We start from the raw sequence: 56,772 nt of genomic DNA, 5'->3' as shown, positions 1-56,772 counted from the left end.
ACACATCAGCCAATGCGGACAGCGCCACGAAGTCGATCGGCCGCGGTGGTGTGTCGCGCATCCACAGCTGGGTCAGGCTGTGGTCGCCGCTGCCGTCCCAGGTGCGCGGGATGAAGCCAGCGATGGGGCGCATCTCATAGCGATTGAGCCATTCCACAGCGCCCAAGGGGGCAACGATGGCCTTTTGCTCTGCGGGGGGTGGCACCTGCGGCATGGGCACATCGCCCACGCTCCAGGTCTCGCGGCGCACGGCCGTGACGGCGGTGGCGGTGGTGGTGACCACCTGCGCGCCGTCGGCACCGGCCTGCAGGATCGACAGCGTCCAGTGCTGGGTGGAACGATTGGTGCGAACAGGAGTTGCCTGCACCGTGAACGCACCAGCGGTCAAAGCGCCCGCATAGTTGACAGTGAGCGACAGCGGATCGCCCAGCCGGTCGGGGTGCTGCAAGATGGCCTGCAGCAGCGTGGCAGCGGTGATGCCGCCAAACGGGCCGACCATGTTCCAGTAGCCGGGGTGGGTCTGCCCTTCGTACTGGCCCGTCGCAGCGGACGAAGCCGTCAGTTGCAGCGCCTCGTCCAGCGGGTGGGTAGCGGAGGACGAAGACGCAGACGAAGAAGTGGATGAAGAGGAAGTCATGCTGCAAGTGTGCCGCGAAACGACCGCTCAGGCCGTCGTACCGGAGACTTCGCCGTGGGGCATTCCGCCGCCACCCAGGGCGGCCAGCGCAGCCGCTGCGCGCGGCCACAGGCTTTGGCGGAACTGGTCGCGAAAGAAACCAAAGTGCCCAATGCGCCGCACCTGCAGGTCGGCCGGTGTGATGCTCTCCACGCGGCGCTCGGTGTTGGCGTACAGGTTCACCAGGTTGTGCGTGCCACGCAAGGTCATCAGCTCGTCGTCCGCCATCGACAGCGCCAGCACCGGGAACCGCACCGCGCCATAACTCTGCGCCACCGCAGGCCCCTCAGCCCCCACGCTGTAAGCGGGGTCCAGACACCAGCGCCGCCACTGCAGGATCACCCCCGCAGGCAGATCGCCCACCTTCTTGAGCGTGCGCCCCGGGAAGTACCCGCACAGCCGCGTGGCCAGCGGCACCAACACCCACCAGAAATACGGAACGATGCGCTTGAGCTGCGGCGCGTTGTCACGCCAGTAGCCGCTGCCTGCGGCCACGCTGAGCAGGCCCGCCACCTGCTCGGGCTTTTTCAGCAAGCCCGGCAACTGCGCGCCCAGGCTGTGGCCCAGCAAATACAGCGGCTGCGACGGCAGCGCGGCCTTGGCGGCAGAAATCACCGCCTCGTAGTCCTGCGCCCAATCAAACAGATCCGCCTTCACATCGCGCATGGCGCCCTGCAGCGAATCGCCGTGGCCTCGGTAGTCAAACGTGGTGACCCGAAACCCCTGCTGCGCCATCCACAGCGCAAAGGCCTCGTAAAACGACTGTCGCACCCCCATCGCGCCGCCGATGACAACGCTGGCGCGTGGCGCGCCCTCAGGTTCATAGACACGCAGCGCCAAAGACACCGCCCCGTTGACCTGCAAGGTTTGCTTGTTCATGTCTGTCTCCTTGTGTCGAAACCGATCTGCGTCGGCTTGAATGGAAAACACAACGGGCTGGTCTCGTACCCCAGCTTTCACACCCCGTCCTCCAGGGCGTAGCGAGCGGGATCAGCTGCTAGGCGGACGGAGCGCAGGAACCGGAACGTACTTGCCTAGTACGTGAGGATTCCGAGCACCGCCCAACGACGCAGATGACCCGCGCAGTAGCCAGCTAACTCACAAAGCTTCGATGATGCCGGCGGCGCCTTGGCCGGTCCCTACGCACATCGTGACCATGCCGTACTTCAGCTTGTGCCGACGCAGCGCATGCACCACCGTAGCCGCCCGAATCGCACCGGTCGCGCCCAACGGATGCCCCAGCGCAATGGCGCCGCCCATAGGGTTCACGTTCGCAGGGTTCAGGCCCAGCGTATTGATCACCGCCAGCGACTGGGCCGCAAACGCCTCGTTCAGCTCATACCAGCCAATGTCATCGCTCTTGAGACCCGCATAACGCAGGGCCGCAGGAATCGCTTCGATAGGACCAATGCCCATGATCTCTGGCGGCACGCCACGCGCGGCGTAGCTCACAAAACGCGCCAGGGGCGTCAGGCCAAACTGCTTGACGGCCTTTTCGCTGGCCACGATGAGCGCACCCGCGCCATCGCTGGTCTGCGAGCTGTTGCCCGCCGTGACGCTGCCGCGCGCCGCAAACACGGGCTTGAGCTTGGCCAGGCCTTCCAGGGACGTGTCGGGGCGAGGGCCTTCGTCCAGGCTCACGGTGCGGCGCTTTTCCAACACTTCGCCGGTAGCGAGGTTGGGCGAACGCTCCACGATCTCGAAGGGCGTGATTTCGTCGCTGAACTCACCGGCCTTTTGCGCCTTGATGGCGCGCAGGTGGGATTCGAGGGCGAACGCGTCTTGCGCTTCGCGGCTCACCTTCCACTGCTGGGCCACCTTTTCGGCGGTCAGGCCCATGCCGTAGGCGATGCCCACGTTTTCGTCCTTGGCAAAAATCTCGGCGTTGAACGAGGGCTTGTTGCCGCCCATGGGCACCAGGCTCATGGACTCGGCGCCGCCGGCGATCAGCACGTCGGCCTCGCCCACGCGGATGCGGTCGGCGGCCATCTGCAGCGCGGTGATGCCCGATGCGCAAAAGCGGTTCACCGTCACGCCGCCCACGGGGTGGTCGAACGCCAGGCCCACGGCGATGCGGGCCATGTTCATGCCCTGCTCGCCTTCAGGGAAAGAGCAGCCGATGATGGCGTCTTCAATCGCCTTGGGGTCCAGCGTGGGCACCTGCAGCATGGCGCTCTTGATGGCGGCGACCAGCAGGTCGTCGGGGCGGGTGTTCTTGAAATAGCCGCGGCCCGAGCGCCCGATGGGCGTGCGCGTGGCGGCGACGATGTAGGCGTCCTGGACTTGTTTTTGAGCCATGGTGAAACTCCTTCAATTCTTGGGGGGGCGGCTGGAAGGAACCCAGGCCCACGTAAATACACATTCGACCGGCTCCACACCGGCTTCGTCGGTCACGGTGACTTTCACCTGCACCTCGCCCTTGTCGCTGGCCAACATGACGGCGCGCTGCTCGGCGGTGAGCGTGGCCACGGCTTTGAGGCCGCCAGTGGCGCGCTTCTTGAACGCCATGCTCAGCTCCTTGGCCAGCGGCAGGCAGTCGTCGCGCACGTTCATGCCCACGGCCATGCCGGTGGCCGTTTCAGCCAGCAGGTTCATGGCCGAGGCGTGCACACCACCAATGTGGTTTTGCACACGGTGCTCGTTGGCAAGATGCACTTCGACCCGCTCAGGCGTGAGCGACACGAACTTCACCCCGGCCGTGCCGGTAAAGGGCACAGCCCGGCGCAGGATGATGTTCTGCACGAACCCGCGCATGAAGGCGGGGGCCTCGTCCAGGCGCATCAGCGAGCGCTGCAATTTGTTGGGGGCGTGTTCGCTCATGTCGGTCTACCGGTTATCCATCGACGTCCGGATCAGTTGCGAACCGGCTTGCCGGTGGACAACATGCCCAGGATGCGCTCATGCGTCTTGGGCTGGGCGATCAGGTGGCAGAACACCTTGCGCTCCAGCGTGAGCAGGTATTCCTCGCTCACCATCGAGCCAGCATCCACATCCCCGCCACAGACCACCTCGGCGATCATGGCGCCGATCTTGAAGTCGTAGGCGCTGATGAAGCCGCCGTCGCGCATGTTCACCAGCTGTGCCTTGATGGTGGCCAGACCGCTGCGGCCGGCCACGGGGAACAGGCGCTTGTGCGGCGCACGCCAGCCGCTCGCGGCCATGGACTTGGCTTCGTTGATGGCCACGAACAACAGCTCATCCTTGTGGGGCACGATCACGTCGCTGTCCAGCAGGTAACCCAGCTTGCGCGACTCCAGCGCGCTGGCGCCCACCTTGGCCATGGCGGCGGCGGTGAAGCCTTCGGTCAGGAAAGGCAGGATGTCCTTGGATGTGGAAGCTGCCATGTTCTCGGCCGCGCGGCGGGCGATGTAGGTCAGGCCGCCCGCGCCGGGCACCAGGCCCACGCCCACTTCGACCAGGCCGATGTAGCTTTCCATGTGGGCCACGCGCTTGGCCGAATACACGGCCAGCTCACAGCCACCGCCCAGCGCCATGCCGTGGATGGCTGCGACGACAGGCACCTGCGCATAGCGGATGCGCATCATCAGGTTTTGCAGCTCCTGCTCGATGCTTTCCACCGCATCGGCGCCGCCGACCATGAAGGCGGGCATCGTGGCTTCCAGGTCCGCACCCACGCTGAAAGGCGCGTCGCCGGACCAGATGACCATGCCTTGGTACTCAGACTCGGCCAGTTCCAGCGCTTCCATCAGCGCTTCCATCACTTCGGGGCTGATGGCGTGCATCTTGTTCTTGATGCTGGCGATGAGTACTTGGCCGTCCAGCGTCCAGGTGCGCAGCGCCTTCGATTCAGCAATCGTGGTGCCAGCGGTGCGCCAGTCGGGCAGGCTGGTTTCGCCCAACAGGGCCTCGGGGAAGATCTGGCGCTCGTACACGGGCAACTGGCGGCGGGGCACAAACTTGTTCTGCGATGCACTCCACGAACCTTGCGCGGTGTGCACGCCACCGGCGTCGGCCACGGGGCCCTTGAAGACCCACTCGGGCAGCGGTGCCTTGCACAGCGCTTTGCCAGCGTCGATGTCTTCCTGGATCATCTTCGCGACTTCGAGCCAACCGGCTTCCTGCCACAGCTCGAAGGGACCCTGCTTCATGCCGAAGCCCCAGCGCATGGCCTGGTCCACGTCGCGGGCGTTGTCGGCGATGGTGCCCAGGTGCACGGCAGCGTAGTGGAAGCTGTTGCGCAGGATGGCCCAGAGGAACTGGCCGGGCGCGCCTTCGGCGTTGCGCAGCAGGCGCAGGCGCTCGGCAGCGGGCTTCTTGAGCATGCGCGCGTACACCTCGTCGGCCTTCTGGCCGGCGGGCACGTACTCTTCGCTTTCCAGCTCGAAGCGCATCACATTACGGCCGACCTTCTTGAAGAAACCGGCCTTGGTCTTCTGCCCCAGGTTGCCCAGCTCCAGCAGCTTTTTCAGCACGGCAGGCGTGCCAAAGCTTTCGTAGAAGGGGTCGGTCTCAATGCTCAGGTTGTCCTGCAGCGTCTTGATCACGTGGGCCATGGTGTCCAGACCCACCACGTCGGCGGTGCGGAAGGTGCCGCTGGATGCACGGCCGAGCTTCTTGCCCGTGAGGTCGTCCACCACGTCATAGGTCAGGCCGAAGTTCTCGACTTCCTTCATCGTGGCCAGCATGCCGGCGATACCCACGCGGTTGGCCACGAAGTTGGGCGTGTCGTGCGCGCGCACCACGCCCTTACCCAGGCCGCTGGTCACAAAGGCTTCGAGCTGGTCCAGCACTTCGGGCTGGGTGGTGGGCGTGTTGATCAGCTCCACCAGCGTCATGTAGCGCGGGGGGTTGAAGAAGTGGATGCCGCAGAAACGGGGCTTGATGCTCTCGGGCAGCACTTCGGACAGCTTGGTGATCGACAGGCCCGAGGTGTTGGACGCCAGGATGGCGTGCTTGGCCACGTGGGGAGCGATCTTGGTGTAGAGGTCGAGCTTCCAATCCATGCGCTCGGCAATGGCCTCGATCACGAGGTCGCATTCCTTGAGCAGGTGCATGTGCTCTTCATAGTTGGCCTGCTGGATCAGCGCCGCGTCGTCGGCCACGCCCAGGGGCGAGGGCTTGAGCTTTTTCAGGCCTTCGACGGCCTTGGTGACGATGCCGTTCTTGGGGCCTTCCTTGGCAGGCAGGTCGAACAGCACCACGGGCACCTTCACGTTGACGAGGTGGGCGGCAATCTGCGCGCCCATCACGCCTGCGCCGAGTACGGCGACTTTTTTCACTTGGAATCGGGACATGGGTTGGGTTCCTGGTTGGGGCGTTGCGCAACACCGCAAGGGGCGCGCAAGGCCACGGGAATGGGGTTTACTGGACGCGGATCCAGGTTTGCGTGCGGCCGAACGGGCCGATCGAGCCGCGCACTTCGAGCTTCTTGCCGCCCTCGACGGGAGTCATGCGCAGGGTGTAGTTGCGGCCGTTCTCAGGGTCGAGAATCTTGCCGCCCTCCCACACCTCTTTGCCGTCGGCCTTTTTGGCGCCACGGATGATCTCCAGCCCGAGAATGGGCTTGCCCCTGCGGTCGTCCGAGCATTCGTCGCAGACCTCGTCGGGCTTGGCGTCCTTGGACAGGCGCTTTTCCAGCGCTCCGTGCAGCACGCCGCCACCAATGTCGCGGATGCGGATCTCGGCCTTGGCCTCGCCGGTCTTGTCATCGACGTTGCGCCACAGGCCTTCGGGCGTCATCTGCGCCCAGGCCGGCAGCGCACCCGCTACCAAAACAATAGCTGCTACCGCTTTGAACATCTGCGCTCCCTGGCAAAAAGGCTTGAAATCCGCATCCGGCACCGATCAGGCCAGGGCCAGATCGGTGTCCATCAGCACCTTGCTGCCGGCGCGGGCGGTGCGCATCAGCGTGGCGGTTTCGGGGAACAGCTTGGCGAAGTAGAAACGTGCGGTCTGCAGCTTGGCGCCGTAGAACGGGTCGGTGTTGCCGGCTGCGATCTCGCGCAGGGCGACCTGGGCCATGCGGGCGAACAGGTAGCCGAACACCAGGTGGCCGGCCACGCGCAGGTAGTCCACCGCAGCAGCGCCCACTTCGTCGGGGTTTTGCATGCCCTTGAAGCCGATCTCGGTGGTGAACTTGGTCATCTGGTCGCCCAGCATGGCCACGGGGTTGATGAACTCGGCCATGCGCTCGTTCACGCCCTCTTCTTCCACCAGCTGGCCAATCAGCTTGCCCAGCTTTTTCAGCGTGGCACCGTTGTTGCCCAGCACCTTGCGGCCCAGCAGGTCGAGCGACTGGATGGTGTTGGTGCCTTCATAGATCATGTTGATGCGGTTGTCCCGCACGTACTGTTCCATGCCCCATTCCTTGATGAAGCCGTGGCCGCCGAAGACCTGCATGCACGCGTTGGTGCTGATGTGGCCGTTGTCGGTGATGAAGGCCTTGACGATGGGGGTCAGCAGGGCCACGAGTTCTTCGGAATCCTTGCGCACCTTTTCATCGGGGTGGCTGTGCACCTTGTCCAGCAACAGCGTGCAGAAGATCTGCAGCGCGCGGCCACCTTCGGCGTAGGCCTTGGCGGTGAGCAACATCTTGCGCACATCGGGGTGCACGATGATGGGGTCAGCATCCTTGTCCTTGGCCTTGGGGCCGGACAGGCTGCGCGACTGGATGCGGTCCTTGGCATAGGCCAGCGCGTTCTGGTAAGCCACTTCCGTCAGGCCCAGCGACTGGTTGCCCACACCCAGGCGGGCGGCGTTCATCATCACGAACATGGCAGCAAGGCCCTTGTTGGGCTGGCCCACCATGGTGCCGATGGCGCCGTCCAGTGCGATCTGCGCGGTGGCGTTGCCGTGGATGCCCATCTTGTGCTCCAGGCCCGTGCAGAAGATCGGGTTGCGCTCGCCCAGCGAGCCGTCGGCATTCACGTTGAACTTGGGCACCACAAACAGGCTGATGCCCTTGCTGCCCTTGGGCGCATCGGGCAGGCGGGCCAGCACCAGGTGAACGATGTTGGCGGCCATGTCGTGCTCGCCGGCGCTGATGAAGATCTTGTTGCCGGTGATCTTGTAGGTGCCGTCAGGCAGAGGCTCGGCCTTGGTGCGCATCAGGCCCAGGTCGGTACCGCAGTGGGGTTCGGTCAGGCACATGGTGCCGGTCCATTCGCCGCTGGTCAGCTTGGGCAGGTACAGGGCCTTCTGGGCGTCGGTGCCATGGGCGTGCAGGGCTTCGTAGGCGCCGTGCGACAGGCCGGGGTACATCGTCCAGGCCTGGTTGGCCGAGTTCAGCATCTCGTACAGGCACTGGTTCAGCACGAAGGGCAGGCCCTGGCCGCCGTAGGTGGGGTCGCAGCTCAGCGCCGCCCAGCCACCCTCGACGTACTTGGCATAGGCGTCCTTGAAGCCGGTGGGGGTCTTCACTTCGTGCGTGGTCTTGTTCAGCACGCAGCCTTCGGTGTCGCCGCTGATGTTGAGCGGGAAGGCGACTTCGGCAGCAAACTTGCCGGCCTCTTCGATCACGGCATTGATGGTGTCCACATCCACTTCGGCGTGGGGTGGCATCGCCTTGAATTCATCACTGACCTTGAGCACTTCGTGCATGACGAATTGCATGTCGCGCAGGGGCGGCGTATAGGTAGGCATGGGTTTACTCCTTGGATGTGGTGGTTTGGTTGGAAACTTTGCGGCGCGCCACTGTGGGTGCCTTGGCTGCCGCTGTCGGCGCGCTGTAACGCGCCAGAATGTTGTGAAAGCCCACGACAGCCCGGTCGATGGAGCCCGGGGTCTGCAGGAACCGCGCCTCGTAGTGCAGCGCGAGGATCAGGCCGTGGATCTCGAAGAGCATCTGCTCTTCCTTGGTGTCGGCACGCAGTTCGCCCAGTTCCTTGCACTGCTCGATGGCGCGGCGCATGGCGGCATGCCAGGTCAGCACCGAACTGGCCAGCGCATCGCGCACGGGGCCGGTACGGTCATCGAACTCGACCGCGCCGCTGATGTAAATGCAGCCCGAGTCGATTTCGATGGAGGTGCGCTTCATCCAGTTGTCGAACAGCGCCGACAAACGCGCCACGCCACGGGGGGCGGACATGGCGGGGTAGAACACTTCCTGCTCGAAGCGGGTGTGGTATTCGCGGATGACGGAGATCTGCAGCTCTTCGCGGGAGCCAAAGTGGGCGAAAACGCCCGACTTGCTCATGCCGGTGACGTCTGCCAGCGCCCCGATGGACAGGCCTTCCAGCCCGATGTGCGTGGCCAGGCCCAGCGCGGCCTCGACGATGGCCGCCTTGGTCTGCTGGCCTTTTTGCAAGGCACGGCCAGTACCACTGCGAGCGCGCGGGATGCGGGTGACCTGGCGGGATTCGGGGATGGAGGACATGGGCACGAATAAAAACGAACGTTCGTTCTATTCTGCAGCAAATTCCCTGCAGCCCCCAAGCCCCCGGAAAAAATAGGGAGACCCATCCAAACCACCCGTTGCAGCCGCGCCACCCCCGCCGTGATGCGCCGCCTCAACAGCGCGGACCGCTACAACATCAGCGCAAGGCTGGCTTCCAGGTGCTCGGTGGGCAGGCGCCGAAACCCCGAGCGGGCGTAGCACTGCAGGCGCCCGACCACAAAGGCCGTCAACACGCTGGCCGCCACCTGGGCATCGACTGTGGGCGTGCTGGATGCGGCGGTGCTAGCACGCAGACACTGGCGCAGGGTGGATTCGATGCGGTCAAAGAACTGGTTCATGCGCTGCTGCAAGCGCTCGTGCTCGAACACCAGTGCGTCGCCCACCATGACCCGCACCATGCCCGGGTTGCGCTCGCCAAACTGCAGCACCAGCGCCACGATGCGCGCCGCCTGGCGAGCGCCCACGTCGGCAGGCTGTGTGGGGTCATGCACGTCGCGCCCCGTGATCTGCTGCACCAGTGTGAACACCGACTGCTCGATGAAATCAATCAAGCCCTCGAACATTTGCGCCTTGCTGGCGAAATGACGGTACAGCGCCGCCTCGCTGACCGACAGGCGCGCGGCCAGTGCGGCAGTGGTGATGCGCTCGGCCCCAGGCTGCTCCAGCATGGCGGCCAGGGCCTGCAGGATCTGGACGCGCCGTTCCCCGGGCTTGGGCCGCTTGCGTGCAGCCGCAACATCACCCGCTTCGGCGGTACTGGCAGGCTCGGGGAGGGGCGAGATTTCAGACATGCAGGACAGGGACTCCGGTGGGGCCCTGCTCCCGGTGCGCATGCCACTGGGCATGGTCGGATCACGGCAGGGCGTGGATCACGATGTCACATCTTGCCGCAGCCAGGAGGGGCCGGGCCGCCACCTGTTTGCACAAGTCAATCGTGTGTGGAAATGATTCTCGCACAGGCCCCTTGTCGGTCCGAACGGCCCGGGGACCCCGCACGACTACAGCGGAAACACCACCGTCACCAGCAGCCCGCGCCCCTGGGGGCCCGTGCCCAGCGTCAGTGCGGCACGGTGTACCCGGGCAATCTCGTCCGCAATGGCCAGGCCCAGGCCCGTGCCCTCGCCTCCCGCGCCGGGCACGCGGTAGAACCGCTGCAACACGCGGGTACGCTCAGACTCCGGCACGCCAGGGCCGTCGTCCTCCACCTCCACGTAGGGCCGGGGCGGGCCAGCGCGCCCCTGGCGCAGTCCGCAGCGGATGGTCACCACACCCCCCGCAGGTGTGTATTTGATGGCGTTGTCCACCAGGTTGGACAGCAGCTCGCGCAGCAGCCAGCCATGGCCTGTCACATGCACCAGCTGGACATCGAGCCCGAGGTCCAGGCCCTTGCCGGTGGCTGCGTCCAAAAATGTTTCCAGCAGCGACTCGCACAGATCCTTGAGATCCACCCGCTGCGGCGGCTGCGCGTCCAGGCTGCGGGCGTCCGCGCGAGACAACGCCAGCAGCTGGTGCGCCAGCTGAGAGGTGCGGCGCGTGGCGTTGCGCAGCTTCTCGATCTGATCAACTCCCAAAACAATAGCACCTTGTGCACGATCTTCATGCGCTAGCGGCATTTTTCGGTCGAAATCCGGGAATGACGTGCGTGGCGGCGCTGCCGCCTTGGCCATCATGGCCCAGGCCTCCACCTGGGCCTGCAAGCCCGCCAGCGGCGTGCGCAACTGGTGCGCCGCGTCGGCCACAAAACGCCGCTGTCCTTCGGCCTGTGCGTTGACCAGCGCAAACAGGCGGTTGAGCGAGTGCACCAGGGGCCGCACCTCGTCGGGCGAGGCGGCCTCGTCGATGGGACTGAGATCGCGGGGAGAGCGGCGCTCCACCGCCTCCGCAAGCCCCACCAGGGGTTTGAAGGCCTGCCGCACCGCCCAATGGATCGCAAAACCCGCGGCAATCAGCAATACGAGGTTGGGCAACAACACCCTCAGGAGCAGTTGCTGCGCCCATTTCTGGCGGGGGTCCGACCCGTCGGCCAGGGCCACGACCAGCTCGCCCGCCCCCGTGCGCCCGCGCTGTGCCGCCACCCGGTACGTCACCCCGCCGAACTCCACGCTGTGGAACTCCGGGGCCTGTGTGGTGGGCACGGCGCCGTGTACCCAGCCCTCTCCGAGCAACAGGCGCCCCGAGGTATCGCGCACGCTATAGGCCGCAAAGCCCGCGTTCTGGCGCAAAAACTCTTCGATGGGCGGCGCCAGCAGCAGCAGCGGTGGGTCGTTGTCGTGGATGGGCGGCGCCAGCACAGAATCGGCCAGCGCGGGCAGCAGCCGCACCAGACGCTGGTCGTGCTGGCCAGCGGCCTCATCGGCCGACCGGTAGTCCAGCCAGACCCCCGCCAGCACCAGCACACACAGGGGCAGTACCAGCATCAGCAGCAGCCGGGTGCGCAAGTCCGATGTCATGGCGCGCAGGCCGGGCCGCCGGGAAGAGTTTTTCCAAAGCATGGCGAGGCGGCGAACTGGGCGCGGAAAATTCCTGCTCAGGTTGCCTGCAGTTCAAGCCGGTAGCCAAAGCCCCGTATGGACCGCAGCGCCACACCGTGGGGTTCCAGCTTGCCCCGCAGGCGCGAGACATACACCTCCACCGCGTTGGGGGTGATCTCCTTGTCCCACCCGGTCAGTGCCTGCAGCAGCTTGTCTTTGCTAGCAGGCTTGGGGGCGTTGATGAGCAGGTATTCGAGCACCGTCCACTCGCGCGGGCCCAGTTCGATGACCTGCTCGCCAGCCGGTGTGCGCATGCTGGCCCGGCGCCCGGCCGTGTCCAGCTCCAGCGGGCCAAAACTCAGCACGGCCGTGGTCGCGGCCTGGGAACGGCGCAACAGCGCACGCAGGCGCGCCAGCAGCTCGGGCAGCTCGAACGGCTTGACCATGTAGTCATCCGCCCCCAGATCCAGCCCCTGCACCCGGTCATGCAGCGCGTCACGCGCCGTCAGGATCAAAACTGGCATCGCGGGGCTTGCCATGTCTGGGCGGCGCAGGCGGCGTGTCAGTTCCAGGCCGTCCATAGCGGGCAGCCCGATGTCGATGATGGCTGCATCAAACGACTCGGCGCGCAGCACCTCTTCGGCCCGCTCGCCACTGCCCACCCAGTCCACCGCATAACCCGCATCGGTAAGCCCCAGCTTGATGCCGCTGGCCACCATCACATCGTCTTCGACCAACAGCAGACGCATGGAGACCTCACGCGGAGTCAGTGAGACCGGATCATGGTGCCGTAGGCCTGGTCAGTCAGGATCTCCAGCAGCATGGCATGGGGCACACGCCCGTCAATGATGTGCACCGCATTTACACCCGCCTTGGCGGCATCCAGCGCACCGGCAATCTTGGGCAGCATGCCGCCCGAGATGGTGCCGTCGGCAAACAGCTCGTCGATGCGGCGGGCTGTCAGGTCGGTCAACAGGTTGCCAGCCTTGTCGAGCACACCGGGGGTGTTGGTCAGCAGCATCAGCTTTTCAGCCTGCAACACCGTGGCCAGTTTGCTGGCCACCACATCCGCATTGATGTTGTAGCTTTCGTTGTTCTCGCCAAAGCCAATCGGGCTGATGACGGGAATGAACGCATCGTCTTGCAGCGCCTTCACCACGCTGGGGTCGATGGAAACGATGTCACCCACCTGGCCCACGTCGTGTTCGATGGTGGGATCCTTGCTGTCCACCATCTTGAGCTTTTGTGCGCGAATCATGCCGCCGTCACGGCCGGTCAAGCCCACGGCCTTGCCACCGGCTTGGTTGATCAGTCCCACGATGTCCTGCTGCACCTCGCCAGCCAGCACCCATTCGACCACTTCCATGGTCTCGGCATCGGTCACTCGCATGCCCTGGATGAACTCGCCCTTCTTGCCCAGTCGGTTGAGCGCGGTTTCGATTTGCGGGCCGCCACCGTGCACCACGACCGGGTTCATGCCCACCAGCTTGAGCAGCACCACGTCCTCGGCAAAGTCGGCCTGCAGGGCCGGGTCCGTCATGGCGTTGCCGCCGTACTTGATCACCATGGTCTTGCCATGGAACTTGCGGATGTAAGGCAGCGCCTGGGCCAGGATTTCAGCCTTGTCGCGTGGGGCAATCGAAAGAAGGTCGGTCATGGGGGCGTGCCATCCGGAGAAAACTGTGAGGCGCAAATTGTGCCGCATTCGCCAGGCGCGCGAACACAAGAAGGCTTCAGTGGCGCAGCCAGTTCGGCACTTTGAACCGCACGATGGCCAGATAGGCCATGACATAGCTGACCACAAAAAGCCCGCAAAACGCCATGAGCAGGGGCGTGTTGTTCCAGAACAGCACTGCAGGCACCACCGTCAGAAGCGTAAAACCCCACAGATAGGGCGACGTACGGTTGTTGCGCATCAGCACCCGGCGGGACTCATCATCGTGAAACACCCCACGAACAATGCGGCGGTAGATGAGCTGGTGAAAATGCAGCGCATCGGCCACGCCCGGTGAAACGCCCCGCACCGCCTTGCGGTAAATGGAGAAAATCGTCTCCCACACCGGGTAGATCAGCAGAAGCATCGGGAACCAAGGAGATACGTCCGCATTGCGCTGCACCAGCGAGATGCTGGCCATGGCAATCACCACACCCCACACATAGGCCCCGCCATCACCGGCAAACAGCATGCCGCGCGGGTAGTTCCAGACCAAAAAACCGCCTGTGGCTGCAGCAGTGGATACCAGCAGCGCAGCCAGCGCCCGGTCACCCACCTGCAGCGCCACGTGCGCCAAGGCGAGGCACACGATCAAGGCAACCATTCCAGCCAGCCCGTTGTAGCCGTCGATGATATTGAAGGCATGGGGCAGGCCTGCGACTGCAAGCACGACTATGGCGATGCCAAGCCAGGGGGCAGCAACCAGGACAGCATCAAGCCAGGGCCAGCCCAGGCGTGGCAGATTGATACCCAAAAGCCATACCGCCAATGCGCCAGATGCCCCGGTCAAAGTGAGGCGGTAACGCACTGAAAGGCGCTGGGTAAGGTCTTCCGCAATGCCGCCGATCACTGCAGGAAGCACGACCACCAGCCAGCCCGCCACCCAAAAGTCGAGCCGGAGGGAGCCTGGGTCGCCCCAATAGACGGACTGCAGTACGCCCAACGCCCACCCTACGGACGTACCCATCACTAACGCTGCGCCACCCAATCGAGGAACATGTCCGAGGTGAAAGCGCTGGGGCATCGAATCGCTGTACACCGCCGCATGCTCCCGCCCCCATCTCACAATGAGCCCTGCAGCCAGTGCCGCAACCAAAAAACCGACCACAGACAACCAAATCATGAGGCGCTGATGGTACTGTTGTTGGCTGACGCCGAGGTTAGCAACTGTTGCGCCTTGGCATAAACCGGCGAACGCCACAAGCGCAACAGGCTCCTGATATGCCAGCTCAGGTGCCTCCGACTGCGGGCACTGGCACGCTGCCCAATATGAATGACACGGATGGGCGCCCTGACAAGCCGCAATCCGCGCAACCGCAAGCGCAGACAAAGGTCCACATCCTCGCAGTACATGAAATAGCTCTCATCAAAACCATTTAACGAACGCCAGACTACCGACGGCAACACCAAGCAGGCAGCATTGACCCAATCCACCCGAGTCTCCTTGCGCTTGAGAAGCCTGCGACGCAACAGCGCCAACGGGGAAGGGAGCTCGCGTTCACTGGCCTGCACCCGGCCCGCCGGATCTATCTGAACAGGGTAGCTGGCCCCGACGTCCGTTGATTCGCAGGCCGCCACCAGCGCCTTGAAGGGGTCCTCGGCCCCCACCAACACCACGTCAGGGTTGAGAACGCATACAAAGGCCTCGGAGGCCCCCGCCAACGCCCGGTTGTGGTTGGCGCCAAAACCCCGAGGCGTCTCATTAACCACCTGCAACAATTGAAAGGGCCACCCTCCTACGGGCGGTGTGGGCTCAGGCTCTGGCAAGTTATGGGTCAGGACCACTCGGGAGACTGACGCCACAGAAAGCTCGGCCAGTTGCAAAAGCAATCCCTGCACCATGTCACCGTGTCCATGACTGACCACTGAGACCACCAAATTGCGCGGGGATAAAGACTGAACGGCTGGCATTGCCCTCTATTGTCCACTGCTCAGCTTGCCAAACCGCCGTATCCAGCCCGTCATAATCGCCAGATGACGAATTCTATTGACGATCTGCACGTCTATTTGCGCTCCATTGCAGAGGGTGAGCGCACTTCACTGTCCGTACTGGCAAGCCTGATCCAACATGGCGCCAGCGTTCTGGACCTCGGATGCGGGAGCGGCGCTTTAGGCCAGTACCTGAAGGAAACTCGGGACTGTACGACCGATGGAGTGACCCTGAGCCAGGCAGAAGCAGCCCACGCCCAGCCCTATTACCGGCAGGTCGATGTGGCGGATTTGGAAACGGCGGACCTGCTCCAGATGTTCAGCTCTCGCCAATATGACTACATCGTTTGCGCCGATGTACTGGAGCATCTGAAACGGCCGGAAGCTGTTTTGCAGATGTGCCGGGAACTTCTGGCGCCAGAAGGCCGGCTGCTGATTTCGGTTCCGAATGCAGCCTACAGCGGACTGTTGGCAGAACTCCTTGAAGGCGAGTTCCGCTACCGAGAGGAAGGCTTGCTTGACCGCACCCACCTGCGATTCTTCACACGTCGCTCGCTGGTGAGGTTTCTGGCCGAGCAGCACTGGGATCTGGATGCGGTCGACACCATCACTCGTCAGTTGCCAGACTCGGAGTTTCAGACGGCATTTGACCGACTTCCCCCCACCGTCGCTCGTTACCTTTTGGGAGTTCCGGACGCATTGACCTATCAATTCATTGGCGTCGCTAGGCCCGTGGACCATGTACCCTGCAGCTTCCACGCGGTCGATGATTTGGGTACGGCGCAAGCGCTCTTCACGGCGCAGCTCTACGTCGGAAAGCATGGCGGCTATGCTGAAGACGGCAAGCTGAGTGCGACCGGCGTGATAGGGTCAGAGCACCAGACACTGAGTTTTCGACTCCCCGCGGATGGCGGGACCGTCACACAACTCAGGCTCGATCCAGCGGATCGCGCTGGATTCTTGCATTTATACGGTATTGCACTTCGCGGCGAGACCGGCGAGATACTTTGGCAGTGGTCAGCAAATACATCCAGCCGCACATTACTGGCATCCACGCCCCACAGCCAAATCGCCTGGCAAGCGCCCATGCCGCCGGCTTCTGGCGCCAGCCTGCTGCTGCTGACGGGCACCGATCCGTGGCTTGAACTTCCCATCCCCGCCGAGATTTTTAGGACTCCCGGCCTGTCGGGAGGCCGGCTGGATGTCGAACTGGGCTGGCCGATGTCTGCAGACTACCTCGCACTGTCCAACACGGTCAAACCTCTCCAAGATCGTATTGGCGAGCTGGAAGGCATCGCCCGCGATGCACAAAGCCGCATCAAGCAGCAACAAAACCAACTGCATGCAGTCAATGGCAGAGCGAGCCTCCTGGAAGAAAACAACAAGGCACTGGCCCAGCAGCGCGCCATGTGGCAACAAGAGGCTACCCGACTCGACAAGGATTACCAGGCGCTGGCCGATCACCTCAAATCCATAGAAAACTCCACCGTGTTCAGAGCCACCCGCCCCCTGGTGCATACCAAGATGCGCATTGATCGGTTGCTGGGACGAAGCCCCGCAAAAGCGCAACATGCGCAACGAGCCCCAGTCCCCCTTACACCACCCGCCCACCCAGTGGACGTCATCGTGCCCGTTTACCGGGGCTTGGCCGATACCAAACTGTGCATAGACTCCGCACTGAAAAGCCAGTGCAAAACTCCCTGGCGGCTGATTGTTATCAATGACGCCAGCCCGGAGCCTGAGGTGACCGAATGGCTTCGCGAACGCGCACAGCAGGACAGTCGCATCACCCTGCTAGAGAACGCTGAAAACATGGGCTTTGTTGGTACCGTGAACAGAGGTATGGCACTGAACAGTAACCACGATGTGCTGCTGCTCAATAGCGATACCGAGGTCGCTAATGACTGGCTCGACCGCATCCGTCGCGCGGCCTACAGCGATCAGAAGGTGGGCTCGGTCACGCCGTTTTCCAACAACGCCACCATTTGCAGCTACCCCCGCTTTTGCAAGGACAACACACTGCCGCAAGGTTACGACACGGCTCAGCTGGACGCACTGTGCGCGCAAACCAACCCGGGTGCGGTGGTGGACGTCCCCACTGGCGTCGGGTTTTGCATGTACATCCGCCGCGACTGCCTTCAGCAGGTGGGCCTGTTTGATACGGGGAACTTCGGCAAAGGGTATGGGGAAGAAAATGATTTTTGCCAGCGGGCGGCGGAGGCGGGCTGGCGCAATCTACACCTGCTCGACACCTTTGTGCTGCATACCGGCGGCGTGAGCTTCGGCGACAGCAAAAGCCCGCGAGAGCAAGCCGCCATGGAAACTTTGCGGCGCTTGCACCCGCATTACGAGCGAAGCGTCTTGGCATTCGTACAGGCGGACCCTGCACAACCTTATCGGTTGGCACTGGATATCGCCCGCATACGAGCCCAGCGGTTACCTGTTTTGCTTGCTGTGTTACATAACCGAGGTGGGGGAACATTTAGGCATGTTCAAGAACTCGCACAACACCTTCAAGAGCAAGCCATTTATCTAACACTCAAGCCTGCCACAGGGTCTAGCGCATGCCTTGAATTCGCGTTGGGTGGGGAAGGATTTCAGCTCCTATTTCGCCTGCCGGACCAGTACACCGATTTATTGGAAATACTTCGGCTGCTTGGCATTCGCCATATTCACTACCACCATCAGCTCGGTCACCACCCAGTCATTTTCGATCTGCCAAATGCATTGGGGGTCCACTACGACTTTACAGCGCACGACTATTACAGTTTCTGCACGCACATTTCCCTGACTGGCAATAAGGACCGATACGCGGGCGAAGGGGGTCAAGGTGTTTGCAACTGCTGCGATCCTCAATCCAAAGCCCCCATAGGGGCTGGTACTGTGGCTGATTGGCGGCACAGAAACAGGCACTTTCTAACTTCCGCTCGCTATGTTCTTGCTCCCAGTCACGATGCTGCAACGCGCATGCATGCATTCGCTCCTGGAGCCCGCATTCGCGTCGCCCCCCATACCGATGTGGTTGATAAAGACACCACGCAGGTCACCGCAGGGGAGGCGCGTACTTTTCTCACTCAGGCGCCTCTCAAGGTAGCGGTTCTTGGAGCGCTCAGCGCCATCAAAGGAGCCGATCTGCTTGAAGCCGTTGCACTGGAGACGGCCAGCCTTGGCGCGCCATTGGAGTTTCACCTGTTAGGCTACGGGTATAGGCATCTACAAACCCAGCCACACGCACGGCTGACGATCCATGGCAGGTACGAAGACTCCGATCTTCCAGAGCTGCTTGCATGGCTTAAACCAGATGTGGTGTGGTTTCCTGCGCAATGGCCAGAAACGTACAGCTACACATTGAGCGCTGCGCTTGTCGCTGGTCTACCAGTCGTTGTGCCAGACATTGGTGCGTTTACTGAGCGGATAGCTGGAAGACAATGGAGTTGGGTCTGCCCCTGGAACTGGGACGCCACAAGGTGGGTGCAGCACTTCATCAAGCTGCGCTCGGAAAACTTCATTCCCATGGTGCCACCCCAACCACCGCAGGCATCGCCACAGGCTGAAAACCATTCTTGGGACTATCGGGCCGACTATCTGAAAGATATCTCGGCTAATCTTGATCGCGATACTGAACCCGTGCATGCCGCTTCGCTTGTTCGCTACATTCCGCAACCCACACGGGCAACAGTAGCAAAGACAGGCGCTCTTGCATTGCTGAGCCAGCTTCGGTCAATGCCGTTACTACGTTCGGTAGCGCATACGATCCCAGCGCATTGGCAACGTAAGGTGAAAACTTGGCTTCAACGCTAAGAGCTAAGATGGTCAGCTAACTGCACCAAGTTTGGTCGATGCCCGCCAGCGCCCACGCCGGCGAGCGCTGGTCTTGTTTCTTTGAAGCCCGCGATCGTGGTTCGATTCTTCGGTACCTCAGCTTACTTGCCCAAGTCCGTCTATTGACGTCTATGCTATCTAAACTGGCCTTCGCATGCCTCAAGACAACTGGTCGTTCCTGACCCAACTCCTGCTACAGCAATGGACCGGCGCACTCTACGCCGTAAAGCTCGTTTCATTTGCGCTGGTTCCTGCCATCATCATTGAACTGCTGGTTCCCGCGCGTCGCTTGCATGTACCCACGGTGCTGATGAACCTTGCCTACGCTCCTGTGTACATGACGCTCGCAGGTATCGCGCTTTATCCTATTGACCGCTTCCTGTCACCGCTTCTAACGCGCAATCTATTGGGCTGGACAGTTACCAACCAGCCCTGGTGGATCATTGGCGTTGTAACGCTCGTCTACTTGGCAGTTTTCGATTTTTTTTATTACTGGTTCCATCGCGCACAGCATCGTTGGCCGTTTCTTTGGCGTTATCACCGATTCCACCATGCAGATCCCAACATTTCTGCGTCTTCTACCATTCGCCATCATTGGCTCGAAGAAGTGCTACGCTACTTCGTGCTTGGCATACCGGTAATTGTGTTGTTTGGCCAACCTGACCGTACGCTTCCGTGGTTAGGGATGCTCATCGGAATTTACGGCATGTTCATTCATTGGAATGTAAAGCTGCCTTTAGGCCCACTGTCTCTAGTTATTGTTGGGCCCCAATACCATCGCATTCACCACTCCCTCAAAAAAGAACACTTCGACAAGAATTTTGCTGTTTTCTTTCCGTTCTGGGACAGGTTATTCGGTACAACCTGCTTACCTCATAAAGGAGAGTATGCAGAAACTGGCGTTCAAGATGGCGGTAGCGCGAATGGCTTGGGGCAGTTATTACCTTACCCTTTAATCTCTACAGCAACCGTATCGGGCGATATGGTTGTTGGCAGCAACAGTGCCGCCCACGGCAATCAGCGATAACCCGGTAACAGCCAGTGGCGTAGACGTTGCATAAAAACACGGCGCCACTGCTTCAGCTTAGACATAGGCCGCTGTCGAAAAACGCCCACCGTGTCTCCCCAGGCAGCGCTATCCTCCGCAGCATGCGGAGTCCAGTCCGTAGTAGTTTCAAGTATCTCAAGGTCCCCGTACTGCCCCAGGGCACGAAAACCGTCAGGGTAAAACCGCCAACAATCCTGCGGATATCTGTGTTCAGGTCCCCGCGATGGGGCTACCAAAAAAATATAACCTCCCGGCCGCAGAATACGTGCCATCTCCAACCACGTAAGCCAGAAAAATTCTACGTGCTCAAAAGCTTGCCCTGATACCACCACGTCCACTGAATGACTAGCGAACGGCAGCTTATATGGTGAGTTCAGTACCACGTCCACATTCGGACCTGGAGCCAGATCTACGCCGGTATAGCCCCATCCTTGCCGGCTGAAAAAAGCTTTGTAGCTACCGTTGACATCACAGCTACCAATATCGATCACCTCGAGCTCTTGACGTTCAGTTAAATAATGGTCCACCAAACGCTGGACATGTTCTAGAGAGCTTGTATGCACATCATTCCTTCTTTTAGTTACCCAGGGGCATATTATCGGCGGCAGCGCTTACAAAAAACCGCTCAGCTTCCCCCCAAAAATGCCAAGCCGCGGAATTCTCGTGCAGCATGCGATCCAGCTCTGTATACAAAGTGTTCATCAGGGCTTCAAGATCAGAATGCGTCCCTAGCTGACGGATTTCCAGAAATCGCCCTCGGCCTTCTTCAAGTCCAGCTAAAAACAGTGTGACTGGTATCTGCTGTTTCACGGCGAGCCGCAGCATGCCGGTGGGCACACGCGCTTGCATGCCGCGGAGCGTGACAGTTTGGGCCGCACTGACCTGGTCTGCTGGCACATCCAGTACCGCCAGAATCTGCTCGCCCTGCTTCAATGCATCGATCACCGGGCGCAGGCTTTCAGAAACGTCCAATGTTGGGCGACCTAGCTGTTTCGCCACCATGCCTGTTCTGGCCTTGGCGTAAGCGTGAAGCACCTGACGCCCATGGAAACAATCGGCATCTAACGCAGCCACCAAGGCATGGACATGGAGTCCAGCCGCACGCATGTGTGGCAGAGCCCAAGCGCCACAGCCCCAGTGAAACGTACACACCAAACCCGGGACGCCAGGTTCAGGCCATCGGCCTCTAACTTGGAAAACCTCGCGCATCCAAGGTAACCCGCGGCTGCGGATCAGGTGGTAATCCGCATGATCCACCAACGTAGTGAAGCGCCGTTCGGCAGCCCAATCTCTAGTATCTCCTTGCACGACCCCTCTGATCGAGGCTTGCTGCACGGCCCTCTCGACCTCCACGCGATAAAGCCACGGAAGGCATGCAAGCTTGCGAAAGAGATATGCGCACCAGCTCCATGGCAGATAAGCCGCCAACCCTGGCAGCACCCAAAGCTCAAGCAGGTCTCGCAACTCAGTGCGCCAGCGACGAATGGATCCAGACATCCTCTGCTACTACGTAAAAGGCTACGAAACGCTAAGCCCAGCTGTGCTCTAGACGAACCAGTCCAGGAGTAAGGCTGGGGCGCATCACCCTAAACGTCAAGTAGCGGCGCCACTCTTCAAAAACCACCAGACCCTGACCATCGAACAGATACGCACTCACTACATACTCCCCTGTGTGCAAGGGAAGCCGCGAGAAGGTGAGGGTAGAGCGCCACCGCCCTGCCCCCAGGTGTTTGGGCACCACTCCGTCGGCATGAGTGGCCACCGAGTCTATGCCGACACCCTGAGCCTGCTCGAGCATGACGCCAATGCTTGGCGGGGCGCCGTGAGGGCTGAATACCTCTATGTGAACCACCAAGTCCTCGGACTCCAGCAAGGGGGGCTCACCCAGCCCGAGTCCATCAAGTGCTACAGAGACAATACAAGCAGCCGAACGGCTGTCAGGCTGAACGCTATTCGACGCCATGGCCGAGGCTACTGCAACGACTGCAGCCTCTTTCGTTTGCTCTTGCATCCGCACATGCTTTTCATAGGCCGCTAATACCGATTCGGTATCGCCCAAGGCTTTCACAACTCCACCGTCAAGCCACAACGCACGGTCACAGAGCTGGCGGACATGGTAGAGGCTGTGCGAGCAAAACAAAATCGTGCACCCGTTGCGCCTGAAGGCATCAATACGGTCAACGCATTTCTTCTGAAAATGTTGATCTCCGACCGCCAACGCTTCATCGATGATCAACAGGTCCGGCTGCACGGCCGTCACCAGTGCAAAGGCGAGTCGCACAACCATGCCGGAAGAGTACGTCTTCACCGGCCTTTCGAGTGCCTCACCCAGTTCTGAGAAAGCCACTATTTCGGGTTCAAGACGCCGCATTTCTGGCGCGGGAATTCCGATGATGTTGCCTGCAAAGTAGAGGTTCTCTCGCCCCGTGAAATCCGGGTGAAAGCCTGCACCAAGCTCCAAGATCGCTGTGACGCGCCCTACGCGTTCCAACTTTCCTTGTGTCGGCAGTAGCGTACCGGCAAGCAATTTGAGCAAAGAGCTTTTGCCGGCCCCGTTGTTCCCCACCACGCCGAGACACTCACCCCGACCCAACTTAAAGGTCACATCGCGCAAGGCCCAATGGCTGCGGTGGTAGGGCCTACCGGTGACCAGTGCTTTAAGACGGTCACGGGCAGAGGCGTACAGCCTGTATTCCTTACTAACGCCGTCCACCTGCAACACCGGCGACTGAGCAGACTGCGCGCTCATAGCCAGTCCACCAGCTGTTCGCGGCTACGCCGAACTGCCACTTCCAACAAAGCGGCAGCTAAACCCATCCACAGCAACAGTGCCATCCAGACTGCAGCAGACGGCCATTCGCCCTTAAGCAGTACTGACTGGTATCCAAGGATGGGGCCCGTCATGGGGTTGATCCACAACACCCATCGCCAAGTCTCTGGGAAGAGTGCAACAGGAAACAGAACCGGGGAAAGGAATACCCCCAGTGACAGCGCTAATCCGAGCAGGTGCGCTGCATCACGCATTGCCGCTGTGAAGATGGCCACCAGGTAACCGAGCACGAAGCACAACAACCATTGCAGCACAACAAGCGCGGGCAAAGCCAACAAAGCCGCAGAGAAGCGATGCCAAGGCAGATAGGCGGGAACCAGTGTCAACATCAAAGGTGCGAACACTGCAGCACTGGCCAACACCGACCTCGCTGGAAAGACTACCGGAGGGAGCGCGTTTTTTTGTAGCAGGCCACCCGCATCGACCAAACTGGTTGCAGCCCTAGACAACGCATCACAAAACGCCATCCAAGGCAGCATCCCGACTATCAGATAGGTGCCCACACGCTCAACGGGTGCCTTGTCACCCAGCCGCATGCCAAACACCACGTCAAAGACCAAGAAGTAACAGGCTACCGTCAGCAATGGGGGGGCATACGCCCACAACACACCACCCGCTGATCCCGCATAACGCGCGGCCACGTCACGCCGAGCCAGAACAAAGGTCAAGGCGCCAGAGCGCCACAAAACCTTCAGATCCTGCAGCAGACCGTAGTCACTTGACATTCAGCGAGAAGCGCCAGCCAGCGGAATTGACGGCTGAGCGGCCTTGTTTTCTGCGGCAAGCGCTTCGATCGCCGCTGCGTTGACCTTAGCGTTTTTCATGCCTGTATCAATGAGGCGCTGCCGCGCTTCGGTGCGAATCTTGCGCTGCGTTTCTGCCAGTAGTTGCTCTCGCACTTCCTCATAGGGTCGTGTGCGGGCTGGCTGATGCTCATCCAGGCGGATGATGTGAAAACCAAATTGACTGCGAACCAAACCACTCAGGTCACCAGGCTTAGCCAGTCCTACCACCGCATCTTCGAAAGGCTTCACCATTCGTCCCTTGGGGAAGTAGCCAAGATCGCCACCCTTCGCACCGCTGCCAGGGTCTTCGGACTTCTCGCGCGCCAAGGTTGCAAAGTCTGCGCCCCCCTGCAAGGCTTCCAGCAACTTCTGGGCCCGCTCTTTTGCGTCGGCCTCATCCTCCGGCTTCTTGACAGCAATCAGGATATGGCTGGCCTTCCATTGCTCGGGCTCGGCGAATCGCTTCGATTCAGCCTTGTACGCGGTGCGCGCATAAGTTTCCAGGGCAGCTTCGTCTGGCACGGCAGCAGTTTCGGCCCTATCCACCCAAGCCTCTGAAAGCACACGTTCGCGCGCCAAGCGCAGCGCCGCAGCCACCTGCGGGTCTTGTTCAAGCCGAGCGGCTTCAGCATCTTTCGTCAATGCTCGGCGCAAATACAAATTCTTGACCATGATTTCCAGGCTTGCCGGGTCTATCACCGTGACCGGGCGCACCTGGGCAGGTACACGTTGCGACTCCGCATCCATGTCTGCCTTAGAAATTTCAATATTTCCACCTGTCGCAAACGGTCCCTTTACTGTGGACAACGCTGCGGGCTTGGCCTCATCGGTAGCTTTTGCCGGGGGCGCGTCCGCAGCCCAACCGACCGGAAGCAACAACCCCACCCCAAGGGAGCATACCAACAACTTTTTGACCGAGGAACGGGGCCACTGGAAATTAGTCATTGCAAAACTCATGGTTCAGTCAACAAGATACAAAAGGCCTTTGGAGGTCTTGCCACCATCCAAGTTCCAGCAAAAAAACGGGGAGTCCGAAGACTCCCCGTTTTGACTGCAACCTGACAGGTACATCGCCCCGTCAGGCAAAAGCAAACCGTGATTAGCGGGTTGCAGCGGCAGTGTAGCGGTGACGGAAGGTCTGACCGAAGTTGGTCGACTTGCCAGCCACTGCAGGGCCAGTTGCGCGGGTGAATGCGTGACCGACGATCGGCAGGCCGTGAGCAACTGCAGTCCAGGCACCAGCAATGTTCTGCTCGCCAGAGCCAGCCACTGCGCTTGCAGCACCACCGGTTGCAGCAACGCCAGGAATGTTGATGTTAGCCCAGCCGTCCTTGTAAGCGGAGGTCACGTCTTGACGAGTGATCGAACCGCCCAGCACGGAAGGAGTCGTGTCGCCACCAGCATTAAAGCTCAGCACCGACACTTCGCCGTTGAACTTCAGGCTAGACGCCGTCGAAGGCGAGAACACGAAGCCTGTGGACACCGTGCGCTCTTCACGATCACGGAACGTCAGAGGCGAAGAATCACCCGTGCTGATCAGGATCTTGTGCGTGCTCAGCTCAGTGTTCGTTGCCGTGAAGAACAGCGAAGAAGCGTTGGAGTTGTTGAAGCCAGCGCCAGACAGCGGCTCGGTGGTCGAGGCTGGGATGGTGGCAACCGTGTTCAGAACGCGAGTGAAGTTAGGCGTTGCCGAGCTGTACTTCACTGCCACGCCATAACGGCGGGTAGGAATGGAGAAGGTCCAGTCGGTGAATGCCGAGATCGTGGTGTCGGTCAGGTACTCGTTCTTGATCGACGACACGGCCAGTGCGTAACCCAGCTCATTGGCTTGAGCGATGGGAGCGCCGTAGCTCAGATCAGTCGAAGTGTTACCGGCAGCACCGCCCACATAAGGAGTGGACATGTCCGGGAAGTCGAAGTACTGGGGAACCACAGCTGGGTCCGTCAGGTTGGCAGCGGTGATCGCAGCGCCCGTAGCAGCGGTCGTGGAATAACGCAGCAGTGGGTCAGCCGTCAGTTTGGTAGCCTTGTTGAAGTCCACAGCACCATCGAGCTGGGGCGAGAACACAATACGGCCGGTGCCGTTAGCAGCCACAGCAGTTGCTTCGCCAGACCATGCCACAGAAGCGTTGGCCAGGTCGATCACGGTCCAATTGGCGTACAGACCGCCGCTTGGCACATCCAAACCAGCGTTCACAGCCGTAGCTTCGGTGGTCAGGGCCGTCTTCAGGTTGTTGATGTAAGCAGCACCGTTTACCGTCGTGGAGCCAGGCGCCACACCATTCACGTGCTTGATGGCAGTGAACAGAGGATTGTCGGTACCGCCATTAGCAGCGGCCGCAGCGATGGTAAGCGTCGCGCCGGACACAGCAGCGGTTGGGTTGAACTTGGGAGGCACGTTAGCCACGTTCAAAATTTCGATGTACCCTTCCAACGTTTGTGCAGCCTTTTGATCGGCGGTGAACGTTGGGGGCAGACGATCGGTCACGAACGCTTGGCCGCCAGCAGGGATTGCAGGCAGGGTCACCGTGGCATCGGAAGTGCTCAGAACAGCCTTGCCGTCGGCACCCTTGGCAACCTTGGCCGTCCACACGTCGCCAGGCGACATCAGAACGGTAAAGTCAAACACGTCGTCAGAGTTGGTGGCGCCACGGAAACGGACCTTCACGACCTTGCCGTTGGTGACATCGGTGTTAGTCAGGTTCAGCAGGGTAGCATTGCCGCCCACTGCGTTGTAGTAAGGCACGAAGAGGATGTTGCCGATGCCAGTCGAAGCAACGGACAGGGAAGTGCCAGCAGATGCCGTATTGGTTTGGCCAGCAATAGCGCCGCCCGTACCGAAAATGCTGTTGGCAGCCATGGCGCCACCAGTAGCACCAGCCATAACGGCTGCAACACCCAACGCCACGAGATTCTTTTACAAGGAGCCGCCAACCTGCCACGCCCATAAGAATGGGCCACCAACGTCAGGGAAATACCTCGGCTTGGGACAGCTTGACCCCTTGAGCATCTTTGGCGGACAGGCGCGGCTCAGTGGTCAGCCGCCAATCAATGGCCAGCGTGGGATCGTTCCACGCGATACACCGCTCGTGTGCGGGCGCGTAGTAGTCCGTGGTCTTGTAGAGGAACTCGGCCGTTTCGCTGAGCACGACAAAACCGTGTGCAAATCCTGGAGGGACCCACAGCTGATGATGATTGTCCGCACTGAGTTCAGCTCCCACCCATTGACCGAAGGTGGGTGAACTGCGGCGGATATCAACAGCCACATCAAAGACCGAACCGCTGACTACACGGACCAACTTCCCTTGAGGCTGCTGGATCTGGTAGTGCAACCCCCGCAGCACCCCTTGGACGCTGCGGCTGTGGTTGTCTTGGACGAACTGGTGGGATGTGCCTGTCGCCTCGTTGAAAACCCGTTGATTGAAGCTCTCATAGAAGAACCCCCTCGCGTCTCCAAATACCTGGGGCTCTATCAGTACAACATCAGGAATAGCCAACCGTGTAGCTTGCATGAACAGCGCCTATCAATAAATCTTGTCTTTGAGCAGGCGCATCAAGTACTGACCATACCCACTTTTGACCAGCGGCTGTGATAGCCGCTCTAACTGCGCACTATCAATCCATTGTGAACGCCAGGCGATTTCTTCGGGGCACGCAATCTTCAGCCCCTGGCGGTGTTCCAGCGTGGCGATGAACTGGCCCGCCTCCAGGAGACTTTCATGCGTACCTGTATCGAGCCACGCATAACCCCGCCCCATGATCTCAACGCTCAACTGCCCTTGCTCCAGATACAGACGGTTCAAATCAGTGATCTCCAGCTCTCCACGCGGCGAGGGCTGAAGTTTCTTGGCCATCTCAACCACTTGGTCGTCGTAAAAGTACAGGCCTGTGACCGCATAGCTGCTCTTGGGTTGTGCTGGTTTTTCCTCCAGAGAAAGCACTTTGCCCCGGGAATCGAACTCAGCCACGCCATAGCGCTCAGGGTCCTGCACATGGTAGGCAAAAACACTGGCCCCCACTTCTCGCTGCCGGGCGTTGTTCAGCAGCTCGTGGAAGTCGTGCCCGTAGAAGATGTTGTCGCCCAGCACCAGCGCACTGGGCGCACCGGCCAGGAAAGCCTCTCCGATGATGAATGCCTGCGCCAGGCCATCCGGACTGGGCTGCACGGCATATTGCAGGTTCAGGCCCCATTGGCTGCCGTCGCCCAGCAGTTGCTCAAACCGCGGCGTGTCCTGCGGCGTGCTGATGACCAGGATGTCGCGGATGCCCGCGAGCATCAGGGTGCTCAGCGGGTAATAGATCATGGGCTTGTCGTACACCGGCAGCAGTTGCTTGCTGATGGCCAAGGTGGCCGGATGCAGCCGGGTACCGGAGCCTCCGGCAAGGATGATGCCTTTGCGTTGCGTCATGTGAGGGTGCCGATCAGAGGATTTCAGCCAGCATGCGCGCCACGCCCGCTTGCCAGTGGGGCATCTGCAGGCCGAAGGTGGCTTGCAGCTTGCCGGTATGAAGGCGCGAGTTGTGCGGGCGCACGGCAGGAGTGGGAAATGCGCTCGAAGGGACGGGAGCGACTTCTTTTGCTTTGATTTGGATAGCAGGTTGCGCAAGCTGCGCCTGCGCGATCACGAACTTTGCGTACTCGTTCCAGTTCGTTTCACCGGCTGCGACACAGTGGTACAGACCCGCATCCTGAGGGCGCTGCAGCAAGTGACTCAGGGCATGTGCCGTCACGTCGGCCAGAAGATCGGCACCCGTGGGCGCTCCCCACTGGTCGTCGATCACAGTCAGGCGCTCACGTTCCTGCGCCAGGCGCAGCATGGTCTTGGCGAAGTTGCCACCACGCGCCGCATAGACCCAGCTGGTGCGCAGGATCAGGTGCTTTGCACAAGCCTCTGCAATGAGCTGCTCGCCTTCGAGCTTGGTGCGACCGTACACACTCAAGGGAGCGGGTGTGTCAGTTTCGAGCCAGGGGCGGCTGCCGCTGCCATCGAAGACGTAGTCGGTGCTGTAGTGCACCAGCCAAGCACCCAGCTTCGCCGCCTCCTGGGCAATGGCGCCCGGCGTGGTGGCGTTCAGCGTGCGGGCGAAGTCGGCTTCGCTCTCGGCCTTGTCCACAGCGGTGTGGGCCGCAGCATTGACGATGACATCGGGGCGCAGGGCGCGCACCGTCTCGGCCACACCCGCCGGGTTCGCAAAGTCGCCGCAGTGATCCGCGCTGTCGTGGTCCAGCGCCGTGACCGTGCCCAACATGGACAAGCTACGCTGCAACTCCCAGCCAACCTGGCCGCCTTTGCCAAAGAGCAGGATGTTCATGCGCGGGCGTCCGCTGCGGGGGTTGGCTGCTGCTCGTACTGGGTCTCCACCCAATCGCGGTACGCACCAGTCTGCACACTGGCCACCCAGTCGCCATTCTCCAGGTACCACTGCACGGTCTTGCGGATGCCGGTGTCGAAGGTCTCCGCAGGCTTCCAGCCCAGCTCACGCTCGATCTTGCGCGCATCGATCGCGTAGCGGCGGTCGTGGCCGGGGCGGTCTTTCACGTAGGTGATCTGGGTCTTGTAGCTCCGGCCGTCGGCGCGTGGGCGCAGCTCGTCGAGCAGCGCACACACCATGTTCACGATCTCAATGTTGGGCTTCTCGTTCCAGCCACCCACGTTATAGGTCTCGCCGGGCGTACCGGCTTCCAGCACGCGGCGGATAGCGCTGCAGTGGTCTTTCACATAGAGCCAGTCGCGCACCTGCATGCCGTCGCCATACACCGGCAGGTTCTTGCCGGCCAGCGCGTTGACGATCATCAGCGGGATCAGCTTCTCAGGGAAGTGGTACGGCCCGTAGTTGTTGCTGCAGTTGGTGGTGAGGACCGGCAGTCCGTAGGTGTGGTGCCATGCGCGCACCAGATGGTCGCTTGCGGCTTTGCTGGCGCTGTAGGGACTGTTGGGCTCAAAGCCACGCGTCTCAGTGAAGGCCGGGTCGGTGGGCGCGAGCGAGCCGTACACCTCGTCGGTGGATACGTGCAGTAACCTGAAGGCGGCACGTTCGCCCTCGGGCAGCACAGTCCAGTAAGCGCGCACGGCTTCGAGCAGGCGGAATGAGCCGACGATGTTGGTCTGGATGAAATCCTCGGGGCCGTGGATAGAACGGTCCACATGCGACTCGGCTGCGAAATTCACCACCGCGCGGGGCTTGTGCTCGGTCAGCAGCTGGGCTACCAACGCAGAGTCGCAAATATCCCCTTGCACAAAGATGTGCCGCGCATTTCCTTGCACACCGTCCAAGTTGTGCAGATTGCCCGCATAAGTGAGCTTGTCGAGGTTGACGACGGGCTCGCTCGACGCAGCAAGCCAGTCAAGGACAAAGTTAGCGCCAATAAAACCCGCGCCGCCAGTTACCAAAATCATAGGGAGGCTGTATGTAATGCCGACTTGGCAAAGCCCGTGATTATCCCTGTCCGCCTAGCTTCTGGGTAACAGAGTTCAACACGGGCCCATTCGAGCGAGGCGGAGCAGCTTCAGAAGTGGATGCCACGCATCATTTGCTGCAGCGCTACCGCCTCGGCGGACAACTGCGGCTTGGCATCCTTGGCGCCCTTGGCGGCGGTGGAATCCGGGAACATACGGAAGCTCGTGTTCATGGTGATCTGCGCCACGCGCGGCACCAGCGCGTGCAGCAGTTGGCCGGTGATGCCCAGGCGCGTGGCGATACGCACCGGCTTGAAGATGCAGGCCTGGGCGATCATGTCCGCTGCCTCTTCAGGACTCAGCGTGGGTACGTTGTTGTAGATCTTGGTGGGCGCGATCATCGGCGTGCGCACCAGGGGCATGTTGATGGTGGTGAAGGTGATGCCCTGGTCCGCGAACTCGCTGGAGGCACAACGCGTCCAGGCATCCAGTGCCGCCTTGCTGGCCACATACGCCGAAAAGCGGGGTGCGTTGGTGAGCACGCCAATGGAGCTGATGTTGACCACATGGCCCTTGCGCTTTTCGACCATGCCAGGCAAGAAGCCCATGGTCACGCGCAGGCAGCCGAAGTAGTTCAGCTGCATGGTGCGCTCGTAATCGTGGAAGCGGTCGTAGCTCGACTCGATGGCGCGGCGGATGGAGCGGCCCGCGTTATTGATCAGGAAATCCACACCGCCATGCTTGTCGATGAGCAGCTGCACAAAGCGATCGCAGTCGGTCATGTCGGCGATGTCGGCCGAGTACGCGATGAAGCTGTAGCCTTTCGCCTTTGCCTCGGCACAGGCCTCGTCCAGCTTGTCCTGGTCACGCCCGCAGATGATGGTGGTCGCACCCGCCTCAGCAAACTTGTGCGCCGCCGCCAGCCCAATGCCGGACGATCCACCGGTGATCAGCACCACCTTGCCCGCCACCGTGCCCTTGAGCGTGCGGTCGATGAACAGCTCGGGGTCCAGATTGCGCTCCCAGTAGTCCCACAGCCGCCAAGCGTAGTCCTTGAGATTGGGGCAGGTGACGCCGGAGCCCTTGAGCGCGGCCAACGTTTCGCGGCAATCAAAGCGCGTGGGGTAGTTCACGAAGGTGAGCATGTCCTCGGGCAGGCCCAGGTCCTTCATCACCGCGTTGCGCACGCGGCGCACGGGCGCCAGTGCCATCAGGCTCTTCTTCACGCTCTTGGGGATGAAGCCCAGCAACGCTGCGTTGACGAACAGGTTCATGCGCGGCGCATGGGCTGCGCGGCTGAAGATATCGAGCACATCGCCCACGCGGTAGCCCACTGGGTCCACCAGGTGGTAACACTTCTTGGTGATGTCCTTCTGGTGGCTGATGACGTTGAGGGCGTTGACCACGAAGTCCACCGGCACGATGTTCACGCGTCCCCCTTCCAGGCCCACGGTGGGCATCCAGGGCGGAAGCAACTGGCGCAGGCGCTGGATCAGCTTGAAGAAGTAGTAGGGGCCGTCGATCTTGTCCATCTCGCCAGTCGTGCTGTCGCCCACCACCATGGCCGGACGGTACACCGTCCAGGGCACCTTGCAGTCCTGGCGCACGATCTTTTCGCTCTCGTGTTTGGTCTGGAAGTACGGGTGGTCCAGGCCCTCGGCTTCCTCGAACATGTCTTCGCGGAACACACCTTCATACAGACCTGCGGCCGCGATGGACGAGACATGGTGGAAGTGCCCGGCATCAATCGCCTTGGCCAGGTCCACCGTGTTGCGCGTGCCCTCGATGTTCACGGCCACCTGGGTTTCTTCGTCAGCAGCCAGGTCATACACCGCGGCCAGGTGGTAGAAGTGGTCGATCTGGCCCTTGAGCTTCTTCACGTCGTCTGCCGAGACGCCCAGCTTCTTGGCGGTGAGGTCGCCAAACACGGGGACGGCGCGTGCAGGGCCTACGCCCCAGAAGCTGCGCAGGTCGGCCACCTTGTCCGCACTTTCCTTGCGGATCAGGAAATGCACCACCGCCCCCTTGCGCTCCAGCAGCTTCTTGACCAGCCGCTTGCCAATGAACCCTGTTGCCCCCGTCACGAAATACTGCATGGATAACTCCTCTGAGATAGCTTCATTCTTGCCCAAGGCCTGCACACCCCGATTCAGCAGAAACCCGCGCCGATGCTAGGTGCCCAGCGGGCAGGCGGGCTAGATGGCAAGCTCTACATTTTTAGGAGCGCGCGCCTACACCTTGCGCACCGTGCGGCGTACAGTGCGGCCATGCGTCGAAGGCAAAATCGCCCCGGCAAACCCAACCAACCGCACAACGGAGGCCCCATGGTCAAGAAACTGCAGAAACTCAGCGCCGACAAGAAAAAGAGCAACGCCCAACTGTCCAGCACCGTCAAGGACTCCGCCCAGCAGATCTGGCTGGCCGGTCTGGGTGCCTTCTCCAAGGCACAGGAAGAAGGCGGCAAGGTGTTTGAAGCCCTGGTCAAGGAAGGCCTGACCATCCAGCGCAAGACCCAGGCCGTGGCCGAAGAAAAGATCACCGAAGCCACCAGTCGCGTGACCACCATGGCCAGCGACATCGGCTCCAAGGCCCAGGGCCAGTGGGACAAACTCGAAAACATCTTTGAAGACCGCGTGGCCAAGGCCCTCGCCAAGCTGGGCGTGCCCTCGGCCCGCGACCTGGAAGCCCTGAGCGCCCGTGTGGACGCCCTGGCCAAGGGCAGCAAGGCTGCACCCGCCAAAGCTGCTGCCAAGGCAGCCGCCAAACCCGCAGCCAAGGCTCCCGCCAAGAAGGCAGCGGCAAAGAAGGCGGCTCCTGCAAAGGCAGCCGCCAAGCCCGCTACCAAGGCCCCCGCCAAGAAGGCTGCGGCCAAAAAGACCGCGACACGTGCCGCTGCCGACGCAGCCACCAGCACGCCATCGGCCAGTTGATCACGGCTTGCCACCGGCAAGCACCCAGCCCGCTCCAAGCGGTCCACGCGCCAAGGCGTTTGGACCGCTTTTCTTTTTTTGGTGAAACCCATGAAGTGCGCTACAAGCAGCCTAGGTACTACATACACACCTCACGTTCATGTCGCACTGCAGCATGACCGCGTGGGTTAGAGTAGCCATCAGAGACAACGCAACAACGACGCCAAACGACGCGAAGGGGCCCGCACACATGGTGAAGAAAGCGCCACGCCGCACCGCAGAACGCATTCTGGAAGTGACGCTGGACCTGTTCAACCGGTTCGGTGAGCCCAACGTCTCCACCACCCTGATCTCGGCCGAGCTGCGCATCAGCCCCGGCAACCTGTACTACCACTACCCGGCCAAGGACGAGCTGATCAACGCGCTGTTTGATCGCTACGAAACCTCGCTGACCGAACTGCTGGCCGCAGCAGATGGTGTGCACAATGTGGAGGACGCCTGGTTCTTCATGCACTCGCTGTTCGAGCTGATCTGGCAGTACCGTTTCCTGTACCGCGATCTCAACGACCTGCTGTCCAAGAACCGGCGCCTGGAAACCCACTTCCAGGCCATCCTCAAGAACAAGACCCGCGCAGTGCGCGCCATGCTCGACGGTATGGGCCGCGCAGATGCACTGCACATCGACTCGCGCGAACTGGAGGCCACCGCCACCAGCATGGTCGTGGTGCTCACTTACTGGCTGAGCTTTGAATACGTGCGCGACCCGCGCCGCGCACTGGAGCCCGAAAGCGCCCAGGCCGCGCTGCTGCGCGGAGCCCACCATGTTCTGAACCTGCTCATGCCCTACCTCGAAAGCGGCCAGCGCGCCCACCTGCTGCAGCTGGTCGGCGCCTACGCACCAGCGCCAGGCTGATACACGGCCCACCCGCCACAGACACCCACCAACAAGAACTTCCGGAGACACACACCATGGCCAAATGGACCCCCTTCCCCCACGCCGGCGACTACCAGTTCGACGCTGCGAGCGTCAAGAAGCAATGGGCACGACTGCATGGCGGTGATGCCGAACCCTGCCCCAATGACGCAGCCGCGCTGGAAGCGTGGGCACTGTTCCACAACGGCGACTTTGAGAAAGCGGCGGCTGCAGGCCTAGCGGCCGGTGGAGCGGGCATTACCGCAGCCAACAAGGCCACCTCCATCTACGCCAACTACCTGGAGCCCAAGGAAAAGACGCGGCTGGACCTGTTCATGCAGGTGGCCGAAAGGGCCGAGGCCCAGGCAGCCGCAGAACCGAACAACGCCAACGCCTGGTACTGGCATGCGTATGCGCTGGGCCGCTACAGCCAGGGTATCAGCGTGGCCAAGGCGCTGGCGCAAGGCTTGGGCGGCAAGGTGAAGGAGTCGCTGGAAAAGGCCATTGCCCTGTCCCCCAAGCATGCCGATGCACGCATCGCGCTGGGAGCCTTCCATGCCGAGGTGATCGACAAGGTGGGCTCACTGATTGGCGGCATGACCTATGGAGCCAAGAAGGACACGGGCCTCAAGCTGTTCCAGGAGGCCCTCAAGCTCAACCCGGGATCGGCCATCGCCATGATTGAGTACGCCAATGCCCTCGTCATGCTGGAGGGCGACAAGAAGATGAAGGAAGCCACTGCGCTCTACGAAAAGGCCGCCACCGCAGAACCCATGGATGCCATGGAGCGGCTGGATGTGGAGATGGCACGGGCGGAACTGGAAGAAGAGTAAGAGGCAGCCCCCTGAGCGGCTTTGCCGCTTCCCCCTTCTCTCGACTGGCTACGCCATTCGGGAAGGGGGACGACACCCTCGCTGCGGGGTGGCCCTTGCTCGGTGTCTCTGGCTTGCGCAGCGCCAGTTTTGCACAGAGGTTTGCAGTAGATTGCCGTGTCGCGCTGCTATGGAGGCGGAGCTCAAAAGCTCTCAGCCCCCAAACCGCTGCGCGGCAATCTCCAGAAGTCCGTCAAAAATCAGGTTGTCCACCAGCTCAAACGGCCGTGTCATGCTGGGCGCCATCTTCCAGCCGGCGCCACCGGTCATGATGCAGGCAGGCTCCTGGCCGCAGTGCTGCAGCAGGTGCTGGTACATGCGCTCCACGGCCCCTGCGATGGCGTAGGTGCCTCCACTGGTCAGCGCATCGCTGGTGTTGGTGGGGAACGGGCGCACTTCGCCCGTAGGCACGTGCAGGCCGGCGGTGCCGGATTCAAGCGCACGCAGCATGATGCCGTGGCCGGGCAGGATCAGGCCGCCCATGAAGCGGCCCTCGGTGTCGATGCACTCCACCGTCACGGCCGTGCCCACCATCACCACCACCAGCGGCCGTGCGGGGCCACTTGCCAGCACATGGTGGCGTGCGCCGATCATGGCCACCCACCGGTCCGAGCCCAGGCGCGAGGGGTGGTCGTAGCCGTTGGTCAGCCCCGCCTCTTGCGCCGATGACACCACCCACGAGGGGGTGACGTCCCAGATTTCCATCTGCTCCTGCACGCGGCGTTTGACGGCATCTCCCGCCACCACACAGCCCAGCATGCGTGTCGGATGGGGCAGCGAGGCCCAGCTGCCTTCCGCCAGGCGGTCGATGTGGTCGAGGAATTCGGCGCCATGCGCAATGAGCGCAGCCCCGGGATGGGGAGCGTCGTACAACGCCCATTTGAGACGGGTGTTACCGACGTCGATGGCCAGAAAAGTCATGCGGCGGATTATCCCGAGTTTTGCGATGCGCCCCTGCCCGAGGGCGACAGCTACGGAGGCACCACCTCTCCCCGGCCCCCAAATTGTGAAAAATCGTGTCGCGCCCCTGTCCGACACGATGCAGCCGCCCGTACCCGCTACAGTGGTCCTTCCTGTTTCTGCAACATTAGGAGGTACGACATGGGTCTTTTCAGTTTCATCAAGGAAGCCGGCGAAAAGCTGTTCGGCGGTAAAGAAGCGCAGGCCGCCACGGCAGCCGCCCCCACGCAGGATGAACTCAACGCCAAGGCATCCAAGGCCATCGAGACCTACATCGCGTCCCAGAACCTGGGCGCCAGCAACGTACAGGTAGCATTCGACGGCACGCAAGGCAAGGTCACCGTCAAAGGCATCGCGCCCACCCAGGCTGCCAAGGAAAAAGTCACCCTGTGCTGCGGCAACGTGGCCAGCGTGACCAGCGTCGAGAACCTGATGGAGGTGACCAACCCCGAGCCCGAGGCCCAGTACCACGACGTGGTGCGCGGCGACACGCTGAGCGCCATTGCCAAGAAGTTCTATGGCGACGCCAACAAGTACCCCGTGATCTTCGAGGCCAACAAGCCCATGCTGAGCCACCCCGACAAGATCTATCCCGGCCAGAAGCTGCGGATTCCGCCACTGACCAAGTAATCTCTCGCAGATTCAAGCCCTCTGAGCTGCCAGCGCTAGTAGAAAAAGCGCTGGCAGCTCTTTTTTTGATAGCGAATCAGCCCTGCTTCCACGGCAGGCCATGAAAGCGCCAGCCACCGCGTTTGCCGCGTTGGCCTTGCGCATCCGCATCGCCCTCAAACCCTTCGAGGATGTTGTAAGCGGTGATACCCAACTCGGTGGCGCGGCGCGCGGCGGCAATGGAGCGCACACCGCTGCGGCACAGCAACACGGCCCGTCCACCCTCCGGCACCGCAGCGCGCATCTGGGCATCGAAGTCGGCATTCATCGCCATGCCCGGCCATTGCTTCCAGGCCACCGCAGCGGCGCCGGGCACGTGGCCCACCCACTCGCGTTCGGCGTCGCTGCGCACGTCCACCAGCACGGCCTGCCCCGCCTGCACCCATTGCCAGGCCTGTTGGGGCGTCACGTCACCGGCATAGCCTTCGGCGGGAGTAACGGAGGAGAGCGTATTTGTCATGGTTTCGATCCTTTCTGGGCACTAGGCAAAACGTTTGGACTGGGCGCGACCGGCGCGAGGGACGCAAGCCAAGGGCCGCCCCGCAGCGAGGGCGTCGTCCCCCTTGAGGGAAGGCGCCGAAGGCGACTCAGGGGGGATTCACCATAGCGGGGCGGGTTCATCACGGAGATGGCTGCGCAGCTGCGCATAGTCCGGCACCACGGTGGCCACGGTGTCCCAGAAGCGGGGACTGTGGTCCATCACGCGCAGGTGGGCCAGTTCGTGCGCCACCACGTAGTCGATGATGGCCGGGCGGTAGTGCAGCAGGCGCCAGTTCAGGCGGATGGAGCCGTCGGCCTTGGCGCTGCCCCAGCGGGTATTGGCACTCGACAGGCGCAGGCTGGCCCAGCGCACGCCCAGCAGCGGGGCAAAGTGGTCCAGCCGCTCGGTGAAGTGGCGGCGCGCGTCGCGCATCAACCAGGCCTGGACGGCATCGCGGACCTGTGCGGGGCTGGCGCTGTGCGGCAGGCCAATGTGCAGGCTGGGCGTCGTGGCTGCGCCGCCCGGCTCCACCACTGCCACCAGCGCTCCACCTTTGCCCGCAAAGCCGTGGCTCGGGTCCAGCACCAGCCTCAGCGGCTCACCCAGATAGGGCAGCTCTGCGCCATGGGCCCAGACGATACGACCGCCTTCCATGCGCTGCTGGCGCTCGCGCGCCTCCGACAGCTTGCGCAGGATCCAGTCGGACTTCTCGCGCAGCGCGGCATCCACTGCGCCCAGCGTCACCCAGCTGGGGGCCCGCACCGACAGGCCATCGGCCCCCACGGTAAAGCCGATGCTGCGGCGGCGCGCGCGCTGCAGCGCATAGGCCACGACGGCATCTCCCAGCAACACCTCGCGGCTGGCCTGGGGGTGGCGGAATTCGGCGGGCGACAACAGCGAGGGCAGCGGCACCGCTGGCGCCGCAGGCCGGCTCACTATAGTTTTAGGAGCTACCGGCGCTTGATCGACTAGCGCTTGTGGCTGATTGGGCTTGAAACCTGTAGCCACAGGACTGGGGCCTGCTGCAGGGGCCCCGGGCGGGTCGAACAGGTCCAGCGCCAGTTGCACAAGCCGCTGCATCACGGTCGGTTTACTTCCCGCTGGGGGCCGTGGTGTTGGCCGCTGGGTAAGCCTCTGGGTCCAGGCGACGCATCTCGGCCTCGATCCAGGCCTCCACCTCGCGCATCAGTTCGTCGGGCTGGCGCCCCACGCTGGAGATGGGCTTGCCAATCGACACATCCACCACGCCGGGGCGCTTGACGAACGCCTTGCGCGGCCACACCTTGGCCGAGGTCACGGCGATCGGAATTACCGGCGCACCGGTGTCAATCGCCAGGCGCGTACCGCCGGTCTTGTAGTTGCCCTTCTGCCCCCGCTCGATGCGCGTACCCTCGGGGAACATGATGATCCAGATGCCCTTGGCCAGCAGGTCCTTGCCCTGCTGCACCACCTTGTTGAAGGCCTGCGTGCGCTGGTTGCGGTCGATGTGAATCATGTCCAGCCGCCCGATGGCCCAGCCGAAGAAGGGCACATGCAGCAGCTCCTTCTTGAACACGTAGGCCAGGGGGTGCGGCATGATCACCGGCATCAGGAAGGTCTCGTACGTGGACTGGTGCTTGACCAGCAGGATCGCGCCTTCATTGGCGCCCTGCGGCAGGTTCTCCATGCCGGTCACCTCGGCGCGGATGCCCAGAACCACCCGCGCGCCGCTGATGCACAGCGACAGCCAGGCCCGGGCGATGCGGTACAGGGGTACACCCCGCACGCCCAGCAGCGTGCCCAGCATGATGGCCAGCGCGTAGGGCACCACGGTGATGCCCATCCAGAGAAGGTGAATGACAGAACGGATAAGAGCCATTGGGATGTCTTTTTGGCCGCAAGCGCTAGTGAAATATGCGCCAACAGCTATGAATTAAATAGCATCAAGATGCTGCTGCGCCTTGTCACGACAGCGGCAAGGGCGCTGCGGCCACGGCGGCTGCGGCGCTTGGCACCACCGGCAGCAACTGGTCCACAAAATCTCCGAGGCTGGCGTGCAACTGCGTACCCGCCGGCAACCCCGCAGGCAACGCCCCGCCCGGCCGCAACGCGGCAGACCGGCCGGTGCACACCAGGTGCAACTGGGCCCCCAGGGCGGCACCCGCCTGCAGGTGGGCCTCGCAGCTGCCGACCACGCGGACCTCGTTGCGCTCCATGCCGTAGCGGTCGCAAATCTGCTCCAGCAGGCCCGGGGCGGGCTTGCGGCAGCTGCAGTCCTCGTCGGCCGCATGGGGGCAATAGAACACCGCGTCGATGCGCCCGCCCACCGCCGCCACCTGCCGGTGCATCTTGGCGTGGATGGCGTTGAGCGCCACCACGTCAAACAGCCCCCGGCCCAGTCCCGGCTGGTTGGTGGCGACCACCACATGCCAGCCGGCATGGTTGAGGCGGGCAATGGCTTCGAGCGCGCCGGGCACCGCCGCCCACTCGTCGGCCGAAGTGATGTATTCATCCCCCATCGGGTTGAGGGTGCCGTCGCGGTCGAGGATGGCGAGTTTCATAGGAGGGGTTTGCCTTGTGAGAACCACCAGCCTACCAGCACCAGGGGTCAGGCCGCCAGACGGGACAAATCGGCCACGCGGTTCATGGCTTCGTGCAACGTCTTGAGCAGGCCCTGGCGGTTCAGGCGCAGGTCCAGCTGCTCGGCGTTCACCATCACGTCGTCAAAGAACGCATCCACGGGCGCGCGCAGCACGGCCAGGGTCTGCAGGCTGGCGGTGTAGTCGCCCGCGTCGAACTGGGCATTGGCCTCGGGCACAAAGCGCTGCAGCGCGGCGTACAGGTCCTGCTCGGCCTTTTCCTGCAGCAGGTTGGGGTTGACGTGGGCATCCACCGGGCCTTCGACCTCGGCCTTCTTGAGGATGTTGCCAACGCGCTTGTTGGCGGCTGCCAGGGCGGGGCTTTCGGGCAAGGCGGCAAAGGCACGCACTGCAGCCAACTGCTTCTCGACCAGGGCCAGGCGCTGCGGGCGCAGGGCCAGCACGGCGTCCACTTCTTGCGCGCTGTAGCCTTGCTCACGCAGGCTGCCGGCAAGGCGGTCGTAGATGAAGTCGGCCAGAGCGGGCGTGGCGTCGGTGATCTTGTCGCCAAAGGCAGGCACGGCACCGGCCAGCAGCGCGCTCAAGTCCAGCGGCAGGTCTTTTTCGACCAGCATGCGGATCACGCCCAATGCATGGCGGCGCAGCGCGAACGGATCGCGGTCGCCTGTGGGCAGGTTGCCGATGCCGAACATGCCGACCAGGGTTTCTAGTTTGTCGGCCAGCGCCACCACAACGCCGGCGGTGTTGCGCGGCAGAGCATCGCCCGCAAAGCGGGGCTTGTAGTGGTCTTCGATCGCGTTCGCCACGGTCTCGCCCAGGCCGTCGTTCAGGGCGTAGTAGCCGCCCATGATGCCCTGCAGCTCCGGGAATTCGCCCACCATATCGGTCACGAGGTCGGTCTTGGCCAGCTGTGCGGCCAGATCGGCATCCTGCACCAGTTGCGCGTCGCCCAGCTGGGATGCAATCGCCTTGGCAATGGCGCGCACGCGCTCCACGCGCTCACCCTGCGTGCCCAACTTGTTGTGATAGACCACCTTGCCCAGGCCCTCGACACGCGAGGCCAGGGTCTTCTTGCGGTCCTGGTCAAAGAAGAACTTGGCATCGGCCAGGCGGGGGCGCACCACGCGCTCGTTGCCACCGGTCACAAAGCTCGTGTCTTCGGGGCTGATGTTGCTGACCACCAGGAACTTGTTGGTCAGCTTGCCCGCGGCGTCCAGCAGCGGGAAGTACTTCTGGTTGGCCTTCATCGTGAGGATGAGGCACTCTTGTGGCACACCCAGGAACTGCTCTTCAAACTGGCAAATGACCACGTTGGGGCGCTCCACCAGCGCGGTCACCTCGTCCAGCAGGGCTTCGTCTTCGATGGGGCGGGCGCCGTTGCCCACCTTCGCAGCAGCCGCAGCCAGCTGGCGCACGATCTCGGCCTTGCGCTCGGCAAAGCTGGCGATCACGGCGCCGTCTTTTTGCAGCGTGGCGGCGTAGCTGTCGGCATCGGCCAGCACCACGGGCGACACGGCGGCTTCAAAACGGTGGCCGGTGGTGCTGTTGCCAGCGGTCAGGCCCAGCGCCTTCACGGGCACCACGGTGCTGCCATGCAGCGCCACCAGGCCGTGCGCGGGGCGCACAAAGTTCACGCTGCTCCAGCCGGGCAGTTCGCAGTCGGTTTCGAGCTGGTAGCTCATCACCTTGGGGATGGGGAGCTTGGCAATGGCTTCGTCCAGCGCCTTTTGCAAGCCCGCTTGCAACGTGGCACCGGGCACCACGCTGTCGTAGAACAGGGCTTCGGCCTTGCCGTCCTGCGCGCGCTTCAAGGCGGCTACAGCGGCTGCGGGGTTGGACACATCGGCGCCCAGCGCCTGCAGCTTTTTCAGCAGCGCAGGCGTGGCGTTGCCGTCCGCTTGAAGACCCACGGTCACGGGCATCAGTTTTTGCTGCACGGCCTTGTCGGCGGCCTTGTCGGCCACGGCGGTCACATGCGCGGCCAGGCGGCGGGGCGAGGCAAAGGGCGTGACCACCGAGGAGGCAGACGCCAGGCCCAGGGCCTTGAGCTGGTCGCCCAGCACGGTGGCGAAAGCATCGCCCAGCTTCTGCAGCGCCTTGGGCGGCAGCTCTTCGACAAACAGTTCAACGAGGAGGTTTTGGGTTGTCATCGTCATTTCTCTCACGCAGCCTTCTTCGTCATCTGTTCCACCCACTCGCGCGGCGCCATGGGGAAGCCCAGGCGCTCGCGGCTCTCGTAGTAGCTTTGCGCCACGGCACGGGCCAGGTTGCGGATGCGGCCGATGTAGGCAGCGCGTTCGGTCACGCTGATCGCGCCGCGCGCATCCAGCAGGTTGAAGCTGTGTGCGGCCTTGAGCACCTGCTCATACGCGGGCAGCGCCAGCTGCTGCTCCATGAGGTACTTGGCCTGCTTTTCGTGCGCGTTGAAGGCCGTGAACAAAAAGTCCGCGTCGCTGTGCTCAAAGTTGTAGGTGGACTGCTCCACCTCGTTTTGCTTGTACACGTCGCCGTAGCTCAGGGTGTCGGTCCACTTGAGGTTGTAGACGTTGTCCACGCCCTGCAGGTACATGGCCAGGCGCTCCAGGCCGTAGGTGATCTCGCCCGTGGCGGGCTTGCAGTCGATGCCGCCGACCTGCTGGAAGTAGGTGAACTGCGTGACTTCCATGCCGTTGAGCCACACCTCCCAGCCCAGGCCCCAGGCGCCGAGCGTGGGGTTCTCCCAGTCGTCTTCGACAAAGCGGATGTCGTTCTTTTTCAGGTCGAAGCCCAGGGCTTCGAGCGAGCCCAGGTACAGCTCCAGGATGTTGGCGGGTGCGGGCTTGAGCACCACCTGGTACTGGTAGTAGTGCTGCAGGCGGTTGGGGTTCTCGCCGTAGCGGCCGTCCTTGGGGCGGCGGCTGGGCTGCACGTAGGCGGCCTTCCAGGGCTCGGGGCCGATGGCGCGCAGGAAGGTGGCAGTGTGCGAGGTGCCTGCGCCCACTTCCATGTCATAGGGTTGCAGAAGGGCGCAACCCTGCGCGTCCCAGTAGGACTGCAGCTTCAAAATGATTTGCTGGAATGTCAACATGGCGTCTGTGGCTGAGGCACTGGCAAGCCAGGGCCTGGCAAGTAAGGGGAAAAAGAAGAAAACGCGGTGCGCGAGCCAAACCCAACGCCCGCCGCCCCATGGGCAACAAGGACGGGCATCGCGCGCGCAAACCGGTGATTTTACGGCGCGCAGCCGCGCGCGCTGCGGCAGCGCCAGCAACACCGGCCCGCGACCATGAAAAAAGGCCGGAGCCCTTTTGGAGCCCCAGCCTTCCCAACCAGTCACGCGAGCTATAAGCCGGTGCGTACCGGTGGCCACACGGGTGTGGCCGTCAACGCATGCATCGCGTCAAAGCATGGCGTTCTAACCTCGGAAACAGGGATCAATACTCCCAGAAAATGCGCTGCAGTTCCTTGCTGTCGTTGGTCTTGGTCAAAGCGACCATGGCCAGGATGCGGGCCTTTTGGGGGCGCAGGTCATGGGCCACCACCCAGTCGTACTTGTCGTCGGGCTGCTCGGCATTGCGCAGCACAAAACCATCGGGCACGCGGGCCGAACGGATGATCTGCACGCCCTGGCCACGCAAGGCCTTGAGCGAATCGACCGCCTGTGCGGCCACCGAGCCGTTGCCGGTGCCGGCATGGATCAGCGCCTTGACGCCGGCCTTGCCGTAGGCCTCGATGCCCGTGGTGTTCATGTTGCCGTAGCCGTACACGATGTCCACGGCGGGCAGCGCCTTGATGTCGTCGATGTTGAACTCGGAGTTGGTCGTGTGGCGCTTGACCGGCGCGCGGAACCAGTAGTTCTTGCCTTCCACCACCATGCCCAGCGGGCCCCACTGGCTCTTGAAGGCCTCGGTCTTGATGTTGATGGTCTTGCTCACGTCGCGACCGCTCTGGATCTCGTCATTCATCGTGACCAGCACGCCCTTGCCGGCAGCGTCCTTGCTGGCGGCCACGGTCACGGCGTCGTACAGGTTCAGCGCGCCGTCGGCCGACAGGGCCGTGCCGGGACGCATGGAGCCGACCACCACGATGGGCTTGTTGGTGCGCACGGTGAGGTTCAGGAAGTACGCGGTTTCTTCCAGGGTGTCCGTGCCGTGGGTGATCACGATGCCGTCCACGTCTGCCTGCTTGGCCAGGGCCGAAACGCGCTGGCCGAGGCGCAGCAGGTGCTCGTTGGTGAAGCTCTCGGAGGCGATCTGGAATACCTGCTCACCCGACACCTTGGCCACATTGGCCAGCTCAGGTAGGCCTGCCAGCAGCTTGTCCACCGGCACCTTGGCGGCGGCATAGGTTGCGCTGTTGGCGGCCGAGGCGCCCGCACCGGCAATGGTGCCCCCCGTGGCCAGCACTACCACATTGGGCTTGGCAGCCTGGGCCATGGCAACGGCGGAGGCAGCAGACAACAGCAAACCCGCGAGCCAGCGGCTGGCGGTGGGGGAGGAAGAAATGCGCATGAAGAGGTCTCCTGATTTTTTTGGGTGGCAGCACGCGTTGCGCCGCTTTATTCACAACCGCCGGTGAAGCGGTGCAGCATCCTATGAGAAACCAGAACACAGTCATGCGGAATAATTGACCCACCCTTATGAATTCAGCTCACACCCCAGAACTGCCGTTCGAAGGCCATGAAGTGCCCCTCGGCCACCGCCACAAGCCAACTCCGCCATGAACTTGAGACAACTGGAAGTTTTTCAGGCCGTGCTGCAAACCGGCAACATGAGCGCAGCGGCGCGGTTGCTGTGCATCACGCCCTCAGCAATCAGCAAGGCCGTGGCACACACCGAGTTGCAGCTGGGCTACCGGCTATTCAACCGCTCGCCGGCAGGCCTGACCCCGACGCCCGAGGCCCAGGTGCTGGCCACCGAGTCCACGGGCATTTACCGGCAGCTGGACGCCCTCAAGCGCACTGCGCGCAACCTGGCCACCAGTGATTCGGGCGATGTGCGGCTGGGCGCCATACCGTCCATCACGCACGAATTTCTGCCGCGCCTGCTGCAGCACCATGCCGAGCAGCATCCGCAGGTGGGCGTGGAGGTGCGCACCATCCACCAGGACCAGATGACCCAGGCCCTGCTCACGCGCAGCGTGGACTTTTGCCTGGGTTTCTACAAACACCCCCACCCACAAATCGCGAGCGATCTGCTGGTCAGTGGTCGCTTGTACCTGGCGGTCGCGACCAGCGTGTGGGCGCGCGCTCCCCGTGCCGCCAGCCCCGGTGCGCGGCTGGCGCAGGTGCCCGTGATCCGCCTGGTGGGCGACGACCCCATGCGCCAGGCGATTGACGAAATCGCACACCGCCTCGGCTCGCCTGCCGGGCCCGGCATCCAGGTGCAGACATCACGCCTCGCTTTGGAGCTGGTGCGCCGGGGCATGGGCTGGACGGTGGTGGACTTTCTCACCGCCAAGGGGCTGGACCCTGCACAGATGGTGGCACAGGAGCTGCACGAGCTGGCCCCCATGTCGCTGTACAGCTACCACGCGCGCGCCTTTCCGCCCGGTCTGCAGGCCACCCGCATGCTGAGCATGCTGCCCGCCTTGCTGCACGAGGCCCTGCAGCCCAACCCCAAGGCCCGTCAGGCGCTGACGGGCCGATAGAGCCGACAAAAAACGGCCTGCATGTCCAGAGACAGGCAGGCCGTTGCGGTGGGGAGTCCGCGCGGTCAGTGGTTCCAGCGGCGCAGCACCAGGCTGGCGTTGGTGCCACCAAAGCCGAAGCTGTTGGACAACACCGTGTTCAGCTGCGCATCGCGCGTTTGCGTGACCAGAGGCATGTCGCCCAGGGCCGGGTCAGGTGTCTCGACATTGGCCGAGCCGGCGATGAAGCCCTTGTTCAGCATGATCATGCAGTAGATGGCCTCCTGCACGCCCGTGGCGCCCAGCGAGTGGCCGGTGAGCGACTTGGTGGACGAGAACGGTGGCACCTTGTCGCCAAACAGGGCACGCATGGCGCGCACTTCCTGCATGTCGCCCACGGGGGTCGAGGTGCCGTGGGTGTTGATGTAGTCGATGGGGGCGTCCAGACCTTCCATGGCTTGCTGCATGCAGGCAATGGCACCGTCGCCCGACGGAGCCACCATGTCTTCACCGTCGCTGGTGGCGCCAAAGCCCACCACTTCGGCCAGGATGGTCGCGCCACGGGCCTGGGCGTGCTCCAGGCTCTCCAGCACCACGGCACCGCCGCCGCCAGCGATCACGAAGCCGTCGCGGTTCGCGTCGTAGGCGCGTGAGGCCTTCTCGGGCGTTTCGTTGTACTTGCTGGACATGGCGCCCATGCCGTCAAACAACAGCGACATGCCCCAGCTCAGCTCTTCGCCACCGCCTGCAAACATCACATCCTGCACACCCCAGGCGATCTGCTGCGCGGCCGCGCCGATGCAGTGGGCGGACGTGGAACAGGCCGATGTGATGGAGTAGTTGATGCCCTTGACCTTGAAGTTGGTGGCCAGGCACGCAGAAACCGTGGAGCTCATGCAGCGCGTGACCTGATAGGGCCCCACGCGGCGGATGCCTTTTTCGCGCAGCGTGTCGGCCGCTTCGATCTGGTTGGCGGGCGAGCCGCCACCCGACCCCATGATGAGGCCGGTGCGCGGGTGGCTGACTTGGCTTGGCGTGAGGCCTGCTTGCTGGATAGCGTCTTCCAGTGCGATCTGCGCATAGGCCGCCGCATCGCCCATGAAGCGCAGCTGCTTGCGGTCGATGCGCGCTTCGATATCGATCTCCGGGGCGCCGCCCACCTGGCTGCGCAGACCCAGTTCCTTGAACTTCTCCACGGCCTTGATGCCGCTGGTGCCCGCACGCAGCGAAGCTTCCACGGAGGCCAGGTCGTTGCCAATGCACGAGACGATGCCCGCGCCGGTGATGACTACGCGCTTCTTGGTGGTCATGCTGCGTCCTTACCGTCTTCCTCGCGCTTGAACAGACCCACGCGAAGGTCGTTGGCCACATAGATTTCCTTGCCATCGGCCAACAGGCGGGCATCGCCAATGGCCATGACCAACTTGCGCTTGATGACGCGCTTGATATCGATTTCGTAGGTGACCAGCTTCACGTCAGGGCCGACCTCGCCGGTGAACTTGACCTCGCCCGCACCCAGCGCGCGGCCCCGGCCCGGCAGTTGCAGCCAGGTCAGGTAAAAACCGATGAGCTGCCACATGGCGTCGAGCCCCAGGCAGCCAGGCATGACCGGATCGCCCTGGAAGTGGCAGGCAAAGAACCACAGGTCGGGTTTGACATCGAGCTCGGCGCGGATCTTTCCCAGCCCGTGCGCGCCACCATCGCTGTCGATGTGCGTGATGCGGTCAAACATCAGCATGGGTGGCAGCGGCAGACGCCCGCTGTCAGCGCCGAACAGCCGGCCCTCGCCCGAGGCGATCAGTTGTTCGTAGGAAAAGGAATCTGCCATTTTCAGTCGTGCTCCAGAACGGCGGATGGCCCGCCTCAAATCATCGTTTTACGCAACACCAGCCCCCGGTTGCGGGCCTCTATTATCAAGGCATAGGGAGCCGCCTCTAAACACGGGGGTGCGCAGGCCCCTGCGCCGCCGGGCGCAATGCCTGACCTGGATCAATTGCCACGCGGCCTGCTGCCCCTGCTGGCGACCATGGCCCCCATCAGCACCAGAGCCCCCAGCGCCCATAGCGGCCACAGCCCCCAGCGGGATACCCACCACGCGTAAGGCGTGATGGCCCAGCCACTTTGTGCGTCCAGCCCCCGGCCCTGCACCTCGCCCTTGAGCACTCCGCGCGTGTAGCGGGCCAGCTGGTACGTGACCACGCCCCGGTGGTCGATGATGACGGTGGCTCCCGTGTTGGTGGCGCGCACCATCGGGCGCTCGAATTCGAGCGCACGCATGCGGCTGATGTGCAGATGCTGGTCGATGGCCAGGGTGTCGCCAAACCAGCCGATGTTGCTGAAGTTGACAAACACCGTGGGGGCCTGGGCGGGGTCGATGAATCGAGCCCCCAACTCCTCGCCGAACAAGTCTTCGTAGCAGATGTTCGGCGCGATGCGCTGCCCCGCCACGGCAAACGACGCCTGGCCCACGGTCCCCCGGTTGAAATCGCCCAGAGGGATGTTCATCATGGCCGTGAACCACTTGAAAAACGGCGGAATGAACTCTCCAAATGGCACGAGGTGGTGCTTGTCGTAGCGATAGGGCTCTGCCTGGGTCGTGGCGCTCATGCCCAGCACGGAGTTGGTGTAGCCCTGCGCTTCATCCCCCAGCGGAATGCCCACCATGGCGGCCTGGGCCCCTTGCGCATAGCGTTGCTGGATGCCCTCCAGATACCCCGGAATGAGCTGCTGCGGCAGCAGCGGTATGGCGGTCTCGGGCGCCACCACCAGGTCAGCCTGGGCGTTGCGCAGGGCCTCGGCATACCACTGCAGGGCCACGGGCACGCCGCTGCCGGACTGGAACTTTTCGTCCTGAGGGATATTGCCCTGCAGCAGCTCCAGGCTCAGGGGGGGCGCTGCGCGCCGTGCCGGGGTGTGGCACAGATTGACCGCGCACAGCCGGTCCACCGTGGCCCAGGCCAGCAGGCCGCCCGCCGCCAGCACCAGCGCCCACCAGCGCGCGTTGCGCAGATCGGTGGCACGCACCTGCACCACGCCCATCGCCAACGCCGCAGCCACCGCGCTGATGCCATACACCCCCATGTGGCGGGCCAGCACGGCGAGCGGCCCATCCACATGCGCGTAGCCGCCAGCACCCCACGGGAACCCCGTCCACCAGACGCCCCGTGCCAGTTCGGCCAGCAGCCACAGCGCTCCGAAAAGAAGAGCACTCCCGGCACGATTCATCGGCGCATACCGGCAAAACAAAGCCAAAGCCGCCGCGTAGTAGCTGGCCAGAAAGGCAGCGAGCCCCAGCACCGCTGCCACGGCCAAAGGCGCGGGCAGGCCGCCATAAGAATGCATGGAAATGAACAGCCACCAGAAAGTGCCTGCCAGCCAGGCGGTGGCAAACAACCCACCCACGAGCGCACCGCGCCGCCAGGGCGCAGCGACGCGCTGGTGCTCCACAGCGAAAGGCCGCACCATCCAGGCGAGTGCAGCCATCGAAGCCAGCTGCAGCCACCACAAGGGTTGGCCGCTGCCCGGCCAAGCCAGCGAGGCCGCCTGGGCCAGGCCCGCCGCCAGTGCCAGCAGCAGTTGCGGCAGCAGCGGCCCGCCCGCCATCCGAGAGCGCCGCGACATCAGCCGTCGGAGGGAGTGTCTTCGACCCTGGACACCTTGAACCAGCGCACCGCCCCGCCCTTGGTGTGCAGCACCACAAAATGCAGGCCGCTGAGCTGCAGATGCTCACCGCGCTTGGGCACATGGCCCATTTCGTGGGCAATCAGGCCGCCGATGGTGTCGAAATGCTCGTTGGGGTCGCTACCCACGATGGTCACCTCAAAGGCCTCGGCCACACGCTCGATGGGGGTGTCACCACTCACACGGTAGGTCCGGTCGGCCAGGCCAAAGATATCGCCATCGTCTTCGGGGATGTCGAACTCGTCCTCGATCTCGCCGACGATCTGCTCCAGCACGTCTTCGATGGTGATGAGCCCGGCCACGCGGCCAAACTCGTCGATCACGATGGCCAGGTGGTTGCGGTTGCCACGGAACTCGCGCAGCAGGTCGTTCAGGCCTTTGCTTTCGGGCACAAACGCTGCCGGGCGCAGCAACGCACGGATGTTCAGCTCGGGCGCCCGCTGCAGCTTGAGCAGGTCCTTGGCCATCAGGATGCCAATGATGTTCTCGCGCTCGCCCTGGTAGACCGGAAACCGTGAATGCGCGGTGCTGATCACCAGGTGCAGCAGCTCATCGAAAGGCGCGTCAATGTTGACGAGGTCCATGCGCGGTGCTGCCACCATCACATCGCCCGCCGTCATGTCGGCCATGCGGATCACGCGCTCCAGCATCACGCGCGATTCGGCGCCGATGACCTCGTTGTCCTCGGCCTCGGCCAGGGTTTCGATGAGTTCTTCCGTGGAGTCCGGCCCAGGATGGATGAACTCGGCCACTTTCTGCAGGAAGGTGCGCTTGTCTTCCCTCTCGGGCGGTCGCCCGGGGTGCGCGGGGTGCGGGTCAGACACTGTCTGGAGTGCAGGACGTGCGGTAGTGAATCAGGCCCCTAGGATAGCGGATTGCCGTGACAGCCGGCCACCACCGGCGTCACGGCCGCGGGTGCGACCGCAACGGATCACTCGGCCGACTGGTGGCGCGCGTGTTGCACGCCGCTGCGCACTTCCTGCACATTGGCCAGAAAGTCCCAGAACTGCTTGGCCTGCTTTTTGAGCTGGTAGTCCACCTCGGCGAACTGCTGCTCGACCATCTCGGTCATGCGCGTGTCGAGGCTGGCGGGTGGAATCTGCAGATAAGCCTCGGACTCGGACCCGTCGCGGCGCACGGTGGCACCGGCGTTGCGCGCGATCTTGAGCATCGCGGTGTTTTCGGACAACGCATGGATAAACACCATGTTCACGCCCTCATTGCGCGCATGCATCACGGCACGCTCGAACAGGCGCGCACCAAAGCCGCGACCCCGTGCCTGCTTGAGCACGGACACACCGAATTCAGCACACGGCTTGTGTTCGGGGTTTTCCGAAAACGCCAGGTGGGCCATGGCGATGAGCTCAAGGCGGCGGTTGTAGATGCCAAAGATTTCATCGCGCTCGAAGTTGAGCTGCTCGGCGTAGCGGCGGATCTGTTCGTCGTTGGCGGCATAGCCAAAGCGCAGGTAGCGGTCTGCAGGCTCCAGCTGCAGCAGGTGCTGGGTGATCCGCTCCCGGTAGGAGGGGCCCAGGGAGCGGATAGGAACCATCACGGGCGTCTCCTGCTGGTGGATGTGAATGTCAGAGGCAGAAGAGCCGCTGGTTACCGGGCGCAGCAGGTCCCGGCCTGCGTACCAGGATGCCTTGAGCCAGTCTTTGGTTGCGAACATGTCGCCAAATATAAGGGTTTTCCCTCATTTTTTCCAGTCCAAATTGCTGCGCCGCAACAAAATAGTGATCCTGCTCAAAATGCGGAAAAATCGGCTCCAAGCGCTGGAAGATCATGCCTCAATAGCTATCAATTTGAGAGTATTCAAGCCCCAGATCCCCCTTGCACGGGTCGCAGACGCGACGGCTGGGGTGGCTGCACCCCCGTCTGCGCCAAGCCTTCTCTGCACGGGGCGGAGCGTAAAGCGCGGACCGCCTTACAGCAACCTCCACCACATCAACAGACGCCACAGGGAGTCACGCCCGTGACTTGCACAGGCCCTGTCAACGAGTGAAGGCCTGTGTTGGACTACACCGGCACAGCCGTCGTCGCCTTCACGCGGTCGAGCACAAAACTGGTCTTGCAGTCCTGCACGCTGGGGTGCTTGAGCAGCGTGTCCATGATGAAGCGGCTGTAGTGCGCCATGTCGGCCACCACCACGCGCAGCAGGTAGTCCATTTCGCCGGTGAGCGATGCGCACTCCACCACCTCGGGCCAGGTCTGCACGCTGGCGCGGAACAGGTCCATGGGGTTGCGCTTGTGGCTCTCCGTGTGTTTTTCCAGCCGCACGTTCAGGTACGCCGTGAGTCCCAGCCCCACCGCTTCGGGCTGCACCAGGGCCACGTAGCGGTGGATCACGCCGCTGTCTTCCAGCCGCTTGACGCGGCGCAGCACGGCGCTGGGCGACAGGCCCACCTGTTCTCCGATGACGTCGTACGTCTCGCGGCCGTTGTCCTGCAGGCGGCGCAGGATGGCGCGGTCCAGCTTGTCGAGTGCGTCAAATGCTTTCATGACGCAGGATTTTACGAACAACTGCGTGATTTCTGCATGGTGCGCTGCACACACGGGTATGTCCCGATAGTGACTCCATGGCCCGAATACAAAAATTGATCTCGCAAAAAAAGAACGGTCGTTCGTTTTTGCGAGCATAAGAAACCATACCAACGGAGACAAACACATGACCGGATTTTTCAGCCGCTTTTTGCGGCGACTGGTGCTGGCAGCAACGGCGGGGTTGCTGCTGCTCGGCGTGGGCGCGCAGGCGCAGACGGGCTACACCCAGACGCGCTACCCCATCGTGCTGGTGCATGGCCTGTTCGGCTTTGACTCGGCCCTTGGGATCGACTACTTCTACGGCATCCCCGACGCACTGCGCCAGGGCGGCGCCAAGGTCTACGTCGCCCAGGTCTCGGCCGCCAACAGCACCGAGGTGCGCGGCGAGCAATTGCTGGCGCAGGTCAAGACCATCCTGGCGCTGACCGGGGCCCCCAAGGTGAACCTGGTAGGCCATTCGCACGGCGGCCCCACCACCCGCTATGTGGCGGGCGTGGCGCCGCAGCTGGTGGCATCGGTCACCTCGATTGGCGGCGTGAACCGGGGTTCGCGCGTGGCCGACATCCTGCGCGGCGTAGCGCCCGCGGGCTCGGTGTCCGAAGCCGTGGCCAGCGCCGCCGCCAAGGCGCTGGTGGGCCTGATCAACCTGACCTCCGGCGGCACCGGCCTGCCCCAGATGCCCACGGCGGCGCTGGACTCGCTGACCACGGCCGGCTCGGCCAAGTTCAACAGCCGCTTTCCGCAAGGCGTGCCCACCTCCGGCTGCGGCAGCGGCGCCGAGCTGGTGAACGGTGTGCGCTACTACTCCTGGACCGGCACCCTGCCCCTGACCAACGTGCTCGATGCCAGCGACGCCCTGCTGGCCACGCTGAGCCTGACCTTTGGCGAAGCCAACGATGGCCTGGTGTCGGCCTGCTCGTCGCGCTTGGGCAAACACCTGGGCGACTACCGCCAGAACCACCTCGACGAAGTCAACCAGCTGCTGGGCCTGCGCGACTGGTTCTCCACCGACCCCGTGACGCTGTACCGCCAGCACGCCAACCGACTCAAGCAACAAGGCCTGTAAGCCATGGCCCAGCCCTCGCGCACCTGGGCGGTTGCCGCCGCAGTCCTGGCCCTCACCACGGTCGCCGTGGTGTGGTGGCTGGGAGGCCCTGCCGGGTTGGGCGCGGGGGATACCCACCCATCGCCGGCGGGGGCGGCCGCCGCCTCCGCCGGTGCCCAGGTACAACCCTCGCCAGCACAGGGCGCGGACCACAGTTTTTTTGCACGCCGCCGCGCCATCACCACCGACGGCCCGGCCGACCCCCTGCTGGTGCACGGCCTGCGCGACACGCTGGAAGCCCTGCTGATGGAAGCGGGCGACGCCAGCGACCCAGCCACGCTCAAACAGCGCCTGGCCGCGCTGGTCAACCGGCATTTCCCCGCCGCCCTGGCCACGCGAGCCCTGGCACTGGCCGAGCGCTACGTGGACTACCGTGTGGCCCTGGGCAGCCTGCGTGCGCCGCAGGACCTGACCGACCCACGCGCGCTGCGCGACGCGCTGGAGGCGCGCCACAAGGTGCGCCTGCAGTTTTTTGACGACGCCGAATACGACGCCCTGTTTGCCCGCGAGGCCGACCTGGACCGCTACACTCTGGCGCGCCTGGAGATTGAGCGCAACACCCAGCTCAGCCCCGAGCAGCGCGCCCAGGCGCTGCAGGCGGCCGACAACGAACTCTCCACCGAGCGCCGCGCCGAACGCAGTGCCGCCACCGCTCACATGGCGGCCGCCGCGCAGACGGCCGCCTTCAACGCCAGCAACGCCGACGAGCGCAGCCGCTACGCCACCCGCAGCGCACAGTACGGCCCGGCAGCCGCCCAGGCCATGGCGCAGCTGGACCGGGAGGAACAGCACTGGAACCAGCGCCTCGACCAATACAGCCAAGCCCGCATCCAGCAGGGCGAGGGCCCCGGCCTGCAGCAATTGCGCCAGCAGCTCTTTTCGTCCGAGGAGCAACAACGCATTGACGCCGCCCTGGCGCTGCGCCGGCTCAACGCGGGCACCTCGGGCTCATAGGGACCTTTTGTCGACCACGCAGCGCTGCGACGGCCAGCCCGGCCCAATGCGCCGTCAGACTGCGCGAAATTTTGACCATTCACAAGATTCCTGCAAATCAAAGGCCAAAGCCTCTTGATTTCGCCAGAAACATGAGGCAGGCCGCGCCTACAGTCCATGACATTCATCAACGAATGCCGGAGACACCCCATGAATGCCGCCTTGCCGCAAGAAACCGCCGCCCAGCTCGAAGCCTGGGACAACCCCATGGGCCTGATGGGCTTCGAGTTCGTCGAATTCACCTCGCCCCAGCCCGGCGTGCTGGAGGCGGTGTTTGAAAAGCTCGGTTTCACCCTGGTCGCCAAGCACCGGTCCAAGGATGTGGTGCTGTACCGCCAGAACGGCATCAACTTCATCCTGAACCGCGAGCCCCACAGCCAGGCCGCCTACTTTGGTGCCGAGCATGGCCCCTCCGCCTGTGGCCTGGCCTTCCGTGTGAAGGATGCGCACAAGGCTTACAACCGCGCGCTGGAGTTGGGCGCCCAGCCCATCGAGATCCCCACCGGCCCCATGGAACTGCGCCTGCCCGCCATCAAGGGCATTGGCGGTGCGCCGCTGTATTTGATTGACCGGTTTGAAGACGGCAAGTCCATCTACGACATCGACTTTGAATTCATCGAAGGCGTGGACCGGCGCCCCGTGGGCTACGGCCTGAACCTCATCGACCACCTCACGCACAACGTGTACCGCGGCCGCATGGGCTTCTGGGCCAACTTCTACGAGAAGCTGTTCAACTTCCGCGAGATCCGCTACTTCGACATCCAGGGCGAATACACGGGCCTCACATCCAAGGCCATGACCGCGCCTGACGGCAAGATCCGCATCCCGCTGAACGAAGAGTCCAAGCAGGGTGGCGGCCAGATCGAAGAATTTTTGATGCAATTCAACGGCGAGGGCATTCAGCACATCGCGCTGATCTGCGACAACCTGCTGGACGTGGTGGACAAGCTGGGCATGGCCGGCGTGCAGCTGGCCACCGCGCCCAACGAGGTCTATTACGAAATGCTGGACACCCGCCTGCCCGGCCACGGCCAGCCGGTGCCCGAGCTGCAGTCGCGGGGCATCTTGCTGGACGGCACCACGGCCGACGGCACGCCCCGCCTGCTGCTGCAGATCTTCTCCACCCCCATGCTGGGCCCGGTGTTCTTTGAATTCATCCAGCGCGAGGGCGACTACCGCGACGGCTTTGGCGAAGGCAACTTCAAGGCGCTGTTCGAATCGCTGGAGCGCGACCAGATCCGCCGTGGCGTGCTGAACACGTAAGACATCGGACATCCAGGGTTAACCCTGCACAGGTGCCTATACTGCGCGCTCCCCGGAACTCAAAAGGATCCCGATGTCGCTCCGTAGCACCCTGTTCAGCACCCTTCTGGCCAGTGCGGCCACTGTCGCGCTGGCGCAGAACCCGTCTGCCCCGCTCACCATCGTGGTGCCCTACCCCGCTGGTGGTCCGCTGGACACCTCGGCCCGCATCGTGGCCGACGGTGCCGCAGCCCAGTTGGGCTCCATCACCGTGGAGAACAAACCGGGGGCAGGTGGCAATACCGGCGCCGACCAGGTCGCCAAGGCCGGGAAGACCAGCAACCAGGTGTTGATGGGCGCCGTGGCCACGCACGCGGTGAACCCCTGGCTGTACAAGAACTTCCCCTACAACGCACTCAAGGACTTCAAACCCCTCGTCCTCGTGGCGCGCACGCCCAATGTGCTGGTGGTGAACGCGGAGCAGGCGGCCAAGCTGGGCATCAAGACCACGCCCGACCTGGTGCAGTACCTCAAGAAGAACCCGGACCAGGCCAAGTACGGCTCGGGCGGCAACGGCAGCATCGGCCACATCTCGGCCGAGATGTTCAAGTCGCTCACAAACACCCGGATGGGCCACACGCCGTTCCAGGGCTCGAAGCCCGCGCTCGCCGCGCTGGAATCCGGCCAGGTGCTGATGGTGTTTGACAACCTGGCCTCGGCGCTGCCGCAGATCCAGTCGGGCAAGCTGCTGGCGCTGGGTGTGACCACCCTCAGCCGCAACGAGGCGCTACCGAAAGTGCCCAGCATCAACGACAGCGTGCAGGGCTTCAACGTGTCCACCTGGTTCGGCCTGTTCGCGCCCGCCTCGCTGCCCGATGCCGACGCGCGCCGCTACGCCAATGCGTTCTCGGCAACGATGCATTCGCCCGCTGGCAAGGAGAAGTTCAAGAAGATGGGTATCACGCCCGAAGAGCTGACGCTCGACGGGTTTGCGCAGTTTGTGCGCTCGGAAAACAGCAAGTACGACTTCCTGATCCGGGCCGCAAAGATCAAGATCGATTAGCAGCCGCGTGGGCTGGTGCGCACCCCCGTCGCGGTGCGCCGACCATGGCGGCAAAGGAGAAAAAAATGGGACAAGCCCCTGTCGTCTATGGCCAATCCACCCGCCCACCGCGTGGCGACTACTCGCGTGCCAACGCGGACTACACCTGCCCGCAGGACTACGCGGCCTACACCGCCGCCGACCACGACACCTACCGCCGTCTGTACGAGCGCCAGCGCGCCCTGCTGCCGGGCCTGGCCAGCCAGGCGTTCATCGACGCTCTGCCCTCGCTGGGCGCCAGCGACCGCATTCCGCGCTTCGAAGAGGTGAACGAGCGCCTGTACAAGGCCACAGGCTGGGAGCTGGTGGGCGTGCCGGGATTGATCCCCGAGGTGCCCTTTTTCACCTTGCTGGCCAACCGTAAATTCCCGGTGACGGGCTGGATCCGCAAGCCCGAGGAGTTCGAATACATCGTCGAGCCCGACATTTTTCATGACCTGTTCGGGCATGTGCCGCTGCTGTTCAACCCGGTGTTTGCGGACTATGTGCAGCGCTACGGCCAGGGCGGGCTGAAGGCGCAGGGGCTGGGGTCGTGCGAGATGCTGAGCCGCTTGTACTGGTACACGATCGAGTTCGGGCTGATCCGCGAAGCGGGGCAGTTGCGGGCCTATGGCGCGGGCATTTTGAGTTCGTCGGGCGAACTGGCGTACTCAGTGCAGAGCCCGGAGCCACAACGCATTCCGCTGCAACTGGAGCGCACCATGCGCACGCGGTACAAGATCGATACGTACCAGCAGACGTATTTTGTGATTGACAGTTTTGAGCAGCTGTTTGAGATGACGGCGGCGGACTTTGCGCCGATTTATGAGCGGCTGCGGGGGTTGCCAGAGTTTGCAGCGGATGAGCGGGAGGCTGTGGCGGCTTGATTTCTGGTGGTATTGGCTGCTAGCGCTAGTGAATCATTCCTTGAAAGCTACATATTTAATAGCACTTCTTCTGCATTCAGCAATACCTGACTGAGGTTGTTGGAGCTTGTGGATGAATCGGTCTCTGTGCCTGGTTTGAGGGCGGAGGCCGGGAGTCGCCCGGCATGCGAGTCCCTTTCTTTCGCGTCGCCGAAAGAAAGGAACCAAAGAAAGGGCGACCCCA

51 protein-coding genes (1 of these 51 only partly in view) are annotated in these 56,772 nt (G+C 62.9%); 12 read left to right on the top strand and 39 right to left on the bottom strand.

Annotated elements, in window-relative coordinates; all coding sequences use genetic code 11:
• The 14 genes from N4G42_RS03810 to N4G42_RS03745 form a co-directional block, all read right to left on the bottom strand.
• On the bottom strand, positions 1-637 hold the 5' portion of the coding sequence (locus tag N4G42_RS03810; protein ID WP_218298862.1) for an acyl-CoA thioesterase. 236 nt of this gene lie to the left of the window's left edge; 637 of the gene's 873 nt are visible here — the first part of the coding sequence; the start codon lies at positions 635-637; its stop codon lies off the left edge, out of view.
• A 27-nt stretch (positions 638-664) separates the two neighbouring features.
• Complete coding sequence (locus N4G42_RS03805; RefSeq protein WP_121941939.1) at positions 665-1,555, bottom strand: alpha/beta fold hydrolase; 891 nt, start codon at positions 1,553-1,555, stop codon at positions 665-667.
• Positions 1,556-1,774: 219 nt separating this feature from the next.
• The gene (locus tag N4G42_RS03800) at positions 1,775-2,974 is read right to left on the bottom strand and encodes an acetyl-CoA C-acyltransferase (RefSeq protein WP_260666226.1); all 1,200 of its coding nucleotides are present in this window, start codon (positions 2,972-2,974) and stop codon (positions 1,775-1,777) included.
• A gap of 12 nt (positions 2,975-2,986) precedes the next feature.
• A complete protein-coding gene (locus N4G42_RS03795) occupies positions 2,987-3,496 on the bottom strand; it encodes a DUF4442 domain-containing protein (RefSeq protein ID WP_260666225.1) in 510 nt (169 codons plus the stop codon).
• A 32-nt stretch (positions 3,497-3,528) separates the two neighbouring features.
• Positions 3,529-5,931: a 3-hydroxyacyl-CoA dehydrogenase/enoyl-CoA hydratase family protein gene (locus N4G42_RS03790; protein ID WP_260666224.1), complete on the bottom strand. Its 2,403-nt coding sequence runs from the start codon at positions 5,929-5,931 to the stop codon at positions 3,529-3,531.
• 67 nt (positions 5,932-5,998) lie between these two features.
• Positions 5,999-6,436: a DUF2147 domain-containing protein gene (locus N4G42_RS03785; protein WP_260666223.1), complete on the bottom strand. Its 438-nt coding sequence runs from the start codon at positions 6,434-6,436 to the stop codon at positions 5,999-6,001.
• 45 nt (positions 6,437-6,481) lie between these two features.
• The gene (locus tag N4G42_RS03780; protein ID WP_116748879.1) at positions 6,482-8,278 is read right to left on the bottom strand and encodes an acyl-CoA dehydrogenase C-terminal domain-containing protein; all 1,797 of its coding nucleotides are present in this window, start codon (positions 8,276-8,278) and stop codon (positions 6,482-6,484) included.
• Between the two features lie 4 nt (positions 8,279-8,282).
• Positions 8,283-9,011: a TetR/AcrR family transcriptional regulator gene (locus N4G42_RS03775; protein ID WP_099731283.1), complete on the bottom strand. Its 729-nt coding sequence runs from the start codon at positions 9,009-9,011 to the stop codon at positions 8,283-8,285.
• A gap of 149 nt (positions 9,012-9,160) precedes the next feature.
• Positions 9,161-9,823 (bottom strand): nucleoid occlusion factor SlmA, encoded by a 663-nt coding sequence (slmA, locus tag N4G42_RS03770; protein ID WP_260666222.1) that lies wholly within the window; start codon positions 9,821-9,823, stop codon positions 9,161-9,163.
• A gap of 207 nt (positions 9,824-10,030) precedes the next feature.
• Complete coding sequence (locus tag N4G42_RS03765; protein ID WP_260666317.1) at positions 10,031-11,482, bottom strand: sensor histidine kinase; 1,452 nt, start codon at positions 11,480-11,482, stop codon at positions 10,031-10,033.
• A 77-nt stretch (positions 11,483-11,559) separates the two neighbouring features.
• The gene (locus tag N4G42_RS03760; RefSeq protein WP_056059420.1) at positions 11,560-12,252 is read right to left on the bottom strand and encodes a response regulator transcription factor; all 693 of its coding nucleotides are present in this window, start codon (positions 12,250-12,252) and stop codon (positions 11,560-11,562) included.
• Positions 12,253-12,269: 17 nt separating this feature from the next.
• Positions 12,270-13,160, bottom strand: a complete 891-nt coding sequence (gene argB, locus N4G42_RS03755; RefSeq protein WP_056059422.1) for an acetylglutamate kinase — start codon at positions 13,158-13,160, stop codon at positions 12,270-12,272.
• 76 nt (positions 13,161-13,236) lie between these two features.
• A complete protein-coding gene (locus tag N4G42_RS03750; RefSeq protein WP_056059425.1) occupies positions 13,237-14,340 on the bottom strand; it encodes a glycosyltransferase family 4 protein in 1,104 nt (367 codons plus the stop codon).
• Positions 14,337-15,059: a glycosyl transferase gene (locus N4G42_RS03745; protein ID WP_260666221.1), complete on the bottom strand. Its 723-nt coding sequence runs from the start codon at positions 15,057-15,059 to the stop codon at positions 14,337-14,339. The genes N4G42_RS03750 and N4G42_RS03745 overlap by 4 nt, the downstream gene beginning before the upstream one ends.
• Positions 15,060-15,191: 132 nt before the next feature.
• Here N4G42_RS03745 and N4G42_RS03740 point away from each other — a divergent pair, with 132 nt between their 5' ends.
• Together N4G42_RS03740 and N4G42_RS03735 are read left to right on the top strand one after the other, a co-directional pair.
• Complete coding sequence (locus tag N4G42_RS03740; RefSeq protein WP_260666220.1) at positions 15,192-18,947, top strand: methyltransferase domain-containing protein; 3,756 nt, start codon at positions 15,192-15,194, stop codon at positions 18,945-18,947.
• A gap of 175 nt (positions 18,948-19,122) precedes the next feature.
• Complete coding sequence (locus N4G42_RS03735; RefSeq protein ID WP_260666219.1) at positions 19,123-19,995, top strand: sterol desaturase family protein; 873 nt, start codon at positions 19,123-19,125, stop codon at positions 19,993-19,995.
• On the opposite strand, the gene N4G42_RS03730 is transcribed toward N4G42_RS03735, so the two are convergent.
• From N4G42_RS03730 to N4G42_RS03680, 11 genes are all read right to left on the bottom strand, one after another.
• Positions 19,986-20,507, bottom strand: coding sequence for a class I SAM-dependent methyltransferase (locus N4G42_RS03730; protein WP_260666316.1), 522 nt, complete (start codon positions 20,505-20,507; stop codon positions 19,986-19,988). The genes N4G42_RS03735 and N4G42_RS03730 overlap by 10 nt on opposite strands.
• An 85-nt stretch (positions 20,508-20,592) precedes the next feature.
• On the bottom strand, positions 20,593-21,123 hold the full coding sequence (locus N4G42_RS03725) for a hypothetical protein (RefSeq protein ID WP_260666218.1): 531 nt from the start codon (positions 21,121-21,123) through the stop codon (positions 20,593-20,595).
• Positions 21,124-21,544: 421 nt separating this feature from the next.
• A complete protein-coding gene (locus N4G42_RS03720; RefSeq protein ID WP_260666217.1) occupies positions 21,545-22,765 on the bottom strand; it encodes an ABC transporter ATP-binding protein in 1,221 nt (406 codons plus the stop codon).
• Positions 22,762-23,571 (bottom strand): ABC transporter permease, encoded by an 810-nt coding sequence (locus tag N4G42_RS03715; RefSeq protein WP_260666216.1) that lies wholly within the window; start codon positions 23,569-23,571, stop codon positions 22,762-22,764. The genes N4G42_RS03720 and N4G42_RS03715 overlap by 4 nt, the downstream gene beginning before the upstream one ends.
• The gene (locus tag N4G42_RS03710; protein ID WP_260666215.1) at positions 23,572-24,576 is read right to left on the bottom strand and encodes a peptidylprolyl isomerase; all 1,005 of its coding nucleotides are present in this window, start codon (positions 24,574-24,576) and stop codon (positions 23,572-23,574) included.
• A 154-nt stretch (positions 24,577-24,730) separates the two neighbouring features.
• Complete coding sequence (locus N4G42_RS03705) at positions 24,731-26,491, bottom strand: cell surface protein (protein ID WP_260666214.1); 1,761 nt, start codon at positions 26,489-26,491, stop codon at positions 24,731-24,733.
• Between the two features lie 106 nt (positions 26,492-26,597).
• Positions 26,598-27,143: a dTDP-4-dehydrorhamnose 3,5-epimerase gene (rfbC, locus tag N4G42_RS03700; protein ID WP_260666213.1), complete on the bottom strand. Its 546-nt coding sequence runs from the start codon at positions 27,141-27,143 to the stop codon at positions 26,598-26,600.
• Positions 27,144-27,155: 12 nt separating this feature from the next.
• Complete coding sequence (rfbA, locus tag N4G42_RS03695) at positions 27,156-28,040, bottom strand: glucose-1-phosphate thymidylyltransferase RfbA (protein ID WP_056059467.1); 885 nt, start codon at positions 28,038-28,040, stop codon at positions 27,156-27,158.
• A 13-nt stretch (positions 28,041-28,053) separates the two neighbouring features.
• Positions 28,054-28,944 (bottom strand): dTDP-4-dehydrorhamnose reductase, encoded by an 891-nt coding sequence (rfbD, locus tag N4G42_RS03690; RefSeq protein ID WP_260666212.1) that lies wholly within the window; start codon positions 28,942-28,944, stop codon positions 28,054-28,056.
• Complete coding sequence (gene rfbB, locus N4G42_RS03685; protein WP_260666211.1) at positions 28,941-30,029, bottom strand: dTDP-glucose 4,6-dehydratase; 1,089 nt, start codon at positions 30,027-30,029, stop codon at positions 28,941-28,943. The genes rfbD and rfbB overlap by 4 nt, the downstream gene beginning before the upstream one ends.
• 110 nt (positions 30,030-30,139) lie before the next feature.
• The gene (locus N4G42_RS03680; protein WP_260666210.1) at positions 30,140-32,125 is read right to left on the bottom strand and encodes an SDR family oxidoreductase; all 1,986 of its coding nucleotides are present in this window, start codon (positions 32,123-32,125) and stop codon (positions 30,140-30,142) included.
• Between the two features lie 228 nt (positions 32,126-32,353).
• Here N4G42_RS03680 and N4G42_RS03675 point away from each other — a divergent pair, with 228 nt between their 5' ends.
• From N4G42_RS03675 to N4G42_RS03665, 3 genes are all read left to right on the top strand, one after another.
• The gene (locus N4G42_RS03675) at positions 32,354-32,959 is read left to right on the top strand and encodes a phasin family protein (protein ID WP_121507617.1); all 606 of its coding nucleotides are present in this window, start codon (positions 32,354-32,356) and stop codon (positions 32,957-32,959) included.
• A gap of 229 nt (positions 32,960-33,188) precedes the next feature.
• Positions 33,189-33,851 carry a TetR/AcrR family transcriptional regulator gene (locus N4G42_RS03670; RefSeq protein ID WP_260666209.1) on the top strand — a complete coding sequence of 221 codons (663 nt, stop codon included), beginning with the start codon at positions 33,189-33,191 and terminating at the stop codon, positions 33,849-33,851.
• Between the two features lie 56 nt (positions 33,852-33,907).
• On the top strand, positions 33,908-34,684 hold the full coding sequence (locus N4G42_RS03665) for a hypothetical protein (protein WP_260666208.1): 777 nt from the start codon (positions 33,908-33,910) through the stop codon (positions 34,682-34,684).
• A 192-nt stretch (positions 34,685-34,876) separates the two neighbouring features.
• Here N4G42_RS03665 and N4G42_RS03660 read toward each other — a convergent pair whose 3' ends face one another.
• The gene (locus N4G42_RS03660; protein WP_108499969.1) at positions 34,877-35,644 is read right to left on the bottom strand and encodes a type III pantothenate kinase; all 768 of its coding nucleotides are present in this window, start codon (positions 35,642-35,644) and stop codon (positions 34,877-34,879) included.
• A 180-nt stretch (positions 35,645-35,824) separates the two neighbouring features.
• Here N4G42_RS03660 and lysM point away from each other — a divergent pair, with 180 nt between their 5' ends.
• Complete coding sequence (gene lysM, locus N4G42_RS03655; RefSeq protein WP_108499968.1) at positions 35,825-36,313, top strand: peptidoglycan-binding protein LysM; 489 nt, start codon at positions 35,825-35,827, stop codon at positions 36,311-36,313.
• Positions 36,314-36,389: 76 nt separating this feature from the next.
• Here the strand turns inward: lysM and N4G42_RS03650 are convergent, their stop codons facing one another.
• From N4G42_RS03650 to N4G42_RS03620, 7 genes are all read right to left on the bottom strand, one after another.
• On the bottom strand, positions 36,390-36,812 hold the full coding sequence (locus N4G42_RS03650; protein WP_099731308.1) for a rhodanese-like domain-containing protein: 423 nt from the start codon (positions 36,810-36,812) through the stop codon (positions 36,390-36,392).
• A gap of 138 nt (positions 36,813-36,950) precedes the next feature.
• Positions 36,951-37,913 carry a M48 family metallopeptidase gene (locus N4G42_RS03645; protein ID WP_260666207.1) on the bottom strand — a complete coding sequence of 321 codons (963 nt, stop codon included), beginning with the start codon at positions 37,911-37,913 and terminating at the stop codon, positions 36,951-36,953.
• 10 nt (positions 37,914-37,923) lie between these two features.
• On the bottom strand, positions 37,924-38,691 hold the full coding sequence (locus N4G42_RS03640) for a lysophospholipid acyltransferase family protein (RefSeq protein ID WP_099731310.1): 768 nt from the start codon (positions 38,689-38,691) through the stop codon (positions 37,924-37,926).
• A gap of 85 nt (positions 38,692-38,776) precedes the next feature.
• The gene (gene gmhB / locus N4G42_RS03635) at positions 38,777-39,373 is read right to left on the bottom strand and encodes a D-glycero-beta-D-manno-heptose 1,7-bisphosphate 7-phosphatase (RefSeq protein WP_056059492.1); all 597 of its coding nucleotides are present in this window, start codon (positions 39,371-39,373) and stop codon (positions 38,777-38,779) included.
• A 47-nt stretch (positions 39,374-39,420) separates the two neighbouring features.
• On the bottom strand, positions 39,421-41,562 hold the full coding sequence (glyS, locus tag N4G42_RS03630; protein ID WP_260666206.1) for a glycine--tRNA ligase subunit beta: 2,142 nt from the start codon (positions 41,560-41,562) through the stop codon (positions 39,421-39,423).
• Between the two features lie 11 nt (positions 41,563-41,573).
• On the bottom strand, positions 41,574-42,479 hold the full coding sequence (gene glyQ, locus N4G42_RS03625) for a glycine--tRNA ligase subunit alpha (protein WP_010462637.1): 906 nt from the start codon (positions 42,477-42,479) through the stop codon (positions 41,574-41,576).
• Between the two features lie 343 nt (positions 42,480-42,822).
• A complete protein-coding gene (locus tag N4G42_RS03620; RefSeq protein WP_099731311.1) occupies positions 42,823-43,899 on the bottom strand; it encodes a type II asparaginase in 1,077 nt (358 codons plus the stop codon).
• A gap of 208 nt (positions 43,900-44,107) precedes the next feature.
• On the opposite strand from N4G42_RS03620, the gene N4G42_RS03615 reads away from it, so the two are divergent.
• A complete protein-coding gene (locus N4G42_RS03615; RefSeq protein WP_260666205.1) occupies positions 44,108-45,037 on the top strand; it encodes a LysR family transcriptional regulator in 930 nt (309 codons plus the stop codon).
• Positions 45,038-45,102: 65 nt separating this feature from the next.
• Here N4G42_RS03615 and fabB read toward each other — a convergent pair whose 3' ends face one another.
• The 6 genes from fabB to N4G42_RS03585 form a co-directional block, all read right to left on the bottom strand.
• Positions 45,103-46,326, bottom strand: a complete 1,224-nt coding sequence (gene fabB / locus N4G42_RS03610) for a beta-ketoacyl-ACP synthase I (protein ID WP_108499965.1) — start codon at positions 46,324-46,326, stop codon at positions 45,103-45,105.
• Entirely contained in the window at positions 46,323-46,844 is a 522-nt protein-coding gene (gene fabA, locus N4G42_RS03605; protein ID WP_008907199.1) for a 3-hydroxyacyl-[acyl-carrier-protein] dehydratase FabA, read from the bottom strand. Before fabA ends, fabB begins: the two co-directional genes overlap by 4 nt.
• 161 nt (positions 46,845-47,005) lie before the next feature.
• A complete protein-coding gene (gene lnt / locus N4G42_RS03600; RefSeq protein ID WP_260666204.1) occupies positions 47,006-48,637 on the bottom strand; it encodes an apolipoprotein N-acyltransferase in 1,632 nt (543 codons plus the stop codon).
• Positions 48,637-49,521, bottom strand: coding sequence for an HlyC/CorC family transporter (locus N4G42_RS03595; protein WP_099731314.1), 885 nt, complete (start codon positions 49,519-49,521; stop codon positions 48,637-48,639). Before N4G42_RS03595 ends, lnt begins: the two co-directional genes overlap by 1 nt.
• A gap of 107 nt (positions 49,522-49,628) precedes the next feature.
• Entirely contained in the window at positions 49,629-50,369 is a 741-nt protein-coding gene (locus tag N4G42_RS03590; RefSeq protein ID WP_056059504.1) for a GNAT family N-acetyltransferase, read from the bottom strand.
• 347 nt (positions 50,370-50,716) lie between these two features.
• On the bottom strand, positions 50,717-51,199 hold the full coding sequence (locus N4G42_RS03585) for an Lrp/AsnC family transcriptional regulator (RefSeq protein WP_015012403.1): 483 nt from the start codon (positions 51,197-51,199) through the stop codon (positions 50,717-50,719).
• Positions 51,200-51,365: 166 nt separating this feature from the next.
• On the opposite strand from N4G42_RS03585, the gene N4G42_RS03580 reads away from it, so the two are divergent.
• From N4G42_RS03580 to phhA, 5 genes are all read left to right on the top strand, one after another.
• Entirely contained in the window at positions 51,366-52,307 is a 942-nt protein-coding gene (locus N4G42_RS03580) for an esterase/lipase family protein (protein ID WP_099731316.1), read from the top strand.
• Between the two features lie 3 nt (positions 52,308-52,310).
• Entirely contained in the window at positions 52,311-53,300 is a 990-nt protein-coding gene (locus N4G42_RS03575) for a lipase secretion chaperone (protein ID WP_260666202.1), read from the top strand.
• A gap of 189 nt (positions 53,301-53,489) precedes the next feature.
• The gene (hppD, locus tag N4G42_RS03570; RefSeq protein ID WP_260666201.1) at positions 53,490-54,602 is read left to right on the top strand and encodes a 4-hydroxyphenylpyruvate dioxygenase; all 1,113 of its coding nucleotides are present in this window, start codon (positions 53,490-53,492) and stop codon (positions 54,600-54,602) included.
• A gap of 73 nt (positions 54,603-54,675) precedes the next feature.
• Positions 54,676-55,644, top strand: a complete 969-nt coding sequence (locus N4G42_RS03565; RefSeq protein ID WP_260666200.1) for a Bug family tripartite tricarboxylate transporter substrate binding protein — start codon at positions 54,676-54,678, stop codon at positions 55,642-55,644.
• A gap of 65 nt (positions 55,645-55,709) precedes the next feature.
• Positions 55,710-56,549 (top strand): phenylalanine 4-monooxygenase, encoded by an 840-nt coding sequence (gene phhA / locus N4G42_RS03560; protein ID WP_260666199.1) that lies wholly within the window; start codon positions 55,710-55,712, stop codon positions 56,547-56,549.
• Positions 56,550-56,772 lie beyond the last annotated feature (223 nt).

Source organism: Acidovorax sp. K2F (assembly GCF_025246485.1).
In the GTDB taxonomy this organism is placed as follows: domain Bacteria; phylum Pseudomonadota; class Gammaproteobacteria; order Burkholderiales; family Burkholderiaceae_C; genus Acidovorax; species Acidovorax delafieldii.
This window is presented reverse-complemented; position numbering and strand designations above follow the sequence as displayed.

What these genes read in the sequence shown, in the direction of transcription:
- N4G42_RS03805 (WP_121941939.1), bottom strand. Translation starts at nt 1,555, where the DNA reads ATGAACAAGCAAACCTTGCAGGTCAACGGGGCGGTGTCTTTGGCGCTG.
- N4G42_RS03800 (WP_260666226.1), bottom strand. Translation starts at nt 2,974, where the DNA reads ATGGCTCAAAAACAAGTCCAGGACGCCTACATCGTCGCCGCCACGCGC.
- N4G42_RS03795 (WP_260666225.1), bottom strand. Translation starts at nt 3,496, where the DNA reads ATGAGCGAACACGCCCCCAACAAATTGCAGCGCTCGCTGATGCGCCTG.
- N4G42_RS03790 (WP_260666224.1), bottom strand. Translation starts at nt 5,931, where the DNA reads ATGTCCCGATTCCAAGTGAAAAAAGTCGCCGTACTCGGCGCAGGCGTG.
- N4G42_RS03785 (WP_260666223.1), bottom strand. Translation starts at nt 6,436, where the DNA reads ATGTTCAAAGCGGTAGCAGCTATTGTTTTGGTAGCGGGTGCGCTGCCG.
- N4G42_RS03780 (WP_116748879.1), bottom strand. Translation starts at nt 8,278, where the DNA reads ATGCCTACCTATACGCCGCCCCTGCGCGACATGCAATTCGTCATGCAC.
- N4G42_RS03775 (WP_099731283.1), bottom strand. Translation starts at nt 9,011, where the DNA reads ATGTCCTCCATCCCCGAATCCCGCCAGGTCACCCGCATCCCGCGCGCT.
- slmA (WP_260666222.1), bottom strand. Translation starts at nt 9,823, where the DNA reads ATGTCTGAAATCTCGCCCCTCCCCGAGCCTGCCAGTACCGCCGAAGCG.
- N4G42_RS03765 (WP_260666317.1), bottom strand. Translation starts at nt 11,482, where the DNA reads ATGACATCGGACTTGCGCACCCGGCTGCTGCTGATGCTGGTACTGCCC.
- N4G42_RS03760 (WP_056059420.1), bottom strand. Translation starts at nt 12,252, where the DNA reads ATGCGTCTGCTGTTGGTCGAAGACGATGTGATGGTGGCCAGCGGCATC.
- argB (WP_056059422.1), bottom strand. Translation starts at nt 13,160, where the DNA reads ATGACCGACCTTCTTTCGATTGCCCCACGCGACAAGGCTGAAATCCTG.
- N4G42_RS03750 (WP_056059425.1), bottom strand. Translation starts at nt 14,340, where the DNA reads ATGATTTGGTTGTCTGTGGTCGGTTTTTTGGTTGCGGCACTGGCTGCA.
- N4G42_RS03745 (WP_260666221.1), bottom strand. Translation starts at nt 15,059, where the DNA reads ATGGTGCAGGGATTGCTTTTGCAACTGGCCGAGCTTTCTGTGGCGTCA.
- N4G42_RS03740 (WP_260666220.1), top strand. Translation starts at nt 15,192, where the DNA reads ATGACGAATTCTATTGACGATCTGCACGTCTATTTGCGCTCCATTGCA.
- N4G42_RS03735 (WP_260666219.1), top strand. Translation starts at nt 19,123, where the DNA reads ATGCCTCAAGACAACTGGTCGTTCCTGACCCAACTCCTGCTACAGCAA.
- N4G42_RS03725 (WP_260666218.1), bottom strand. Translation starts at nt 21,123, where the DNA reads ATGCGTGCGGCTGGACTCCATGTCCATGCCTTGGTGGCTGCGTTAGAT.
- N4G42_RS03720 (WP_260666217.1), bottom strand. Translation starts at nt 22,765, where the DNA reads ATGAGCGCGCAGTCTGCTCAGTCGCCGGTGTTGCAGGTGGACGGCGTT.
- N4G42_RS03715 (WP_260666216.1), bottom strand. Translation starts at nt 23,571, where the DNA reads ATGTCAAGTGACTACGGTCTGCTGCAGGATCTGAAGGTTTTGTGGCGC.
- N4G42_RS03710 (WP_260666215.1), bottom strand. Translation starts at nt 24,576, where the DNA reads ATGACTAATTTCCAGTGGCCCCGTTCCTCGGTCAAAAAGTTGTTGGTA.
- N4G42_RS03705 (WP_260666214.1), bottom strand. Translation starts at nt 26,491, where the DNA reads ATGGCTGCCAACAGCATTTTCGGTACGGGCGGCGCTATTGCTGGCCAA.
- rfbC (WP_260666213.1), bottom strand. Translation starts at nt 27,143, where the DNA reads ATGCAAGCTACACGGTTGGCTATTCCTGATGTTGTACTGATAGAGCCC.
- rfbA (WP_056059467.1), bottom strand. Translation starts at nt 28,040, where the DNA reads ATGACGCAACGCAAAGGCATCATCCTTGCCGGAGGCTCCGGTACCCGG.
- rfbD (WP_260666212.1), bottom strand. Translation starts at nt 28,944, where the DNA reads ATGAACATCCTGCTCTTTGGCAAAGGCGGCCAGGTTGGCTGGGAGTTG.
- rfbB (WP_260666211.1), bottom strand. Translation starts at nt 30,029, where the DNA reads ATGATTTTGGTAACTGGCGGCGCGGGTTTTATTGGCGCTAACTTTGTC.
- N4G42_RS03680 (WP_260666210.1), bottom strand. Translation starts at nt 32,125, where the DNA reads ATGCAGTATTTCGTGACGGGGGCAACAGGGTTCATTGGCAAGCGGCTG.
- N4G42_RS03675 (WP_121507617.1), top strand. Translation starts at nt 32,354, where the DNA reads ATGGTCAAGAAACTGCAGAAACTCAGCGCCGACAAGAAAAAGAGCAAC.
- N4G42_RS03670 (WP_260666209.1), top strand. Translation starts at nt 33,189, where the DNA reads ATGGTGAAGAAAGCGCCACGCCGCACCGCAGAACGCATTCTGGAAGTG.
- N4G42_RS03665 (WP_260666208.1), top strand. Translation starts at nt 33,908, where the DNA reads ATGGCCAAATGGACCCCCTTCCCCCACGCCGGCGACTACCAGTTCGAC.
- N4G42_RS03660 (WP_108499969.1), bottom strand. Translation starts at nt 35,644, where the DNA reads ATGACTTTTCTGGCCATCGACGTCGGTAACACCCGTCTCAAATGGGCG.
- lysM (WP_108499968.1), top strand. Translation starts at nt 35,825, where the DNA reads ATGGGTCTTTTCAGTTTCATCAAGGAAGCCGGCGAAAAGCTGTTCGGC.
- N4G42_RS03650 (WP_099731308.1), bottom strand. Translation starts at nt 36,812, where the DNA reads ATGACAAATACGCTCTCCTCCGTTACTCCCGCCGAAGGCTATGCCGGT.
- N4G42_RS03645 (WP_260666207.1), bottom strand. Translation starts at nt 37,913, where the DNA reads ATGCAGCGGCTTGTGCAACTGGCGCTGGACCTGTTCGACCCGCCCGGG.
- N4G42_RS03640 (WP_099731310.1), bottom strand. Translation starts at nt 38,691, where the DNA reads ATGGCTCTTATCCGTTCTGTCATTCACCTTCTCTGGATGGGCATCACC.
- gmhB (WP_056059492.1), bottom strand. Translation starts at nt 39,373, where the DNA reads ATGAAACTCGCCATCCTCGACCGCGACGGCACCCTCAACCCGATGGGG.
- glyS (WP_260666206.1), bottom strand. Translation starts at nt 41,562, where the DNA reads ATGACAACCCAAAACCTCCTCGTTGAACTGTTTGTCGAAGAGCTGCCG.
- glyQ (WP_010462637.1), bottom strand. Translation starts at nt 42,479, where the DNA reads ATGTTGACATTCCAGCAAATCATTTTGAAGCTGCAGTCCTACTGGGAC.
- N4G42_RS03620 (WP_099731311.1), bottom strand. Translation starts at nt 43,899, where the DNA reads ATGCGCATTTCTTCCTCCCCCACCGCCAGCCGCTGGCTCGCGGGTTTG.
- N4G42_RS03615 (WP_260666205.1), top strand. Translation starts at nt 44,108, where the DNA reads ATGAACTTGAGACAACTGGAAGTTTTTCAGGCCGTGCTGCAAACCGGC.
- fabB (WP_108499965.1), bottom strand. Translation starts at nt 46,326, where the DNA reads ATGACCACCAAGAAGCGCGTAGTCATCACCGGCGCGGGCATCGTCTCG.
- fabA (WP_008907199.1), bottom strand. Translation starts at nt 46,844, where the DNA reads ATGGCAGATTCCTTTTCCTACGAACAACTGATCGCCTCGGGCGAGGGC.
- lnt (WP_260666204.1), bottom strand. Translation starts at nt 48,637, where the DNA reads ATGTCGCGGCGCTCTCGGATGGCGGGCGGGCCGCTGCTGCCGCAACTG.
- N4G42_RS03590 (WP_056059504.1), bottom strand. Translation starts at nt 50,369, where the DNA reads ATGTTCGCAACCAAAGACTGGCTCAAGGCATCCTGGTACGCAGGCCGG.
- N4G42_RS03585 (WP_015012403.1), bottom strand. Translation starts at nt 51,199, where the DNA reads ATGAAAGCATTTGACGCACTCGACAAGCTGGACCGCGCCATCCTGCGC.
- N4G42_RS03580 (WP_099731316.1), top strand. Translation starts at nt 51,366, where the DNA reads ATGACCGGATTTTTCAGCCGCTTTTTGCGGCGACTGGTGCTGGCAGCA.
- N4G42_RS03575 (WP_260666202.1), top strand. Translation starts at nt 52,311, where the DNA reads ATGGCCCAGCCCTCGCGCACCTGGGCGGTTGCCGCCGCAGTCCTGGCC.
- hppD (WP_260666201.1), top strand. Translation starts at nt 53,490, where the DNA reads ATGAATGCCGCCTTGCCGCAAGAAACCGCCGCCCAGCTCGAAGCCTGG.
- N4G42_RS03565 (WP_260666200.1), top strand. Translation starts at nt 54,676, where the DNA reads ATGTCGCTCCGTAGCACCCTGTTCAGCACCCTTCTGGCCAGTGCGGCC.
- phhA (WP_260666199.1), top strand. Translation starts at nt 55,710, where the DNA reads ATGGGACAAGCCCCTGTCGTCTATGGCCAATCCACCCGCCCACCGCGT.